The organism is Stenotrophomonas sp. 63632_Sma, from assembly GCF_056482875.1.
This window is the reverse complement of sequence record NZ_CM151220.1, coordinates 1,917,341-1,973,424: the sequence shown is the minus strand read 5'-3', so window position 1 is coordinate 1,973,424 and position 56,084 is coordinate 1,917,341. Positions and strand designations below refer to the sequence as shown.

At 64.9% G+C, this 56,084-nt stretch carries 51 protein-coding genes (2 of these 51 running past the window's edge); 21 read left to right on the top strand and 30 right to left on the bottom strand.

What is annotated here, in order from left to right; translation table 11 throughout:
• Positions 1-631, bottom strand: the 5' portion of a protein-coding gene (locus ACZK45_RS09175) for an APH(3')-II family aminoglycoside O-phosphotransferase (RefSeq protein WP_430542002.1). 143 nt of this gene lie to the left of the window's left edge; 631 of the gene's 774 nt are visible here — the first part of the coding sequence; the start codon lies at positions 629-631; its stop codon lies off the left edge, out of view.
• 71 nt (positions 632-702) lie between these two features.
• Positions 703-1,206, bottom strand: coding sequence for a DUF2938 domain-containing protein (locus tag ACZK45_RS09170; RefSeq protein ID WP_478445732.1), 504 nt, complete (start codon positions 1,204-1,206; stop codon positions 703-705).
• A gap of 55 nt (positions 1,207-1,261) precedes the next feature.
• On the opposite strand from ACZK45_RS09170, the gene ACZK45_RS09165 reads away from it, so the two are divergent.
• Genes ACZK45_RS09165 through ACZK45_RS09155 form a run of 3 tightly spaced genes read left to right on the top strand, consistent with a single transcriptional unit; the run spans position 1,262 to position 3,415 of the window.
• Positions 1,262-1,927, top strand: coding sequence for an ArsR/SmtB family transcription factor (locus ACZK45_RS09165; protein ID WP_032129739.1), 666 nt, complete (start codon positions 1,262-1,264; stop codon positions 1,925-1,927).
• A 14-nt stretch (positions 1,928-1,941) separates the two neighbouring features.
• Positions 1,942-2,670 carry a GNAT family N-acetyltransferase gene (locus ACZK45_RS09160; protein ID WP_180836921.1) on the top strand — a complete coding sequence of 243 codons (729 nt, stop codon included), beginning with the start codon at positions 1,942-1,944 and terminating at the stop codon, positions 2,668-2,670.
• 28 nt (positions 2,671-2,698) lie between these two features.
• On the top strand, positions 2,699-3,415 hold the full coding sequence (locus tag ACZK45_RS09155; protein ID WP_180836919.1) for an SDR family NAD(P)-dependent oxidoreductase: 717 nt from the start codon (positions 2,699-2,701) through the stop codon (positions 3,413-3,415).
• Here the strand turns inward: ACZK45_RS09155 and ACZK45_RS09150 are convergent.
• A complete protein-coding gene (locus ACZK45_RS09150; protein ID WP_180836917.1) occupies positions 3,409-4,920 on the bottom strand; it encodes an MFS transporter in 1,512 nt (503 codons plus the stop codon). The genes ACZK45_RS09155 and ACZK45_RS09150 overlap by 7 nt on opposite strands.
• Positions 4,921-5,016: 96 nt before the next feature.
• Between ACZK45_RS09150 and ACZK45_RS09145 the strand changes: the two genes are divergently transcribed.
• Both ACZK45_RS09145 and ACZK45_RS09140 read left to right on the top strand, forming a co-directional pair.
• On the top strand, positions 5,017-5,943 hold the full coding sequence (locus tag ACZK45_RS09145; RefSeq protein ID WP_478445731.1) for a LysR substrate-binding domain-containing protein: 927 nt from the start codon (positions 5,017-5,019) through the stop codon (positions 5,941-5,943).
• A gap of 63 nt (positions 5,944-6,006) precedes the next feature.
• The gene (locus ACZK45_RS09140) at positions 6,007-7,953 is read left to right on the top strand and encodes an EAL domain-containing protein (protein WP_049398556.1); all 1,947 of its coding nucleotides are present in this window, start codon (positions 6,007-6,009) and stop codon (positions 7,951-7,953) included.
• On the opposite strand, the gene ACZK45_RS09135 is transcribed toward ACZK45_RS09140, so the two are convergent.
• Positions 7,950-8,561, bottom strand: coding sequence for a TetR/AcrR family transcriptional regulator (locus ACZK45_RS09135; RefSeq protein WP_049398557.1), 612 nt, complete (start codon positions 8,559-8,561; stop codon positions 7,950-7,952). The genes ACZK45_RS09140 and ACZK45_RS09135 overlap by 4 nt on opposite strands.
• A 104-nt stretch (positions 8,562-8,665) precedes the next feature.
• Here ACZK45_RS09135 and ACZK45_RS09130 point away from each other — a divergent pair, with 104 nt between their 5' ends.
• A complete protein-coding gene (locus ACZK45_RS09130; protein ID WP_478445730.1) occupies positions 8,666-9,742 on the top strand; it encodes an MBL fold metallo-hydrolase in 1,077 nt (358 codons plus the stop codon).
• 80 nt (positions 9,743-9,822) lie between these two features.
• On the opposite strand, the gene ACZK45_RS09125 is transcribed toward ACZK45_RS09130, so the two are convergent.
• Positions 9,823-10,119 carry a hypothetical protein gene (locus ACZK45_RS09125; RefSeq protein WP_071228931.1) on the bottom strand — a complete coding sequence of 99 codons (297 nt, stop codon included), beginning with the start codon at positions 10,117-10,119 and terminating at the stop codon, positions 9,823-9,825.
• A gap of 198 nt (positions 10,120-10,317) precedes the next feature.
• On the opposite strand from ACZK45_RS09125, the gene ACZK45_RS09120 reads away from it, so the two are divergent.
• Entirely contained in the window at positions 10,318-13,437 is a 3,120-nt protein-coding gene (locus ACZK45_RS09120; RefSeq protein ID WP_478445729.1) for a galactose-binding domain-containing protein, read from the top strand.
• A gap of 290 nt (positions 13,438-13,727) precedes the next feature.
• Here ACZK45_RS09120 and ACZK45_RS09115 read toward each other — a convergent pair whose 3' ends face one another.
• The 8 genes from ACZK45_RS09115 to msuE all read right to left on the bottom strand — a co-directional run bounded on the left by ACZK45_RS09115 (position 13,728) and on the right by msuE (position 21,695).
• On the bottom strand, positions 13,728-14,702 hold the full coding sequence (locus ACZK45_RS09115; RefSeq protein WP_478445728.1) for an ABC transporter substrate-binding protein: 975 nt from the start codon (positions 14,700-14,702) through the stop codon (positions 13,728-13,730).
• A 16-nt stretch (positions 14,703-14,718) separates the two neighbouring features.
• Positions 14,719-16,464 (bottom strand): amino acid ABC transporter permease/ATP-binding protein, encoded by a 1,746-nt coding sequence (locus ACZK45_RS09110; RefSeq protein ID WP_478445727.1) that lies wholly within the window; start codon positions 16,462-16,464, stop codon positions 14,719-14,721.
• Positions 16,461-17,012 carry a GNAT family N-acetyltransferase gene (locus ACZK45_RS09105; protein WP_125892936.1) on the bottom strand — a complete coding sequence of 184 codons (552 nt, stop codon included), beginning with the start codon at positions 17,010-17,012 and terminating at the stop codon, positions 16,461-16,463. Before ACZK45_RS09105 ends, ACZK45_RS09110 begins: the two co-directional genes overlap by 4 nt.
• Entirely contained in the window at positions 17,009-18,229 is a 1,221-nt protein-coding gene (locus ACZK45_RS09100) for a M20 aminoacylase family protein (RefSeq protein ID WP_478445726.1), read from the bottom strand. Before ACZK45_RS09100 ends, ACZK45_RS09105 begins: the two co-directional genes overlap by 4 nt.
• Before the next feature lie 4 nt (positions 18,230-18,233).
• A complete protein-coding gene (locus tag ACZK45_RS09095) occupies positions 18,234-19,577 on the bottom strand; it encodes an LLM class flavin-dependent oxidoreductase (protein WP_006362434.1) in 1,344 nt (447 codons plus the stop codon).
• Between the two features lie 18 nt (positions 19,578-19,595).
• Positions 19,596-20,573, bottom strand: coding sequence for an MsnO8 family LLM class oxidoreductase (locus ACZK45_RS09090; RefSeq protein WP_006362431.1), 978 nt, complete (start codon positions 20,571-20,573; stop codon positions 19,596-19,598).
• A gap of 14 nt (positions 20,574-20,587) precedes the next feature.
• Positions 20,588-20,965 carry a DUF3088 family protein gene (locus ACZK45_RS09085; RefSeq protein ID WP_219628908.1) on the bottom strand — a complete coding sequence of 126 codons (378 nt, stop codon included), beginning with the start codon at positions 20,963-20,965 and terminating at the stop codon, positions 20,588-20,590.
• 142 nt (positions 20,966-21,107) lie between these two features.
• On the bottom strand, positions 21,108-21,695 hold the full coding sequence (gene msuE / locus ACZK45_RS09080) for an FMN reductase (RefSeq protein ID WP_478445725.1): 588 nt from the start codon (positions 21,693-21,695) through the stop codon (positions 21,108-21,110).
• Between the two features lie 442 nt (positions 21,696-22,137).
• On the opposite strand from msuE, the gene ACZK45_RS09075 reads away from it, so the two are divergent.
• Complete coding sequence (locus ACZK45_RS09075) at positions 22,138-22,950, top strand: IS110 family transposase (protein WP_478445310.1); 813 nt, start codon at positions 22,138-22,140, stop codon at positions 22,948-22,950.
• Positions 22,951-22,982: 32 nt separating this feature from the next.
• On the opposite strand, the gene ACZK45_RS09070 is transcribed toward ACZK45_RS09075, so the two are convergent.
• A complete protein-coding gene (locus tag ACZK45_RS09070; protein ID WP_478445724.1) occupies positions 22,983-25,559 on the bottom strand; it encodes a TonB-dependent receptor plug domain-containing protein in 2,577 nt (858 codons plus the stop codon).
• A gap of 312 nt (positions 25,560-25,871) precedes the next feature.
• On the opposite strand from ACZK45_RS09070, the gene ftrA reads away from it, so the two are divergent.
• Both ftrA and ACZK45_RS09060 read left to right on the top strand, forming a co-directional pair.
• Positions 25,872-26,873 (top strand): transcriptional regulator FtrA, encoded by a 1,002-nt coding sequence (gene ftrA, locus ACZK45_RS09065; RefSeq protein ID WP_478445723.1) that lies wholly within the window; start codon positions 25,872-25,874, stop codon positions 26,871-26,873.
• A 96-nt stretch (positions 26,874-26,969) separates the two neighbouring features.
• Positions 26,970-28,241 (top strand): hypothetical protein, encoded by a 1,272-nt coding sequence (locus tag ACZK45_RS09060; protein ID WP_478445722.1) that lies wholly within the window; start codon positions 26,970-26,972, stop codon positions 28,239-28,241.
• Positions 28,242-28,284: 43 nt separating this feature from the next.
• On the opposite strand, the gene ACZK45_RS09055 is transcribed toward ACZK45_RS09060, so the two are convergent.
• Both ACZK45_RS09055 and ACZK45_RS09050 read right to left on the bottom strand, forming a co-directional pair.
• Positions 28,285-30,054, bottom strand: coding sequence for an oleate hydratase (locus ACZK45_RS09055; RefSeq protein ID WP_478445721.1), 1,770 nt, complete (start codon positions 30,052-30,054; stop codon positions 28,285-28,287).
• A gap of 141 nt (positions 30,055-30,195) precedes the next feature.
• Positions 30,196-30,720, bottom strand: coding sequence for an N-acetyltransferase family protein (locus tag ACZK45_RS09050; protein WP_478445720.1), 525 nt, complete (start codon positions 30,718-30,720; stop codon positions 30,196-30,198).
• Between the two features lie 165 nt (positions 30,721-30,885).
• Between ACZK45_RS09050 and ACZK45_RS09045 the strand changes: the two genes are divergently transcribed.
• From ACZK45_RS09045 to ACZK45_RS09035, 3 genes are read left to right on the top strand one after another with little or no spacing between them, the layout of a single operon-like run.
• Positions 30,886-31,341 (top strand): SRPBCC family protein, encoded by a 456-nt coding sequence (locus ACZK45_RS09045; protein ID WP_478445719.1) that lies wholly within the window; start codon positions 30,886-30,888, stop codon positions 31,339-31,341.
• 11 nt (positions 31,342-31,352) lie between these two features.
• Positions 31,353-31,667: an ArsR/SmtB family transcription factor gene (locus ACZK45_RS09040; RefSeq protein WP_478445718.1), complete on the top strand. Its 315-nt coding sequence runs from the start codon at positions 31,353-31,355 to the stop codon at positions 31,665-31,667.
• Between the two features lie 2 nt (positions 31,668-31,669).
• On the top strand, positions 31,670-32,128 hold the full coding sequence (locus ACZK45_RS09035) for an SRPBCC family protein (RefSeq protein WP_478445717.1): 459 nt from the start codon (positions 31,670-31,672) through the stop codon (positions 32,126-32,128).
• Positions 32,129-32,200: 72 nt separating this feature from the next.
• Here the strand turns inward: ACZK45_RS09035 and ACZK45_RS09030 are convergent, their stop codons facing one another.
• On the bottom strand, positions 32,201-32,983 hold the full coding sequence (locus tag ACZK45_RS09030) for a 3-hydroxybutyrate dehydrogenase (RefSeq protein WP_478445876.1): 783 nt from the start codon (positions 32,981-32,983) through the stop codon (positions 32,201-32,203).
• Positions 32,984-33,135: 152 nt separating this feature from the next.
• On the opposite strand from ACZK45_RS09030, the gene ACZK45_RS09025 reads away from it, so the two are divergent.
• Positions 33,136-34,554, top strand: coding sequence for a M1 aminopeptidase family protein (locus ACZK45_RS09025; RefSeq protein WP_478445716.1), 1,419 nt, complete (start codon positions 33,136-33,138; stop codon positions 34,552-34,554).
• A 12-nt stretch (positions 34,555-34,566) separates the two neighbouring features.
• Here ACZK45_RS09025 and ACZK45_RS09020 read toward each other — a convergent pair whose 3' ends face one another.
• The 3 genes from ACZK45_RS09020 to ACZK45_RS09010 form a co-directional block, all read right to left on the bottom strand.
• On the bottom strand, positions 34,567-35,046 hold the full coding sequence (locus ACZK45_RS09020) for a hypothetical protein (protein ID WP_343205442.1): 480 nt from the start codon (positions 35,044-35,046) through the stop codon (positions 34,567-34,569).
• A gap of 78 nt (positions 35,047-35,124) precedes the next feature.
• Positions 35,125-35,856, bottom strand: a complete 732-nt coding sequence (locus ACZK45_RS09015) for a hypothetical protein (protein WP_180836887.1) — start codon at positions 35,854-35,856, stop codon at positions 35,125-35,127.
• A gap of 98 nt (positions 35,857-35,954) precedes the next feature.
• Positions 35,955-36,794, bottom strand: a complete 840-nt coding sequence (locus ACZK45_RS09010; RefSeq protein ID WP_478445715.1) for a type 1 glutamine amidotransferase domain-containing protein — start codon at positions 36,792-36,794, stop codon at positions 35,955-35,957.
• A gap of 96 nt (positions 36,795-36,890) precedes the next feature.
• Here ACZK45_RS09010 and ACZK45_RS09005 point away from each other — a divergent pair, with 96 nt between their 5' ends.
• Both ACZK45_RS09005 and ACZK45_RS09000 read left to right on the top strand, forming a co-directional pair.
• Entirely contained in the window at positions 36,891-37,808 is a 918-nt protein-coding gene (locus tag ACZK45_RS09005; protein WP_478445714.1) for a LysR family transcriptional regulator, read from the top strand.
• Positions 37,809-38,361: 553 nt separating this feature from the next.
• Positions 38,362-38,718: a hypothetical protein gene (locus ACZK45_RS09000; RefSeq protein ID WP_049438700.1), complete on the top strand. Its 357-nt coding sequence runs from the start codon at positions 38,362-38,364 to the stop codon at positions 38,716-38,718.
• A gap of 134 nt (positions 38,719-38,852) precedes the next feature.
• Here ACZK45_RS09000 and ACZK45_RS08995 read toward each other — a convergent pair whose 3' ends face one another.
• The 3 genes from ACZK45_RS08995 to ACZK45_RS08985 form a co-directional block, all read right to left on the bottom strand.
• Entirely contained in the window at positions 38,853-39,371 is a 519-nt protein-coding gene (locus ACZK45_RS08995) for a hypothetical protein (protein ID WP_478445713.1), read from the bottom strand.
• Between the two features lie 70 nt (positions 39,372-39,441).
• Positions 39,442-39,825, bottom strand: a complete 384-nt coding sequence (locus tag ACZK45_RS08990; protein WP_478445712.1) for a hypothetical protein — start codon at positions 39,823-39,825, stop codon at positions 39,442-39,444.
• A 501-nt stretch (positions 39,826-40,326) separates the two neighbouring features.
• A complete protein-coding gene (locus ACZK45_RS08985; protein WP_478445711.1) occupies positions 40,327-41,094 on the bottom strand; it encodes a DUF1883 domain-containing protein in 768 nt (255 codons plus the stop codon).
• A 578-nt stretch (positions 41,095-41,672) separates the two neighbouring features.
• Between ACZK45_RS08985 and ACZK45_RS08980 the strand changes: the two genes are divergently transcribed.
• Entirely contained in the window at positions 41,673-43,811 is a 2,139-nt protein-coding gene (locus ACZK45_RS08980; protein WP_478445710.1) for a KAP family P-loop NTPase fold protein, read from the top strand.
• A 233-nt stretch (positions 43,812-44,044) separates the two neighbouring features.
• Here ACZK45_RS08980 and ACZK45_RS08975 read toward each other — a convergent pair whose 3' ends face one another.
• From ACZK45_RS08975 to moeB, 6 genes are all read right to left on the bottom strand, one after another.
• A complete protein-coding gene (locus ACZK45_RS08975; RefSeq protein WP_478445709.1) occupies positions 44,045-44,686 on the bottom strand; it encodes an AbiU2 domain-containing protein in 642 nt (213 codons plus the stop codon).
• A 198-nt stretch (positions 44,687-44,884) separates the two neighbouring features.
• Positions 44,885-46,450, bottom strand: a complete 1,566-nt coding sequence (gene guaA, locus ACZK45_RS08970) for a glutamine-hydrolyzing GMP synthase (RefSeq protein ID WP_478445708.1) — start codon at positions 46,448-46,450, stop codon at positions 44,885-44,887.
• 104 nt (positions 46,451-46,554) lie between these two features.
• Entirely contained in the window at positions 46,555-48,012 is a 1,458-nt protein-coding gene (gene guaB, locus ACZK45_RS08965; RefSeq protein ID WP_478445707.1) for an IMP dehydrogenase, read from the bottom strand.
• Positions 48,013-48,410: 398 nt separating this feature from the next.
• On the bottom strand, positions 48,411-49,289 hold the full coding sequence (folD, locus tag ACZK45_RS08960) for a bifunctional methylenetetrahydrofolate dehydrogenase/methenyltetrahydrofolate cyclohydrolase FolD (RefSeq protein ID WP_100468257.1): 879 nt from the start codon (positions 49,287-49,289) through the stop codon (positions 48,411-48,413).
• Between the two features lie 270 nt (positions 49,290-49,559).
• Positions 49,560-51,392 (bottom strand): monovalent cation:proton antiporter-2 (CPA2) family protein, encoded by a 1,833-nt coding sequence (locus ACZK45_RS08955; protein ID WP_478445706.1) that lies wholly within the window; start codon positions 51,390-51,392, stop codon positions 49,560-49,562.
• Between the two features lie 218 nt (positions 51,393-51,610).
• On the bottom strand, positions 51,611-52,747 hold the full coding sequence (gene moeB / locus ACZK45_RS08950) for a molybdopterin-synthase adenylyltransferase MoeB (RefSeq protein WP_478445705.1): 1,137 nt from the start codon (positions 52,745-52,747) through the stop codon (positions 51,611-51,613).
• A gap of 89 nt (positions 52,748-52,836) precedes the next feature.
• Here moeB and ACZK45_RS08945 point away from each other — a divergent pair, with 89 nt between their 5' ends.
• From ACZK45_RS08945 to ACZK45_RS08930, 4 genes are all read left to right on the top strand, one after another.
• Complete coding sequence (locus ACZK45_RS08945; RefSeq protein WP_478445704.1) at positions 52,837-53,652, top strand: helix-turn-helix domain-containing protein; 816 nt, start codon at positions 52,837-52,839, stop codon at positions 53,650-53,652.
• Between the two features lie 74 nt (positions 53,653-53,726).
• Positions 53,727-54,356 carry a LysE family translocator gene (locus tag ACZK45_RS08940; RefSeq protein ID WP_121503079.1) on the top strand — a complete coding sequence of 210 codons (630 nt, stop codon included), beginning with the start codon at positions 53,727-53,729 and terminating at the stop codon, positions 54,354-54,356.
• 94 nt (positions 54,357-54,450) lie between these two features.
• Complete coding sequence (locus ACZK45_RS08935) at positions 54,451-54,840, top strand: hypothetical protein (RefSeq protein WP_478445703.1); 390 nt, start codon at positions 54,451-54,453, stop codon at positions 54,838-54,840.
• Positions 54,841-55,233: a hypothetical protein gene (locus ACZK45_RS08930; RefSeq protein ID WP_478445702.1), complete on the top strand. Its 393-nt coding sequence runs from the start codon at positions 54,841-54,843 to the stop codon at positions 55,231-55,233.
• Between the two features lie 137 nt (positions 55,234-55,370).
• On the opposite strand, the gene der is transcribed toward ACZK45_RS08930, so the two are convergent.
• Positions 55,371-56,084: the 3' portion of a ribosome biogenesis GTPase Der gene (gene der / locus ACZK45_RS08925; RefSeq protein WP_049453247.1), read on the bottom strand. Its footprint extends 684 nt past the window's final position; 714 of the gene's 1,398 nt are visible here — the last part of the coding sequence; its start codon lies beyond the right edge, outside the window; it ends in the stop codon at positions 55,371-55,373.

Here is a 56,084-nt window from a genome sequence, read left to right as displayed (position 1 = left end):
AGCGGTCGGCCACACCCAGCCGGCCACAGTCGATGAAACCACTGAAGCGGCCCTCGACCACCATCAGATTCGGCAGGCACGCATCGCCATGGCTGACCACCAGGTCTTCATGGTCGGGCCGGGTGCTGCACAGTTCGGCGAAGACCTGCTGCGGACTCTGGCCCAGGCGTTCGTCATCGAAATCATCGGCATCCACCAGGCCCGCTTCAACGCGGGCCTGCGCAACCTGCACGCGCGACGCCAGTCGCTGGTCGAACGGACAGGCTGCCACCGGCAACGCATGCAGCCCGCGTAGCGCGTCGGCCAGCAGCTCCACCAGCTGCTGCGGCGCGAGCTCCGGCGACGAGGCCAGGTCGCGGCCAGGCAGCGCGCTCATCAGCAACCAGCGCCGGCCCGCCTCTTCGGCAGTGGCAATCACCGTTGGCACCGGTTGTCCCTGTGCCTGCAGCCAACGCAGGCGCGCGATCTCATCGCCCAGCTCACTGAAGGCGTCGATCACTTCCGACTTCAGGAAGGCATCGGCCTGGCCCGGCCGATGCACGCGGGCAACATCCGCACGCGACACACCGATCGATTGCCGCTCGATGCGCGCATCGGCCAACGCCTCCTGCCAAGCCCACGGCAGCGGCATGTCATCACTGATGGATTCGGGTGCTTCCATGCCGAGGTGTTCCTGTTGCCGGTGACCCCACGGATTCTCGCTCATCCTGCATGGACCGCAGCCAACAACAACGCGGAAAGGTACATGCCCAGGCCGAACACACTGTGCGCCACCATGCTGCGCAGGCGCGCCTTGCCCGGCGCCGGGGTCTTTGAAGCGGCGATGCCCGCGCCCATGCCCGGCTGCAGGATGAGGAACGGTGCGGCGACGCTGAGGATGCCGAAGGCCAGCGCCGGCCACAGTGTCGGCGCCTGCACCCAACCGTTCCCCACTACGGCCAGCAGCAACGCGGCGAAGACCACACCGATCACGTAATGCGCGGTCCAACCCAGCGCGCGCTCGCCACTGACCGCTGCCGAGCGGCCGATGCCATCGTGGCGGAAGCGCCCGCGCGGCAGATGCCCCAGCCAGCGGCCCACCATCGCGAAATCCAGCGAGGGAATGCCAAGCAGCCGCCGCTGCACCAGCGCCCACAGGTCCATCACTGCGGTCGCTCCCACGCCGACTACCACCGCATCCATCAAGAATGTCGCCAAGCCAGCCATATCGCGCACCTTCAATTATTTGCTTGAATGATAGAGCGATGCTAGCGTGCGCCGCATGAACGCTGCAACAGAGCCACCGCTCTCACCGCTGGAAGCCTTGGCCGAAATCGCCCGCACGCTCGGCCATGCCCATCGCCTGGCCCTGCTGGAGCACATCGCCCAGGGCGAGCGCGCAGTGGAGCGCCTGGCCGAACTGACCGGGCTGTCGGTGGCCAATACCTCCCAGCATCTGCAGCAGCTGCGCCGTGCCGGCCTGGTTCAGACCCGACGCGATGGCAAGCGCATCCTCTACCGCAGTGGTGAGGGTCCGCTGGGCAACCTGCTGGCCGCGCTGCGCGACTATGCCGACCACCAGCGCAGCGAGATGCACGGCGTGATCCACGACAGCCTGCAGCGCCGCGATGCTCTGGAAGGCCTGACTGTCGAGCAGTTGCTGGAACAACGCAGCAGCGTGGTGCTGCTGGATGTGCGGCCGCGTGAGGAATTCGATCTGGGACACCTGCCCGGCGCGCTGAACATTCCCGTTACGGAACTGCGTGCACGGATGGACGAACTGCCGCGTGCCGTCCACATTGTCGCGTATTGCCGCGGTCCCTACTGCGTGCTGTCCAACGATGCGGTGGCGATGCTGCGCGAGGCCGGACTGACCGCGCAGCGGCTCGCCGCCGGTTACCCCGAATGGAAGGCCGCCGGCCTGCAGGTGGACCTGCCCCGGCACTGAGCGAGACACCGGTCATGGATGATGTGTTTGCCCCGTTGATCGATGCGACCTGGCGCAGCGTGTTCTCCGGGCAGCGCATGCTGCAGGATGATCCACTGCTGCAGTTGGCGTGCAGCGATGATTTCGATGAGGGCGAGGACGGCATGCTGCTGCAGCCGGTCGTGGGCCCCGCGCGCGCACTGCTGCGCCCGGCCCTGGCCGCTCGCCTGCAACTGCACGCGCAGCCGCACTGGACGCTCCCGCAGCTGCAACTGCGCCTGCAGCAGCTCGGCCAGCGCACGCATGGCGCGGATCGCGTCTTCTACTTCCCCGCCGCAGAACTTGCGGCCCTGGCCGAGCGCCCTGCACCGCCACATATCCGCTGTCTTGGCCCGGCCGACGCAGCCGCGTTCGACGGGTTCCAGGCCAGCGCGAGCGAGGAGGATCTGGATGCCGCCTGGGTCGAGCTGGACCACTGGCAGGTGTTCGGCGCCTTCGATGGCGAGCGGCTGGTTGCCGCGGGAAGCATGTACCCGTGGAGCCTGGATCCGGCCCTGGCCGACATGGGCGTGCTGACCCTGCCCGAGGCCCGCGGTCGCGGGCACGCGCGCCAGCTGGTACGCGCCATGGCCGTGTCCGCACAGACGGCCGGGCTGCAACCGCAGTACCGTTGCCAGCTCGACAACACCGCCTCGATCATTACCGCCGAACGCAGCGGCCTGCGTGCGTTCGCCGATTGGGACACCGTTCTGGCGGTCGACTGAGGCCGCCGCAGTACAACAAGGAAGCAACATGAAATTGATGGTCATCGGCGCCAGCAGGGGCCTCGGTCGGGCGTTCGTGGAAGGCCTGTGCAGTGCAGGCGACACCGTCATCGGCGTTTCACGCAACCGACCGCGCGATATTGAATGCCCCGAGGGCGTCACCCTGCAGTGGATCGAAGCCGATCTGTCCCAGCCGACCGTGGCTGCCGACCACATCGCAGCACAGGCACCTGCCGATCTGGATGTGCTGATCCACAACCTGGGCATCTGGGAAGAGACCGCCTTCAGCGACGAGTACGCCTTCCTCGACGAAACCGATGCCGCACTCACCCAACTCGTCGACGTCAACATCACCGCCACCCTGGTGCTGCTGCAGCGCCTGCTGCCGCGGGTGCTGGGCGCACCACGCCCGCAGCTGGTGCTGACCGGCTCGACCTCGGCACTGCCACGCAGCGGCCGCCCGGAAGTGGCGTTCGGCGCATCCAAGTTCGCGCTCAACGGCATCGCCGATGCACTGCGCGAGGGTTTCCGCGATCGCCGCCTGGCGGTGACCAGCCTGCAGCTGGGCTACCTCAACACCGACGATGCACTTTCAGTGCCGGTGGCAGAGGCCGCAGCGCGCGGCGACGGCGAGCTGGTGCCGGTGCACGACGTCGTTGCGATGGTGCGCGCGTTGCTGCGGCTGTCACCGTCCGGCTTCGTGCGCGAACTGGTGCTGCCGGCCATCGCCGACCCGCGCTACTGACCGACTCTGCGCAGGCCAAGCTCGACCTCTTCGCGCAACAGGTACCCGAGCACGATGGCGGTCAGCACGGTCGCCATCGCCAGGACAAACAGCTGGCCACGGACGGACTCCATGTATGCCTGGGCCAGCGCCGTTCTCGAAACGCCTGGCAATGCCTCCACCGCTCCGCCAAGGTCGCCCATGGACAGCCGGTGCACGGCGGCACGGGCCACGACGCTGGCCTCAAGCGCCATACTCCCGCCAATGCGGGATGAGAGCATGATGCCGACAAGCGCGAGGGCAATGGAATCGCCTGCCAGTCGCATCGCATTGAAGATGCCAGCGGCCATGCCGGCCTGCTCCTTGCCGACCACGCTGACCGCCAGGCCATCCATGATGCCCCAGGGAAGGCCGATGCCGATTCCGATGACCAGCATCGGCATCCAGCGCACCGACGGGAACTGGAACACCTGCGCCAGCCATGCCAGCCCAAGCGCACCGATCAGCAGGCCCGCACAGCACAGCGTCCGCGCCGGAATCCAGCGCAGCAGGTAGCCGGCAACCAGGGGAACAACCAGCAAGGGTGCAGACAGCGCTGCCATCGCCAGTCCAGCCTCGGTGGGTCGCAGTCCTTCAACACCGATGAACCCCGCCGGCAGCACCACCAGAAGGACGACGTACGAGAACGCAGGCGCAGCGGCGAGAATCTGCACGCCGACAAAGCGCCGGTTGCGGAACAGCCCGAGATCCAGCAGCGGTGTTCGATGGGAGCGCTCGACGGCAATGAACGCGGCCAGCAACACCATCGAGAGCGCCAGCAGTACCAGCGTCTGCGGATGCAACAGGCCGCGTTCCGGCAGCACGATCATGGCGTAGGTGAGTGACCCCAGCGCCAGCATGAAGGTGACGGCGCCCAGCCAATCCAGGCGTGGCGAACCGGTGCTCTTCGATTCGACGGATGACCGGGCGACCAACGGTACGGTCAGGGCGGCCAGCAACGCAGGCAGGAAGAACACCCATTCCCAGCCCAGCGCATCGATCAACCCGCCTGCCAGCAGCGGACCGCCTGCGGCTCCTGCACCAAAGGTGGTGCCGATCAGGCTGAACACCCTTGCCCGCGCCTCGCCGTCGAACACCTGCGCCAGCGACGCCATCGCACCGGCAAACGCAGCCGACGCCGCCATCCCCTGAAGCAGTCGCAGTGCATTGATCCACGCCACATCGGGCATCAAGGGGATCAGGCCGGTGACCAGCGCAAACGACGCGCCGCCCAGAAGCCAGATCCGGCGCCTGCCATGCAGATCGGCCAGCCCACCGGCCACCAGCGTGGTGCAGCCGTAGGTCAACAGATAAGCGTTGATGATCCAGGACAACGCCGCAGGCGAACCGCCCAGCGCGTCCCGGATGGCGGGAATGCCAACGGCGGGGCTGGCAATGCTCAACGGAATGGTGAGCGCCGTCAGGCAGCCCGCAAGCACCACTCCAAAGCGTGATGATCCGGCCGTCTCAGCAGAGGCAACAGACATGTCGATGAAGCTCCAGCGTGGCCAGGCGCCACCCCATTGATGCTATCGACGACGCTATCGCCTAAGAATCCATCGTTGTGTCCGTGCTTTAATGACATGAACGTCATCAATGGCCATGTCATGGACAGCTTTGCCGGTCTCAGCCTCTTCGTTCTGGTCGCCGAGGCACGCAGCTTCGCGGCCGCAGCACGACAGCGTGGCATCACCCCTTCGGCGGCAAGCAAGACCATCGCCCGGCTGGAAGAGCGCCTGGGCGCCCGCCTGCTGAATCGCAATACCCGCAGCGTCAGCCTGACTGCCGAAGGCGAGCAGTTCCTTGAACGCTGCCGTCGCATCATGACCGAGGTCGCCGCAGCGGAGCGCGAGCTGACCGACGCCCAAGCCGCGCCCAGCGGTCGCCTGAAGGTCAGTCTTCCACTCGCCAGCGGACTGATGCTGCCGGTGCTATCGGCCTTTGCGCACCGCTTTCCCGCCATCGAACTCGACCTGCACTTCAGCGACCGTCTTGTCGATGTCATCGAGGAGGGCTTCGACGCCGTTGTCCGCACGGGCAACCCCGCCGACTCCAGGCTGCACGGCCGCAACCTCGGCAGTGCCCGCCTGCTCTGTGTGGGCGCCCCTGCGTACTTCGCCAAGCGCGGCACGCCACAGCACCCGGATGATCTGAGCGGCCACGCATGCCTCCTCCATCGCTTTCCCGGCACCGGCCTGATCGAACGTTGGCCGCTGCCCACGCATGAGGGAGGCACCGAGCTGCGGCTGACTGCCGCAATGACTGCCAATCATCTTGAGACGATCCTGCACATGGCCATCGATGGCCATGGCATTGCGTGCCTGCCCGACTTCGCCACGCGTGATGCGCTGGACCGCGGTTCGCTCGTCAGCGTTCTGGACCCATGGAGCACTGAGCGAAGCACCTTCTGGGCCCTCTGGCCAAGCCATCGCCATCAGCAGCCGCGTGTACGCGCGTTCGTGGATTTCATGGCCGAACACCTCCTGCCCGAACCCAGCCAGCGCAATTGAACCTGCGCGCTGCTGCGACTACGCTGCTCGTCACTGGCCGTCGGTCACAGGCGGGAACCTGCTATGGATGCGCTTTCACGGGTCTCGGCCCAGGTCCTGGACAGCGCCCTGCCCAGCCTGCCGCTGTACCTGCTGCAGGCCACGGCGGTGATCGGCATGATCGGCGTGCTGCTGATCGCCACCCGCCGCGCCGGGCACGCCATTGAAGGCCGTCGCCTGTATGTCGGCGTGGCGCTGGGCCTGATCTACCTGTTCAATTCCTGGTTCGTGGCCCGTTACACCCAGGGTGTGGTCAAGCTGCACCTCGGCTTCGACATCCTGCTGGTCAGTGGCCTGCTGGGCGGTTGGCGCGGCGGCCTGACCTGCCTGGCCGCCAGCCTGCTGGCGCGCTACCAGTTTGCCGGCACCCAGTATTTCCTGCCAGCCGGCCTCGAGGCCACGCTGCAGATGCTGGCCGGCGTCTGGCTGCGCAGGCGCCTGCACCCGCGCATGCTCAATGAGCTCTCGCTGCGCGTGATCCTGCAGGCCTGGGGCGTGCGTATCGCCGTCACTGCGTTGGGCCTGGCACTGGGCGTCGCAATCATCGGCGCCAATCAGCTGCCCGTGGAGGAGTTGGCAATCCAGCGGCTGCTGGCACTGCCACTATCGCTGCTGATGCTCGGCGCGGTGTTCGCGCTGGTCTACAACGATGCGCAGATCGATGCACAGCGTCAGCGCGAACAGGCCTGGCTGCGCATCGATCCGATCAGTGGCCTGCCCAACATGCGTGCACTTGGCGAACGCCTGCAACATTACTGGCGCGACAACGACGGCATCGGCAAGGCCTGCCTGATCGTGGCCGAGATGGGCAACCTGCGCGATCTGCGCCTGCGCTATGGTCCGCTGCAGGACAACGGCCTGTGGCAGCGCGACAGCACCGACGAGGTGCATCGGCTGCTGCCCTCGCTGCCAGCCGGGCAGCTGGAGATCTACCAGTTCGGCGATGCCGCGCTGGCGATCCTGGTGCGCGACCTGACCTTGTTCGAACTGCGCACGCAGCCGCAGATCACCGAGCTGGCCAGCAACCTGGCCGATCGGGTCGGCCGCGATTGGCCCGGCTTCCGGCCGCTGTTCCGCTGTGCGGTGGTCGAACTGAAGCCCCCCGCCGATGCCGACGAAGGACATCTTCCGTTCCGCGCGATCACCGTGGCGCTGAGTGCGATCGAATCCGGCGTCGTGTTCTTCGACGACCCGATCCAGCGCGACAGCGAGATCGACGCCCTGATCGAAGTCGCCCTCGAACGCTGGCTGCAGCAGGGAGATGCCCCCCTGTGCTACCAGCCCAAGCATCGCCTGCAGGATCGTCAGCTGGTCGGCGCCGAAGCACTGCTGCGCATGCGCGACGGCGAGGGCCGGCTGATCGCGCCGATGCGGGTGATCTCGCTGCTGCGCCGGCAGGGGCGGTTGGCTGAACTGGAATGGGCCACGCTGCAGTCGGCCATCCACTTCCTGCAGCAGTGCCGACGCGATGGCTCGCAGCTGAAGATCGCCGTGAACGTTTCGGCCGAGTCACTGCGCCTGCCCGACTTCGGCCTGCGCCTGCAGGAATTGCTGGCACTGCACGATGTGCCCGGCGTGATGCTGCGCCTGGAGATCGTCGAATGGACCGAGATCGTCGAGCGCGACGTGGTCGATGCCAACATCGCACAGCTGCTGGCGGCGGAGGTCACGCTGTCACTGGATGATTTCGGTGCCGGCTATTCAACCCTGATCCTGCTCTCGCAGCTGGCCATTGCCGAGGTCAAGATCGAGCAGGCGTTGATTGCCACCCTGTCCGACGCCAAGTCGCAGTCGATCGTTCGCTTCATCGTCGAAGTCGCGCATCGCTGCGGTGCGATCGTGGTGGCCGAGGGTACCGAAACCCTCGCGCAGGAACAGCAACTGCGCGCACTGGGTGTGGATGTCGGCCAGGGCTATCTGTACTCGGCGGCGCTGCCGGCCGACGAGTTCCGCCGCTTCGCCGCCAGCTAGACCGCGTAGTAACCCAGGAACATCGCCACCGCCGATTCGGCCACGCGTGCGCGCTCCTGTTCGTTCAACGGCGCCTGCCCCATCGTCACCTGTGGCCAGAATGCAAAGCTCTTCACCAGCCCGTGCAGCTGGTGGCCGGCGAACTCCGGATCGACCTGGCGCAGCCGGCCATCGGCGATTGCCGCGCGGATCCACGCACTCTCACCGCTTTCCTTCTCGCCCATGCGGCAGACGATGGCCTGCGCACGTTCCGGCGAATGGATGATCTCGGCCATCGCCACCCGCGCCAGGTCGATGAAGTTGGCATCACTGAGCAGCTCCAGCTTCTGCCCCAGCAGCTGCATCAGCTGCGCCTGCAGCGGCTGGTCGGCGCGGTACGGCAGTGCGTCGCTGGCCACGCTGCGCTCCCACAGCTCCTCCAGGATCATCGAGAACAACGCTTCCTTGCTCGGGAAGTGGTTGTAGACGGTGCGCTTGGAGACCCCGGCCACCTCGGCGATGCGGTCCATGCTGGTCGCCTCGTAGCCCGATGCACGGAACTCCTCCACCGCCGCACGCACGATGGCTTCGCGTTTGCGGTCGGTCAGGCGTTGCGGGGCACGGGACATGGCAGGAACCAGATAACTGAACGGACGACACCACTTTACACCCGGCAGTGTACTTTTGAAAAACACGAAACTACACTGTGCAGTGTACCCAGCGGACGTCACCCATGAAGCGCCTGCTCCTTGTCCTTTTGCTTGGAATCCTCGCCGTGACCGCCTACACCTTCTGCAAGTCCTGGTCCCTCCCCGACTTCCCCGATTCGCCGCAGTACCGCGACGGCAAGTTCCGCAATGCCCTGCCGCGTCCGGCGATGGGCCTGCGCGATGGCGCGGAGATCTGGTGGACGTTCCTGTTCAACAAGCCCAAGGGCACCGTGCCCGCCCACCCCATTCCGGTGCTGCCGCTGGACCGCGCCACCCTGGACGCCGCGCCTGATCGCAGCCTGTTCCGGCTCGGGCATTCCACGATCCTGCTGAAGTTGCGTGGCCAATACTGGCTGACCGATCCGGTGTTCTCCGAGCGCGCCTCGCCGGTGCAGTGGATGGGCCCGGCCCGCTTCCACGCGCCGCCGATCAGCATCGACGAACTGCCGCCGATCGCCGGCGTGATCCTCTCGCACAACCATTACGACCACCTGGACCATGCCGCAGTGATGCAGCTGGCCGGCAAGACCGCGCGCTTCATCGCACCGCTTGGCGTGGGCGACCAGTTGATTGCGTGGGGCGTGGACGCCAGCAAGGTCGAACAGCTGGACTGGTGGCAATCGACCGAGGCCGGTGGCCTGCGCCTGACCGCCACCCCGGGCCAGCATTTCTCCGGCCGCGGTCTGGGCGACAGCGATCGCAGCCTGTGGGCGTCATGGGTGATCCAGGACGGCGACTTCCGCATCTTCTTCAGCGGCGACACCGGCTACTTCGACGGCTTCAAGGCCATCGGTGAAAAGTACGGCCCGTTCGACCTGACCATGATCGAAACCGGTGCCTACGACCCGCGCTGGGCCTTCGTGCACATGCAGCCCGAGCAGACCCTGCAGGCGCACCTGGACCTGCGCGGCAAGTGGCTGCTGCCGATCCACAACGGCACCTTCGACCTGGCCCTGCATGCATGGCAGCAGCCGTTCGAGCGCATCACCGCATTGGCCGCCGCAAAGAACGTGCCGGTGGCCACGCCGATGATGGGCGAAGCACTGGACATGCACGCGCCGCAGGCGGGTACGCGCTGGTGGGAGACGGTGGAGCTGTAATGGAGGATGCCGCTTGACCTGCCGGAAGCCATGTAGAGCCGAGCCATGCTCGGCTGCTTCTGAGAAGTGCGCCGTGGACGTCAAACAAGCTCAGCTTTGGAGTCACCGCAATTGGAGACGCCGCCAGCATTGCTGACATCGACATGCACGGTTATCAATTCGGCTTCCGGTACCGCATTCTGGACCTGCACGCATGCGGCACGCGCGACATCGTCTGCGGCTGTGCCTTCTCGCTGGAATCGCAACGCCAACACGCCCGGCGAACCACTGCCCAGCAGCGCATCGTCGCACCCCACCTCTGCAAGACCTCGCTCAAATGCACTGAGATCTTTTCCGGTATCAGGCACTCGGTACATCAGCGTGAAACTGAACTCCATCATCAATCCATTTCAGATCGGTGGTCGTTGCCAATCAGCATAGGGGCAAGCCTGCAGCCGTCCAGAGCCACATCCGTCAGCGCTCCCGCGATGGCAGCGCCAGCGCCCGGCGGCGCTGCAGTGCGTCATGTAACCGATTACATCCCTTGCTAGCGTAGCGCTCGCCCGATTCCGGTCGAACCTGCGAGGCTGTCCGTAATGACGTTGCGCGCCGAACGCTCCAAGGTCTCCCGCCCACCTGCCCCATGGCGACCCGCCGCCACTCTGATGCTCGCCGTCCTGGCATCCTCCGCGCAGGCACAGACATTGCCACCACGCAGCCAATGGCAGGCCAGCGCCTCCTCGCAGCAGGTACCGGCGATGGCGATCAGCCACCTGATCGACGGCGACCCCAAGACCGTCACCGGCGGCGCCTTCAGTCCGGGCCACTGGTTCCAGATCGATCTGGGTGCACCGACGATGCTGGCGGGCGCACGGATCACCTGGGATGTCTCCAACCCGGAAGGCTATTCGCTGCAGACCTCGCTGGACGGCACGCAGTGGCAGACCGCCTACACCATGGCCGATTCGCTGGGTGACGTGGAAACGCTGTACTTCGCGCCACGCCAGGCGCGCTACCTGCGGTTGGCCAGCCCGCAGCGCACGTCCGATTGGGGCGTGTCGATCTTCGAGATGGAGCCGCTGGACAGCACGCTCAGCGCACGCATCAGCGGTGTCGATGCAACGCAGGCAGCCGCGCTCTGGCAAGGCGGCGGCACCGTCGCGGTTCCAGCCGGAAAAGGTGGATCCCGTACGCTCGAGATCATGCTGCCTCGCGCCCAGTCCACGGCCGGTCTCGCGGTCGACTGGGCCGATGGCGGGCGCGGCGCCGCCCGCTTGCAGGCGCAGGACGCACAGGGCCGATGGCAGGACCTCGCACACGATGCACAGGCGGCCAGCCATCGGCAGAGTTGGCTGGCTGCTGACACGGCACAACCTCTACGTGCATTCCGCCTGGCCGTGGACGGCGCTGCCCCGCAGATCGCGCGCCTGCGCCTGCTTGGCCCGAAAGCCGTGATGACGCCGATGAAGCGCTACCAGATTGCCGCCAGCGGTGCGCAACGTGCCTTGTTCCCCGCCTCGCTGCAGATGCAGCAGACCTACTGGACCGCCGTGGGTGTGCATGCGGGCCGGCAGAAATCGATCTTCGACGAATACGGCAATCTGGAAGCGTTCAAGGGTGCGCCGCTGGTGCAGCCGCTCTGGCGAAGCGCCGACGGGCGTGCTGCAGGTGCCGCCGGTCAGCCCGTACAGCACGCCCTGCGCGATGGCTGGAAGCCTATGCCTTCGGCCACCTGGTCGCCGCAGCCTGGGCTGGAGCTGCGCAGTGAGGTGTTCGCCATCGAGCGCGATGGCCAGCCGGTGACCTTTCTCCGCCATCGCCTGCGCAACTCCGGCACCACGGCGATCGACGGCACGCTGACCCTGGCGGTACGACCGATGCAGATGAACCCGCCATGGCAGAACGGTGGGCTGTCGCCGATCCGCGAGGTCGCCATCGATGGAAAGGCCCTGCGCATCAATGGCCGCACGCTGCTGCATTCGCTCACGCCAGTGGCTGCGTCCGGCGTGGCGCCGTTCGGGAAGGACGGCGCAACGGAGATCACCGCGGACGTCGCTGCCGGCGAACTGCCTTCCTCGCAGCAGGCACGTGACGAGCAAGGACTGGCCGCAGCCGCATTGAGCTACCGGATCCGCCTCGCGCCCGGTGCCAGCGATGCGGTGGTCGTGGCGTTCCCACTCGGTACCGCCGCTGCCGATGCCAATGGCGTGCTGCCCGAGGCGCCTGCGCTTGACCTGTCCACGCTGCCCCGTGATGCCAATGCGGCGTTCGAGACGCTGGCCACGCAGGCGTCCGCAGATTGGCAGGCGCGGCTGGGCCAGGTCGGCCTGCGCCTGCCCGATCCCTCGCTGGTCGACATGCTGCGCGCGCAGGCTGCCTACATGCTGATCAACCAGACCGGCCCGGCCATGCAGCCCGGCCCGCGCAACTACAACCGCTCCTTCATCCGCGATGGCATGGCCACCTCGGCGGTGCTGCTGCGCATGGGCGAAGCCAAGGTCGCGCGCGACTACCTGGCGTGGTATAGCCAGCACGGCGTGCACGGCAGCGGACTGGTCTCGCCGATCCTCAACGACGATGGCAGCGTCAACACCGGCTTTGGTTCGGACATCGAGTACGACAGCCAGGGCCAGTATGTGGCACTGGTCGCCGATGTCGCCCGCCTCGATGGCGGTGCGGAGTCGGTGCGCGCGTACCTGCCGAAAGTGAAGGCGGCGTTGCGCTTCCTGCAGCAGCTGCGCGAGCGCACGCTGGTAGCGGGTTACATGGCTGACCAGCCAGCGCCGGAGCGCTTCGCGGGCATTCTTGCGCCGTCGATCAGCCATGAGGGCTATCCGTCGCCCACCCACAGCTACTGGGATGACTACTGGGGCCTGAAGGGCTGGCACGACGGCGCGTGGCTGGCAGAGGCACTTGGCGACCATGAAACCGCCCGTTGGGCGCGCGAACAGTACAAGCTGCTGTACGACGCACTGCATGCCTCGATCCGGGCGACGATGGCGTGGAAGGGCATCGACTTCATTCCGTCCTCGGCGGATCTGGGCGATGGTGATCCCACCGGCGTTTCGATTGCATTGGACCCCACCGGTGCGCAGAGCGTGCTGCCGGCAGATGCATTGCGGACCACCTTCACCCGCTATCTGGAGGACGTGCGCAAGCGCAGCCAGCCCGGGGCGCTGTATGCCTACACGCCGTACGAGATCCGCAATGTGCTGAGCTATGTGCATCTTGGCCAGCCAGACGTGGCTGACGAGCTGTTGCAGGGCCTGCTTCACGATCGGCGCCCGCTTGAATGGCAGGTGCTGGCCGAAGTAGTGCATTCACGGCTGCGCTTCCCGCGCTACCTCGGCGACATGCCGCATACCTGGATCGGTGCCGAATACGGCCGCACGCTGTTCGGCATGTTGATGCGCGAGGACGATGACGCGTTGTCATTGCTGCCGGGCACACCGCCTTCGTGGGTGGCGGGCGATGGATTGGCGGTGGAGCGTCTGCCGACCGCGTATGGCACGTTGCAGATGCAGGCGCGGCAGCGCGACGGGCTGCTGACAGTGGTGATTGGCGAGGGGCTGCGCAAGGACACCGCCGTGCGCATGTGGTGGCCGAACCGGACCGCGCCGAAGTCTGTGCGCGTGGATGGACGCAGCGTTTCCGACTTCGATGCCGAGGGCGTGCGCCTGGCGAAACCGTTCCGGACGTTGGAAGCGGTCTGGTAATGCAGCCGAGCATGGCTCGGCTCTACAGAAGTCAGACTCTGCGAGTAGATCCACGCCATGCGTGGATGCTCTTGTAGAGTCGAGCCATGCTCGACGCATCGCACACCACGCGAACTGCAGCCGAGCATGGCTCGGCTCTACAGAAGTCAGACTCTGCGAGTAGATCCACGCCATGCGTGGATGCTCTTGTAGAGTCGAGCCATGCTCGACGCATCGCACACCACGCGAACTGCAGCCGAGCATGGCTCGGCTCTACAAAAGCAGCGGTAGCTGCCGGGCGATGCCCGGCGTCAGAGCGTCGGCAGCCCCGGCGGGTTGGTCTGCGACTGCGGCACGGCCTCCTCGGCCACATTCCATCGCTTCAGCGCCTGCGCATAGGTGCCACTGCCGATCTGGGTGTTCAGCGCCTGCGTCACCGCATCAGCCAGGCCGCTGCCCTTGCGCGTGGTCACCGAGATCGCCGCGGCGTTCGGCCAGCCCCCCGGGAACAGGCCCACACGCCGCACCTTGCCATCGCGCGCCGAATAGGCGCCGGTGGCGTTGGGCTCAAACGAGACATCGGCGCGCCCGGTGATCACTGCCAGCCGCCCAACCACGGCGTCATCGAAGTACTGGTACTCCACCGGCTTCAAGCCAGCGGCGATGTTCTGCTGGTCCCACTGGCGCAGGATCTGGTCCTGGTTGGTGCTGGCACCGACCACCACCTTCAGCCCGGCCACGTCAGCCGGCTTTTCGATCTTCTGGATCGGCCCATCAGTGCGCGTGTAAATTCCCAGCAGATCGTAACGGTAGCTGGAGAAATCGAACTTCTTCTTGCGCTCTTCGGTCACCGTCACGTTCGACAGCACGGCATCGTACTTGCCTGATTCCAACCCCAACGGCCAGTCCGCCCACGCCACCGGCACGATCACCAGCTTCAGGCCCAACCCATCGGCAATCAGCCGCGCGATGTCCGGCTCGATGCCGACCACGTCCTTGCTGTCGGTACCATAGTCGGCCAGCGGCAGCTGCCCCGGATGGGTGGCCACGGTGAACGTACCAGGCGTGACAAAGCGATAGTCGGCCGGAATCAACGCCTGCGCCTTCGGATCGAGCGTGCCCTTCAGGATTGCGGTGTTCGCACCCGCCAGGCTGGCTGCGGCCACGGTGCCGGCATCCGGTGCCTGACGCACGCGCGAATAGACGATGCCGGCGATGCCGATGACCAGCACACCCACGATCAACAGGGTGCTGCGTGAGGGGCGACGCGGTGCTGCAGGGCGCATGGTCTTCCTTCCGGGGTTACAGGGTCTTGGCCAGGAAATCGGCGGTGCGTTGCTGGCGCGGGCGCTCGAACAGCGCCTCGGGCGTGCCCTGCTCGATCACCCGGCCCTGGTCCATCATCACCACGTGGTCAGCCACCCGACGGGCGAAGCTCAGCTCATGGGTGACGATCACCAGCGTGGTGCCGGAACGGGCCAGCTCCTCGATCACGCTGAGCACTTCGGCCACAAGCTCCGGGTCCAGTGCCGAGGTCGGTTCGTCGAACAGCAGCACCTTCGGTTGCAGGGCCAGCGCACGAGCAATCGCGATGCGCTGCTGCTGGCCGCCGGACAGCTGGCGCGGGAAGGCATCGGCCTTGTCGGCCAGGCCGACCCGTTCCAGCAGCGTGCGCGCCTGCTGCTCGGCCTGCGCGCGCGACACGCCACGCACTGCGATCGGTGCCTCGATGATGTTCTCCAGCGCAGTCAGGTGCGGGAACAGGTTGAAGCCCTGGAACACCATGCCCACCTCCGCACGACGGCGGCGGATCTCACGCTCGGGCAGCTCGTACAGGGTGTCACCATCGCGGCGGTAGCCGATCAGCTGGCCGCCGACGGTCACGTAACCGCTGTCGGCACGTTCCAGGTGGTTTATCAGCCGCAGCAACGTGGACTTGCCAGCGCCGGACGGGCCGATCAGCACCGTCACGCTGCCAGCGCGCAGGTCCAGGTTCACGTCTTCCAGCACCGGCTGGTCGCCGAACACTTTGCCCACACCGTGCAGCGATACCGATGCCCCCTCGCCCGCTTCAACCTGCGCGGCGATGCGCGGGCGATTGACCACGCGCGGTGCAGCCTCACCTGTGGCGCGCGTCGGTGACGAGACACGCGATACCGAACGCTCGCGCTGCAGCTGACCGCGTGCGAAGCGCTGCTCCACGCGCCGCTGCAGCAACGACAGCACGGTGAGGATCACCAGGTACCAGACCGTGGCCACCATCAGCAGCGGCACCACTTCCAGGTTGCGGCGGTAGATCACCTGCACCGTGTAGAACAGCTCAGGCAGCGCCAGCACGTAGACCACCGAAGTGCTCTTGGCCAGGCCGATCACATCGTTGAACGCGGCCGGCAGGATCGAGCGCATCGCCTGCGGCAGGATGATGCGGCGCACCTGGCGGCCACGCGGCAGGCCAAGCGCGGCGGCCGCCTCATACTGCCCATGGTCCACAGACAGGATGCCGCCACGGATCACCTCCGCCGAGAACGCCGCCTGGTTCAGGGTCAGGCCCAGCACCGCCGCGGTGAACACACCAATCAGCTGCGTGGTCGGGTACGAGAACAGGCTGATACCGGTGAACGGCACGCCCAGCTCGATGGTGGTGTACAGGTAGCCCAGGTTGTTCAACAGCAACAACAGCACCAGCAGTGGGATCGAACGGAACAACCAGACATAGCCCCACGACACCGCCGACAGCAGCGGTGAACCGGACACCCGGGCCAGCGCAAGCAAGGTGCCCAGCGCGAAGCCTAGACCGGTACCGAGTGCGGTCAACAGCAGCGTACGGCCCAGGCCTTCCAGCACCGGGCGTGCGAAGAACCACTCGGCGAAGGTGCCCCAGCCCCAGCGCGGATTGCCCAGCACTGATTGCAGCCCGATCAGGATCAGCGCCAGTGCCAGCACCGTGCCGAAGACCTGCAGCGGATGCCGGGCCGGCACGATCTTCAGCGCCGGTGCTGGCGCCGGCCGGGTTGCAATGCCATCCAGCGCGGTCGAAGGCGTGCTCACGCGTGGGCTCCTTGCAGCTGGGTCTGCGCAGGCGCAACGACAGGCGTCGCTGCCCGCAGGTGCTTTTCGAACGGCAGATGCGCAACCGTTTCCGGGTCGGCCTCCAGGTCGAACAGCGCGGTGTAGCCATGGCTGAGGTACAGGCCAACAGCCTCAGGCTGGCGGAAGCCGGTCGTCAGGAACACCCGCCGGTACCCTTGCCGCGCTGCCTGGTCTTCCAGCTCCTGCAGCACGCGCCGCGCGATGCCCTGGCGGCGCAGCCCTGGCAATGTCCAGATGCGCTTGAACTCGGCGGTATCCGGATCGCGGTGCGGCATGAAGGCACCGCCGGAGATCGCCACACCATCGCGCAGCAGCAGCACGAACGCGCCAACCGGGGCAGCAAAGGCCTGCGCCGGGTAGCGCTGCAGCTCCTCGCGGGCGCTGCCGCCGATGCGTCGACGCACGTCGGCGTAGCGGCTGTCGTACTCCTGCTCCAGGCCATCGAACAGCGGCCGCGCCAGTGGATCATCCACCGAGGTGTAGAGGAAGCGTTCGTTGCTGCTCATGCCACGTCCTTCACCAGATAGTCTTCAGCCAGCCGCGCCCACAGGCTGGCGGCGGGTGCGATGGCGGCGTCGTTGAACACATAGCGCGGGCTGTGCAGCGGCGCGCTGTCGCCGTTGCCGACGAACACGAAACTGCCCGGCCGCGCCTGCAGCAGGAACGCGAAATCCTCGCTGGCCGTGCGTGGCGCGAACTCCGGTACCACCTGTTCACTGCCGAAGCCCTGCACGGCCACCTCACGGATGTAGGCGGTCTGCTGCGGATGGTTGATCACGCTGGGGAAGCCGCGCGGGAACTCGATCTCCGCGCGCGCGCCGAACGCGGCGGCGGTCTGCTCGGCGACCTCGGTAACACGGCGCCGCAGGGTGTCACGTACCTCGGGCAGGTAGGCGCGCACGGTCAGCTTCAGCTCCACTACGTCCGGGATCACATTGGCGGCCTGCCCGCCGTGGATCGAACCGACGGTGACCACGCCCATCTGCCGTGGATCCACATTGCGCGAGACAACGCTCTGCAGCGCGGTGACGATGTGCGCTGCCACCAGAATCGGATCGACACTGCCCTGCGGCTCGGCGCCGTGACCGCCCTTGCCGATCACCTTCAGCCGCGCCCAGTCCACCGACGCCATTGCCGGGCCATCGACAAAGCCGAAGTGACCCACCGGCACGCCCGGCCAGTTGTGCAGGCCATAGATCGCATCCACCGGAAAACGTTCGAACAGGCCATCGGCGATCATCTTCGAAGCGCCCGAACCGGTTTCCTCGGCCGGCTGGAACACCAGCTGCAGGGTGCCGTCGATACGGCCGTGATGGGCCAGGTAGTGCGCGGCGGACAGCAGGATGGCGGTATGCCCGTCGTGGCCGCAGGCATGCATCAGCCCCTCGTTCTGGCTGGCGTAGGCCAGGCCGGAGTCCTCATGGATCGGCAGTGCATCGATGTCGGCACGCAGCCCAAGGCGACGGCTGCCCTGCCCGCGCTGCAACGTACCGACCACGCCGGTACCGCCGAGGCCGGTGGTGACCTCATAGCCCCACTGCTGCAGCAGATCGGCCACGCGAGCGCTGGTGCGGTGTTCCTCGAAGGCCAGCTCCGGGTGGCGGTGCAGGTCATGGCGAATCGCGATGGCGGCCTCGGCGCGCGCCGCGATCTCCGGCAATACGCCCGTCGTTGGGGAATTCCGCCGGGCATGGCCCGGTGCTGCCGCGCTTTCTCCGCTCATCGCCTTACCCTGCCTTCCGCGCCGGCTCGGCATCGGTCGCATGGCGGCTGGCTTTGTACGGCAGGCCCAGATGCGCGCGCAGGGTCTGCCCTTCCAGCTCGCGCTGGTGGTAGCCGCGCGCCTGCAGGATCGGCAGCACCTGGGTCACGAAATCGTCCAGGCCTTCGCGCTGTGCCGCGAAACCGAGGATGAAGCCGTCGCTGGCACCAGCATCAAACCAACGGATCAGCTCGTCGGCCACATGCTCCGGCGTACCGATGAAATTTGGCCGTGGGCTCACCGCTTCCAGCGCCACCTGGCGCAGGCTCAGGCCCTTCTCACGCGCATCCTGCTTGATGCGGTCGGTGGTGGAACGGAACGAATTGCTGCCGATGTCACCCAGCTCCGGGAACGGCGCGTCCGGATCGTACTGGCTGAAATCGTGATGGTCGAAGAAGCGCCCCAGGTACGCCAGCGCATCCTCCAGCGTGGCCAGTGCGGCGATTGCCTGGTACTTGGCTTCAGCCTCCTCCGCGGTGCGACCGACGATGGGGCCGATGCCCGGGAAGATCTTCACGTCATTGCCGCTGCGGCCGTGGGCGATCGCCGAGTTCTTCACCTTCTGGGTGAACGCGCGGGTCTCCTCCAGCGATGGCGAATGGGTGAACACCGCATCGGCGTACTTGCCGGCCAGCGCGATGCCATCGTCGGACGACCCGGCCTGGAAGATCACCGGCTGCCCCTGTGGCGAACGCTGGATGTTGAGCGGCCCTTCCACCTGGAAAAAGCGGCCCTTGTGGTCGAGGCGGCGGAACTTGTCCGGCGCGAAGAACGTGCCGCTGTCGCGCTCACGCACGAATGCATCGTCGTCCCAGGAATCCCACAGCCCCTGCACCACGTCCAGGTACTCGTCGGCGATCTGGTAGCGCAACGCGTGCTCCGGATGCGGCCGACCGTAGTTGCGGCCCGAGCCTTCCAGTGGCGAGGTCACCACGTTCCAACCGGCACGACCGCCGCTGAGCAGGTCCAGCGAAGCGAACTGCCGGGCCACGGTAAACGGGTCGCTGTAGGAGGTCGACAGCGTGCCCGCCAGGCCGATCTTCTTCGTCGCCGTGGCCAGCGCCGACAGCAGCGAGATCGGCTCGAAGCGATTGAGGAAGTGCGGGATCGACTTCTCGTTGATGTACAGGCCGTCGGCCACGAAGCCGAAGGCGATGCCGTTGTCCTCGGCGGTACGCGCGATGTCGATGTAGAACTGCAGGTTGACGCTGGCATCGGCCGGATTGGACGGATGCTTCCAGGCATGCATGTGGCTGCCAGGGCCCTGCAGCATGATGCCGAACGGAATGTGGCGCGTGGTCGTGCTCATGGGAATCGCTCCTGCAGGTCAGGCCACCGCCGCGCGCGGCGCGGGCGACAGCAGTTCAAGGGATGTAAGACGCGCGTCGAGGTCGGCCACCGGCGCATCGAGAACGAACTCGCCCACGCCGAAGCGCCGGTGCAGCGCATCCAGTTCGTCACGCACGTGCTGCGCATCACCGGACAACACGCTCGGGCGTGTCTCCTCGATGCGGAAGTCAGCCACGCCCACCTGCCGCGCGTACTCGGCAGCCGCCTCGGGACTGGGCAGATTCACCGTCTGGCCGGGGCCGAGGTGCAGCTTGTAGACGCGCAGCGCGCCGATATGACGCGCTGCGGCTTCGGCAGTTGGTGCGGCGAAGGCCACCGTGGCCAGCAGCGGCGGCTGCTTTGAAACGTTGCGGTAGGCATCGAACGCGGCCTCGATATGCTTCGGGTCACCATCGAAGTGCGCGGCGTAGACGAAGCGCCAGCCCAGCTCGGCCGCCTGCTGCGCGCTCTGCGGGCTGGCCCCGAGCAGGAAGCGCTCCGGTGCCTGCTGCGGAACCGGCCGAGCCTGTGCCTCGGTGTCGGCCCCGGACAGATAGCCTTCCAGGTCACGCAGTTGCTGGTCGAAGTCGGCGAACGCCGGACGCCCGGCTGCCAGCGCGGCAGTCGAGGCCGGCAGGCCACCGGGGGCCTTGCCCACGCCCAGATCGACACGCCCCGGCGCCAGCGCCGACAGCAGGTTGAAGTTCTCCGCCACTTTGTAGGGCGCGTAGTGGCGCAGCATCACCCCACCACTGCCGATGCGGATGCGCCGGGTCTGCGCCAGCACCCACGCAGCCAGCACTTCCGGTGCGGGGCTGGCCAGCGTCGGTGCAGCGTGGTGCTCGGCAAACCAGTAGCGGTGGTAGCCCAGCTGTTCGGCGCGCTGCGCCAGCTGCAGGCTGTTGCGCAGCGCCTGCTCCGGCGAGGCACCTTCGGCCACCGGACTCTTGTCCAGCACACTGATCTGATAGCTCATGGTCACGTCCTCGCTCAGGGGTGGGCCACGGGAATGCCGAGCAAGCCGTTCAACGCGGCCAGGATCGGCTCTGCACCGGAGATGTACTGGCGGTCCTGGTGCGCGCCACTGGCCAGTTCGCTGTGCACGCCCTGCGGCAGGACCAGCTTGGGTAGTGACTGGTCCTGCTCACCGATCTCGGCGATCACCTCACGGCGCGGTCGCGCGAAGCCGATGCGGCGCACGTCCAGCTGCGCGTCCAGGCCATCGATGCTCGACAGCGCGCCCTCCAGCAACAGGCTGTGCCGGCAGAAGAAGCGCTGGCCGGGAATCTGGCCGTCCTCGAACTCACGGTCGAGCAGGAACAGGATGGGTTTGCTTGCTGCGTCGAAAGTCACTGGGGTCGTCCTCATCGGGGCCGGCAATGCGATGCCGCTTCGATATCGATGCTAGAGATGCCAGCAGCCGCAGCAGCGACGGCTGGCGACAATCGGCGGTCAGATCCGGCCACGCAGATGCGGCGTAGCCATAAGCAAAGCGCTGCCGGTTATGGCGTCAGGCGATACGTCGCAGCGGCGCCGCTACCGTCAGCGCCTGCGCCTGCGTGGCCAAGTGCCCGGCCGCACGCTCGGTCGCCAGTTCGATGCGCGCCTGCAGGGCCGCGCTGCTGATGTGCTCGCCCTCGAAGTCGGCGGACGTGGCATACACCCCGATCGGCAGCGTGTGCGCCTGCAGGAAACTGAACAACGGCCGCAGCTGGTGATCGATTACCAGCGCGTGGCGCTCGCTGCCGCCGGTCGCTGCCAGCAGCACCGGCACATCCACCAGCGCCTCCAGCCCGATGAAGTCGACCAGGTGCTTGAACAACCCGGGATACGAGCCGCGATAGACCGGCGCTGCCACCACCAGCAGCTCGGCCGCCTCGATGGTCTGCAGTGCCTGTTCCACCGCCGGCTCCGCCTCGCCGCGCGACAGCGACTGACCCAGCGCGCGCGCGATCGGCGCCAGCTCCACCAGGTCCACGCGGGCGTGGACCCGCTGCTGCAGCGACACCAGCAGATGCCGCGCCAGCAACAACGTGCGCGACGTCGCCGAGCTGGTCGGTGACCCCACCAATGCAACCACCCTCAATGCAGAAGACATGAACTGCTCCCGTATGGAGCCGAGCCATGCTCGGCTGCCTTTCGCTTTTGTAGAGTCGAGCCATGCTTGTATGTTCCTCCCGGCTCCTACGCGGTATGTAGGAGCCAGGGTGGAGGGACCGTCAAGCATGCATCTGCGGATACTAGCCGACAGACGAGTCGAGCGATCCCCATCCCGCACACGAACGTCGATAAAGGATCGTACGGCCCCCAAAGGGGATCGTCGATGTAGGCAAGCTAACGTCGGTGCGGTACCACCCCAGCCCCTTAAAGATAGCTGGGAGCCGTACAAATGTCTGATTCTCTCGATATTGGCGTGGACGTGGACTCCAAGGAGTTCGTACCGGCAGTGGCCGACCGCAAGGCTTGCGACAGGATCGCCAACACCCGGGCCTAGCATAGCCCAGTGGCTCAACACCTTGCCCCAGCGATGCCGGATTGGCATGGAGGCGACGGGGCGGTACTACGAGTTGTTGGCTCGGATGGCTGGCCAGGCAGGCCACGTTGTCTATGTGATCAATCCACGTCTGATCAAGTACTACGGCCGGGCGACGGGCTCGCGTGGCAAGACGGACGCCATGGACGCCGAAGCGATCGCCCGGTACGTGAAGAAGGAGAGCGATCGCCTGCGTGAATACGTACCGCGTACCGACGAGCAGCAGCAGATGCACGATTTGCTGCGCAAGCGGCAGACGCTGGTAAAGACACGCGCGCGCCTGGAGCAATCCTTCGGGGTAAGCAAAAGTGCCCCCGGGGAGCTGTCAGATCTGTTCTGCGCTCTGGCTGGGACGCTGTCCGAGCTGGAAAGCGAACTGCAGCGCTTGGGTCGCGATGGAGAGCATGGCGCGCTCTACAAGCGCCTGTTGACCATCCCTGGTATCGGCCCTGCCGTCGCCGCTCACCTGATCTACTACATGACGCGCTGGCCGTTGGCCAACGCCAACGCGTGGATCGCCTGCACCGGCCTGGATCCCCGGCCCAACGAGTCTGGCGGCAGAACGGGACGGCGTCGGCTGTCCAAACAGGGCGCGCCAGTGCTGCGCCAGATGCTCTACATGGCCGCAATGGGGCTCAAGCGGTGTCGCCGGGGGCAACCGCTCTACGACGAGCTGTCAAAACGCGGTCACCCCAGCACCGCCGTCTTCAACATCCTGGCCAGAAAGCTGGCCAGGATCGCCTGGGGTGTCTTCAAAAGCGGCCGGGACTTCGATCCGGCCATGCTGAAGGTGGGTCAAGCCTGCTTCCAGCAGGCTTGACCACGAACATAGGATCTCGACTGCTTCCCACCTCAGAACCGGTAACTGACCCGGCCAAACCAGTACGCACCCACATTGCTCAGCACATCGCCGCTGTCCCAGGTGGTCTCGATGCTGGCCACATCGGTGGCACTGCGCGCGTACTCCGGCACCTTGCGGGTGCGCTTGTCGAACACGTTGTTGATGCCCAGCGCCGCGCTCCAGCCCGCACCCAGCTCCACGCCACCGGACAGGTTGGTCACCAGTACCGGCGGCTGCCTGTACTCCACGCCGTTGTTCAGGCGCTTGATCGGGCCGTAGTAGGTGAAGTCCAGATTCGAGCGCCAGCGCCCGTTCTGCCAGCCCAGTCCCGCCACCTGGGTGTAGCTGGGCGTGCGGAAGCGCAGCGCGTACTCGCTGCTCTTGGTCAGCAGGTTGATGTTCGGCAGGCCCTGCAGTGCCGTCGGAATGTTGCTGACTTTCTGGATGGTGGTACGGCCGACATTGGCCGCGTAGCTCCAGCGCAGCTTGCCCCACGCGGTTTCCTGGTTCGCTTCCAGGGTCAGCTCGACACCGCGTGTCCGGGTATTGCCCACGTTGGTGAAGTAGCTGGCGTAGAACGCATCACCCGGCAGGATGCTGATGCCGGCCGAACCCAGCAGTGCATCGATGGTGTTCTTCTGCGCCGCACTCAGCACCGTGCCGCTGTTGTCGGTGACGCGCGCCGGATCCTGCGCGTTGTAGCCGATCTGGCTGGACTGGCCGAGCTGGCCGCGGATGTCGATCTGATAGGCATCCACCGCCAGATGGAACGCCGGGCTCGGGTCCCAGGTCACGCCCAGGCTGTAGTTGGTGGCCTTTTCCGGCTTCAGCGGTGTGGCACCCAACGCAATCGCCGCGGGCGAAGACACCTGCGCCACCAGCGTGGTGCCGCACGGGCAACTGCCGGTGGCCTGGTAGAACTGCGCACCCAGACTGGGCGCATGGAAACCGTTGCTGACCGTGGCGCGCACACCCAGCGCGTCGGTGAAGTCGAAGCGCGTGGTCAGGCGGCCGGTAGAGACACTGCCGAAATCGGAATGGTCTTCCCAGCGCGCGGCCGCATCCAGGTACCAGCGCGAGGTGATGTTGGTGGCCGCACCCACGTACACCGCCTTGCTGTTACGGGTGGCTTTCACCACGTCGGCGGTGGAATAGCCGACGAAGGCTGCAGCGCCGAAGCCGGTATACGACTCCCACTGCCCTGCTCCACGCTCGTACTGTTCGTGCTGATACTCGGCGCCCGCGCTCACCTCCAGCGGCGAAGCAAACGCCGCCACCTCGAAGCCGCGACGCAGGTCCAGGTTGGCGATGCCTTGCTGGTAATCCAGCTTGCCGTCATAGAAGTCGGTGGGCGAACCGGGATACGGCAGCGAGTAGTTCACCGAGTTGCGCGTATAGGTGCGCACGGTGCTGCGGTTGCCGGTCAGGCTGGCGTCGTAGTCCCAGCCAACGATCTGGCCTTTTACCCCGGCCGTACCGGTGTACTGCTTTTCCTTGGTTTCCAGCACCGGCAGGAAGCCATCCGGAAACACGCTCAGCACGCCGGGAGCCCTGTAAGTGGTGAAGATGGTCGCCGGCAGACGGAAATTCTGGATCGCCTGTGCGGTGCGGTCACTGGCCGTAGCATTGGCATAAAACTGCGCGCTCTCACCCAGGCCATGGCCCACGTTCACCGCGAAGGCCTTCAACGCATACGACGGCGAGCTGAGGATGGTGTTGGCCTCGGCATCGCGGTTGGCCTCGGCCGGGTTCGGCGCAGCACCCGCTGGCAAACGATTGTTCGGCCGCAGCGCCACCAGATTGCCGCTGCCATCCACGGCGGGGTAGCTCAGGTAGCCGTCGATGTAGCGACGGGTACGGATCGCATGATGCTGGCGGGTGGTCTCGCCGGACAGGTTGATGAAGCCATCCTGGCCCCAAGGCAGGCCGACGTTGGCGCGCACGCTGGTTCGCGAACCATCACCATCGGTGCTCTGCCCGCTCTCCACCGACACATCACCACCATGCGCCTGCGACTTCAGGATCACGTTGACCACGCCGGTGATCGCGTCCGAGCCGTAGATGGCGGAGGCACCATCACGCAGCACTTCCACATGGTCGATGGCCGAGACCGGAATCAACGCCAGGTCCGCCCACGCGTGTCCGGGGAAGCCGCCACCATTGGCCCCGCTTACATAGGCGCTGGCATTGCGGCGCTTGCCGTTGACCAGTACCAGCGTGTAGCCCGGCGACAGGTTGCGCAGCTGGTAGCCGCGGATCAGGCTCTCCTGGTCGCTCTGGTAGCCGCCGATCTGGCTCAGTGACGGCAGGCTGCGCTGCAGCGCTTCCAGCAGGTTGCCCTGCCCGGTAGCAGCAAGGTCCTCGGCGGAGATCACGTCGATGGGCGTGGAGCTGTTCTTCACCGTACGCGTGCTGGTGCGTGAACCGGTGACCACCACCGCATCCAGCGTGGAGGCTGCCACGTTGGCAGTGGCTGCAGTGGTGGCAGGGTCCGCATCGGCTTCCGCCGCATGGCTGGGCGAAGCAGCGAGGACGGCGGCGATCAGGACAGCTAGAGTGCTCAGGACTGGGGCGTAGGCGGCAGGCATGGGGGCTCGTGGGGGTGGGCCGGAAACACGCTTCCATTCAAGGGCCTGTTCACCCACCGCGACAGGCGGGATCGCGTCACCCAACCGTCATATCCGGCCATCCACATGACTGCTGGTAATGACGTTAGGCGGCCTGCACCGGCGCACTGCTCTCTGTAGAGCCGAGCCATGCTCGGCTCAATGCCAGACGAAGCCCATTCAATTGAGCCACAAAGAACAGCCGAGCATGGCTCGGCTCTACATGCTCCGCAGGCATCACCTCATGCCCGCGCACCGCTCTGCGCCACGCACCGCCACCCGTAGCATCAAGCCATGCCCAGCCCACCCGCCGATCCCGCCGCCCCGCTCGTCGCCATCGTCGCCTGCCACGGCCAGGGGCTGTTCGAGTTCGGCTGTGCGGTCGGCCTGTTCGCACCGATACGGCCTGAACTGGGCGTGGCCTGGTACCGCACCCAGCTGTGCGCCGGCGAGCCCGGCGCACTGCGCATGCTCGGCAGCACCCAGGTGCAGCTGCCCTACGATCTCAGCAGCGTCGATGACGCCGACATCATCGTCATCCCCGGTTGGCGCGAACCCAGCGAACGTCCGCCGCAGGCCCTGCTCGATGCACTGCGCCGCGCCCATGCACGCGGCGCACGCATCGCGTCGATCTGCTCCGGTGCGTTCGTGCTGGCCTGGGCCGGGCTGCTCGATGGCCGCGAGGCCACCACCCACTGGCGCCTCACCGAAGCGCTCGCGCGCGAGTTCCCACGCATCGACGTACGCGAGGATGTGCTGTACGTGGACACCGGCAGCATCATCACCTCGGCCGGATCGGCCACCGGCATGGACATGATGCTGCACATGGTGCGCAAGGATTACGGCGCGCGCGTGGCTAATCTGGTGGCCGAGCGATTGGTGTTGGCACCTTGGCGTGATGCCGGGCGCAGCCAGCGCGTCAGCCGGGCCATCCCCAACGGCGAGCCCACGCGGTTGGCGAAGCTGATGGAGTGGATGCGCCGTAACCTGCGCGAGCCACATTCGCTAGGCAGCCTCGCCGAGCAGGCTGCGCTCAGCCAACGCACCCTGCAGCGGCAGTTCCTGGAAGCCACCGGTCTGTCGCCCATCGATTGGCTGATCCGCGAGCGCGTAGCCCTCGCCCGTGAGCTGCTGGAAACCACCGACCGGCCACTGCAGTGGATTGCCGAGCAGGCCGGCTTTGGTTCGCAGGAGTCGTTCCGTCGGCACTTCCGTGGTCAGGTCGATGCCAGCCCCACCGAGTACCGCAGCCAGCATCGCAACGGCATCAGTGCGGACCGTCTGGTCGGCTGCTGAACCCCGGGTAATGCCGGCCTCTGGCCGGCAGGCAAGGCCCCCCGCCCTCTTCTTCGACGACTTTCCACGCCATCACCACCACTGCACTATAGGGGCATGTCCCGCAGTGCCGACGGAACGGTGATGACCGACAGCCCCTACAGGACCTATCGCTTTGGAATCGGCGTATCGCTGGTGTTGGCGGCGCTGATCGCCACGCTCTCGTTGGTTGCCGTGGCTACCCCCAACCTGGGTTGGGGCGTCGTGGCGCTGGCCACCATCGTGATCTGGGTCGGCGTCCCGCTGCTGCTGGTGCTCCTGCTGGCTTGGCTGCGCTACATGGTGCGCCAGCGCGGGCAGGTGCCGGGCCGCATACACGTGCTGATGTTCGTGCCGACCGCCGCCTCCATGCTCATCATCCCACTGTGGCACGCCCTGCAAGGCAGTGTGGACAGCCTGGCCGGCGGCTCACGCGCGTCCATCGCCGAGCTGCACGTCAACCTCAGCGGGCAACGCCTTTGGCTGGACACCTCGCCGTATGCATCCACCGGTTCTGGCGCTGGCCCGGACCTGCCCATGCAGGACGACCTGCCCGAGCGGTTCATGGCCTTCCACCGCTACCCCAACCCGCAGTCCGATGCAGACAGGGGGTTCCCATATGAAGATGCGCGCCTGAAGCCCTCCGTCGACCACTACCGCTACGCCACACCGTCTGGAGATCGCGCCGTCACCGATGTGCCGCTGGTCCGTCGGCCGTACCCCGACCTTGCGTCATTCAATGCGGCCTGGCGACGTGCGGGTACACCCGAGCTCGTGCATATCTACTATCACTACAGCGATCACGTAGAGGTCGCGCCCGCGCTCGCACGCTTCAGTGGCTTCACCACCGATGATCTGGAGCGCAGCCGCTTCGAAGGCCTGACGCTGTTCAAGATCCACAACTACGGCAGTGCGCCCATCCTGCGGATGGAAATCAATGGCCTCACACTGGACATCGGCGACGGGGCCATCGCGAACATCCCGGAAGCGCCCCGGGATTGCACAGCCTACGGCTACCCGGTCAGCCCCGCGCTGTTGTCGCTCAACCTGCCCCTGCAGGTGCGCTGGCAGACTGCAGACGCGCCGACGCGGTGGCACAGCGCGCGCGTGCAGGTGCCCGCGTTCCGGCAGCCGCAGCCACTGCAGGGGCAATCCACATTGCAGCGCGTCCTGCTGTACATGCTGCCCGATGACGCGCTGGCCGCCGAACGCTACGCCGAGGTCTTTGACGGCGATTCGCGGCGCGGCATCAAGGCCACTGGCCTGCCAGCCAGCGCTGCCACCTACGCGGTGTGTGGCAGCGCCAGGGCGACCTATGGCGAAGGAGCGGGAACCGTGCTGGCCGACTGATCCGCGGCCTTGCCGGCGCGCTCCCCTCCACACTGACGCGCGCTCAGTCCTCCTGCACCAGCTTGAACTCGCGCAGCAGACCACCGATCTGGGTCTTGTCCAGCTTGTTCATCAGCAGGTTGCGCAGGAACGCAGGCCCGGGAATATCCAGTTCCCTGCCATCGCGCAGGCGACCGGTCGCCGCCAGCAACGAGCGCACGTCATAGGTGGAATTGAACACCTCGGGCACACCGCGTTCGATACCTAACAGCGTGTACACCGCTTCCATCGGTGTGCGCACCGAATACTCGGTGGTGAAGATGCAGTCGCGCTGCTTCGATTCGGCGAACTGGCCGATGAAGGCGAAGTTCACCGCGCCCTCCGGCACCACGTCCGGGCGATCACCGGCCTGGCGTGGCATGAAGAACGCCGTGATGTACGGCATCATCACCGGCACCGTCTTCGCGCCCGTGGCAGCCAGTTCGTCGATCTCCTCCACCGGCACGCCCAGGTGATACAGCCACTCGCGGGTGATCTCTTCGCCGGTGCAGTCCTGCATCGGCTTCTTCACGTAGTCTCCAGGCGTATCCACGAACAGCGAATACACCCAGACCACGATCTGATCCTTGGGCTGGTTCTTGAAATGCGGCTGGCGGTTCACCGTCCAGCTCATCAACCAGCGCGAGTCACGCACACTGACGATGCCGCCGGTCACCACCTTGCCACTGAACGGGTCGCGCTTGGCGATCTTCTGGATGTAGGCCGGAATGCGTGCGTCCAGCGTCGTCACTGTCGCCGATTCCCACTTGGTCTGCGGGATGTGCGCGCCGAACACGTCCGGACGCCCGAACGCAGGATCCCTGGCGGCAATGCGTCGCCACAGGTCCCAGGCAGGCGCCGGCCCCTCATTCAATCGCGCAGCCGTGCGGTGGTCGCCGTTGTCCGAATTCTCGGTCAACGAACCGATTGTCATGAACACAAGGTCATCCGCGCTCAGATCCACGCCACCGGCTACACCGTCACGCGTCCAGTGGATGCGCGTGGCCTGCTTGCGGCCGGCCGCCAGATCGAAGTCGACGTCGGTCACCTCGGTCCCGTACTGGAACACCACGCCGTGGTCCTGCAGCCACTTCACCAGCGGCAGCACCAGCGATTCGTACTGGTTGTACTTGGTGAACTTCAGCGCCGAGAAATCCGGCAGGCCGCCGATATGGTGGATGAAGCGATGCAGGTACAGCTTCATCTCCAGCGCCGAATGCCATTCCTCGAAGGCGAACATGGTGCGCCAGTACAGCCAGAAGTTGCTGTCCAGGAAATCGCGGCCCAGCACCTCGTCGATGCGCTTGTTCTCCATCTCCTGCCGGGTGGCCAGGAACAGCGCGATGATGTCCTTCTGCGCCTGCTCGGTCAGGGTGAACAGGCCGTCGGTGTGCGCATCCTCGCCGCGATTGATCGTGGCGCGCTGCAGCGAATAGTTCGGGTCGTCCTTGTTCAGCCAGTAGAACTCGTCCAGCACGCTGGCATCTTCAATCTCCAGCGACGGAATCGAGCGGAACAGATCCCACAGGCACTCGAAATGGTCTTCCATCTCACGGCCGCCGCGGATCACGAAGCCCTTTTCAGGCACCTTCAGGCCATCCAGCGCGCCGCCGGGAATCTGCTGCTGCTCGAGAATGGTGATGCGCTCACCGGCCATGCGGCCGTCGCGCACCAGGAACGCGGCGCCAGCCAGCGAGGCCAGGCCCGAACCGACGAACCATGCGCGCTTGCCGTCGACACCGGCGGGCTTGCGCGGGCGCGCGAAGGCTTCGTAATTGCCACTGCTGTAGTACATGCGTTGCTCCTTCCTGGAGGGGGTCATCAGGAACCCGCAGTGGAATGACACAGCCATTCCATGCAGGTCATGCCCCTACTCTAGCGCCGAACCGATGTACCGTTTCCTGCACGCACGCTGCGACCGAATGACGCAGCCACGTCAGAGCTGTCGCCCCAGCAACATCCCCGGCCAGCCATCCACATTGAACGACGCGATGCGCGTGTAGCCGCAGGTCTCATAGAAGCGCACCAGATCACCGTTGCCACCGCCGTAGCAGTCCACGCGCAGATGGTCGAGCCCGGCAGCGCGCGCCTGCTCATCGGCAAAGGCCATCAGGCGCCGGCCGATGCCACGCACGCGCGCATCACGCGATGCCACCAGTACCCGCACATGCAGTTCCGGTCCGGTGGGCGCAGGCACATAGGGCATCGACTCGCCCAGCGCCAGGAACGCCCGCACGTCACCCTGCTCGTTCTGCGCCACCCATGCACCCGGCAGCGCGCAGGCATCGGTCACCTGGGTGATCCGGCGCTGCATCGTCGACCACGGCTCGCTGCCCCACTGCTGCAGGTTGCCGATCGACACGAACCATTCGATGACTTCATCGAAGAGCGTCAGCACCGCAGGGGCATCGTCTACGTTGGCGCGGCGGATGTTCAAGATTTCCTTTCCAGCTTCAGTCATGCCTGCACTCCTTGACGTCCCGTAGATCCAGTAGTGCCAGGCCATGCCTGGCAGGTGCCCAGTGTATTGATCCAGCCCCCCGTCCACCGGATTTGACATGCAGGCATTTACCTGCCTATAGTCCACCCAAGGACGGCGCCTGTCCGCCCAAGCGAGGAACCTGCAATGGTCGATATCGCACACAGGGTCGGCATCAAGGCCCCTGCAAGCCAGGTGTACCAGGCTCTGGCCACCCCCGAAGGCGTCGCCGCCTGGTGGGCTGAAGACACCCATGGTGACCGCGTGACCGGCGGCTCGGTCAAGGTGCGCTTCACGAACAACAGCCAGGAAATCGGCGCCATGGAAATGAAACTTGAGCAGCTTGTTCCAGGCGAGCTCGTGCTCTGGCAGTTCCTCGCCGGCCCCGCCGAATGGATCGGCACCCACGCACGCTTCCTGCTGAAACAGGAAGGTGACTACTGCATCGTGCTGTTCACCCATGAAGGCTGGAAAGAGCGCGTCGAGTTCACCTCCCACTGCAGTACCAAGTGGGCGGTTTTCCTGCTCAGCCTCAAAGCGCTGGTGGAATCCGGCAAGGGCCAGCCCAACCCACACGACGTCAGGATAGACAACTGGAACTGAAGACGCCCCGCATGAATGCAGACAAGGTGTTCAAGGCACTGGCCGACCCCACGCGCAGGACGCTGCTGGACCTGCTCTGCAAAGACAACGGGCAGACGCTCGGCCAGCTGTGCGAGCACCTGGACATGGCCCGGCAATCGGTCACCCAGCACCTGGGCCTGCTGGAAGACGCCAACCTGATCAGCACCGTGCGCCGCGGCCGCGAGAAGCTGCACTTCATCAACCCGGTGCCACTGCACGAAGTCTACGAGCGCTGGGTACGCAAGTTCGAGCAGCAGCGCCTGGGCCTGCTGCATGACCTGAAACGAGAACTGGAAGGAGAATGACGATGTCCGCAGAGTCCACCCGCTTCATCCACGTGATCTACATCGCCTCCACGCCGCAGAAGGTGTTCGAGGCCATCACCCGCCCCGAGATCGCCAGCCGCTACTGGGGCCACGAAAACGTCTCGGACTGGAAACCCGGCTCGCGCTGGCAGCATGTGCGTGCCAACGAAATGCGCTCGGTCGAACTGGTGGGCGAAGTGGTGGAAAGCACCCCACCCTCGCGACTGGTCATCACCTGGGCCGCCGCCTCGCAGGCGGAGAACCCAGACGCCTACAGCCGCGTCACCTTCGACATCGTGCCCTACCAGGACATGGTGCGGCTGACCGTCACCCACGACGAACTGGAACCCGGCAGCGGCATGGATACCGGCATCCGCCAGGGCTGGCCGATCGTGCTGTCGAGCCTGAAGTCGTTGTTGGAGACCGGCAAGGGATTGGATGTGTTTGCCAAGCCGCAGTAAACGGCTGCGCCGGGACGACGCCGCAGGCGCCTTGGCTGCTGCGGCGTCGGCAACGCGGCCGATGCCGGTCCGCTAGCGGGCGGTCCAGGCACCATCGACCGGCAACGCCGTGCCGGTGATCTGCGCCGCCGCGTCCGAAGCCAGGAACACCACCACCTCGCCCAGCTGCTCGGGCGTCACGAACTGCAACGAAGGCTGCTTCTCGGCCAACAGCGCGCGCGCGGCGGACTCTTGATCCGTGCCTTCGCGCTCCGCCAACGCAGTGATCTGTTGCTCAACCAGTGCGGTTCGCACCCAACCTGGGCAGATCGCGTTGGCGGTAATGCCAGTGCCCGCATTCTCCAGCGCGGTCACCTTGGTGAATCCCACCACGCCGTGCTTGGCCGCCACGTAGGCCGACTTGTTCACCGAGCCCACCAACCCGTGCACGGATGCGATGTTGATGATGCGGCCGGCGCCCTGCTGCTTCATGTGGGGCAAGGCCGCCGCCGTGGAATGAAACACCGCCGAGAGATTCAGCGCCAGGATCGCATCCCACTTCTCGACCGGAAACTCCTCGATCGACGCGGTGTGCTGGATGCCGGCATTGTTCACCAGGATGTCGATGCGGCCCATCGTCGCGACGGCGCGATCGATCAGTCCGCGCACCGCCTCGCCACGGGACAGGTCGGCACCGTCATGCGCCACGCGAACACCGAACTCGGTTTCCAGGTTGGTACGGATGCGTTCAATCTCCGCTGCATCGCCGAAGCCATTCAGCACGATGTCCGCGCCTTGTCGCGCCAGCGCCGTGGCAATGCCAAGACCAATACCGCTGGTGGAGCCGGTAACCACCGCAACCTTTCCAGAGAACATGGGTGAGCTTCCAAGGGGCGTAGGTAGGCAGTGTAGCCCTCTGGATCCACCGCACGCTTGGATCAGTAGATCCAAGCCATGTGTGGATGCTTCCCCTCGGCAAAAATCCACATTCCCCCTATATTCACCCCAATCCACCCAAGGATGGCTCGATGAACCCGTGCAAGGCCCTGCTGCCCGCCGTTGTTGCCGCCCTGCTCGCCCCTACCATCAGCCAGGCCGCGCCGCCTGCTCAGGATGCTGCGCCACTCACCACCGGCAGCGTGCGCCTGGACATTGCCAGTGGCCGTGTCGAAGGCGATGTCTGCGTATCCAACCGCCGGGCCGAATCGATGGGCACCTTCGTGCTCAACGCCGGCCTGAATGTCGCGCGGGTGACCGATGGCGATGGCGCGCCGATGGACTTCGAAGGCTGGTATGCCCCCGGCGTGGATGGCGAAGCACGCGTGTACACCGTGGCCAAGCCACCCACCACGCTCTGCGTGCAGTATGTGGGCACCTTCCCGGTCTACGCCCGGCACGATGCCCCGACCGACTTCAAGGGCCTGATGGCCTTCAACGGCGACAGCGCCCGTTTCACCGAACAGTCCGCATGGCTGCCGCAGGCGTTCGATCCCAGGGCCCGCGTGCGCAGCAGCGAAAGCCGCTACGACCTGCAGGTGGACTGCCGTGGCTGCCGCTTCCTGTATCTCAACGGCAGCCCGGCCATCGAAGGCGCGCAGGGACGATTCCGCAGCGACAAGGCGCGGCCGATCCTGCTGTTCGGCGGCAGCGGTCCGATCACCCGCACTGCGCAGGTCACGATCCTCAATGAGACCCTGCCCGCGGCCAAGGTCGAGGCACTGTCCAGCACGGTGCAGAAGATAGCCGACGTGCACAGCCGCTACATGGGCGTGCCGCTGGCCGACCGCCCCACCTTCCTGCGCATGGTCACGCTCAACCAGATCGAGCGTGACCGCGAGGGCAGCGAATGGGGCTTTGCCACCTGGCCGACCATCGCCATGAGCGGCAGCATCGGCAACGTGGCCGATTCATTGCTGGCCGGTGGCGAGAACGCCGAGCGGCGTGTGCAGTACATCGCACACGAAATGGGCCACTACTACTTCGGCACGCTGAACCGTCCGCAGGGCCCCTACTTCTGGGTGCTGCTGGAATCCAGCGCGGAATTCCTGTCGATCAAGGCGCTGCGCGAGATCAGTGGCGATGCCGCGGCTGATCGCTACATTGCGCGACTGCAATCGGCCATCGAAATGCAGGAGAAGCCGCTGCCGGCGTTCGATGCCATCGACGGCAACTCGGATCTGGGCGAGATGTATCGCTACGTCTATGCGCCCTTGCTGCTGCTCTCGTTGGAGAAGCAAGTGGGCGAAGCGAAGATGCAGGCCTTCATGCGCGGGCTGCTGGCCTCGCCTTCGCCGAAGAATTGGGCGGAGCTGCAGGGCATCGCGATGAAGGCTGGCATTGATGCCAAAGCCTGGGAGCATTGGCGGGCAAGCTGTGTGGCTGGCGGCAGGCCAAGCTGTAGATCCACGCCACGCGTGGATTCACTCCCTCAACGCCCGCACATCTGAATCATCCAGCACTCAGAAGAACAGACTCGCTCGCTCAACGGTCGCGAGCGGATTAGCCTTCCGCACCGCCTCCAGAAAGAGCAGAAAGTCGCGGTTGAACAGCGTCAGGTTGTTGGTAAACGTCACGCACTTTCTGCCCGATGCCTTGCTGAAGCACACCTGCCAGACATAGCGCCCGTAGATCTTGTCGGACGTTCGTGTGACTGAGGTGATCTGCGAAAGCGGAACCGCCGTAGGCACCGGCCCACGTCGCAGGTAAAAGGACTCCGCATCAAAGAAGTAGTGCTCGCGATCCTCTTTGCCATCCACCATCACCAAGGTCATGGACGTCCCGGAAATCCGGCGCGGGGGATCCAAACGCAGCCCCGTTTTTACGGAAGAGCGGGCAGTCGCTGACATTCGCCGAAGGGTGAACCAGAGGATCACCAACGGAAGCGCCGCAAGGACTATGAAGCCTACGGTCTTCAAAACAGTTTCCAGCGTGCTGGGCACACAGATCTCCAGGATGAATTTTCAGGCGATACCCAAGTAGATCCACGCCACGCGTGGATGCTCTCCCTCAACGCCCCATCACTTCCAATGATCCGGCCCCAAAAACGGCAGGCTCAACACAAACACCGGCACCGCCACAGGGATCAACGCCGCGCCGAGCACCTTGCCAGCCGCCGAACCCACACCCGGCTTGTCCTCCCGCTCCGGCAGGATCCGCTGCGCCCGCGCACTGATCGGCTGCGCCAGCTTCCCCTTCTCCACCAGCGCAGCGGCATCCGGCAACTTCACCCGCTCGCCATCGCCCTCGAACAGCGCGCTGTAATAGCTGCCGCCCTTCTTTGAAAGATTGCAGGCCCGATCAAACGCCAGCGCATAACGGCTCCGGTCCTGCGGCAGGTAGTAGCGCGCCCGCTCATCCACATACTTCGCCTCGCGCGGGAGCACCTCAATCCGCTCCAGCTTGAACTGCGCGGCCTGTTCCGGCGTCACCTGCTCCGGCCGTAGCAGCAGCGCATAGCTGCCGTGCACCTTGGCCTTGTTGGCCGGGTCGCGCCAGTCCTCATGGAAGTACATCTGCGCGCAGGCCACCGCCTCGCGCAGCGGGCTGTCCATCAGCGCGCGGTACTCGCGGAACGGCTCGGCATTGAAACGCATCGGCTCTTCAAAGCGCGGCAGCAGATACAACTGGCCGTCGTCGGCCACGAACGCACCGGTGATCTCGCGGCTTGAGGCGTGCTCCTCCGGGCCACTGGCACAGCCAGACAGCAGGCCAAGGCACAGGGCGGAGAGAATGAAGAAGGACGTTCGCATGTCGTGTTCGAGGGCTTCCCTGGGAAAACGGCCCCGCCCGGAAGGACGAGGCCAGTCCGCCATGGTGCCACGGCACCGCATGCGATGCAGAACCCACCTTACTTCAACCGCTCCACCAACCGCTGCCCCACTTCCAGCGCCGAAGCCGGGTTCTGCCCGGTAATCAGCTCGCGATCCACCACCACATGCCCCGTCCACGGCGTGGCGCTGCTGCTGAACGTCGCACCCGCCCGCTGCAACGCGGTCTGCGGGTAGAACTTCATCTCACCGCCGCCCAGCAGCGGCTTGGCCTGCTCTTCTTCCTGGTTGCTGATCACCGTCATCTGGTAACCGCTGTAGATCCACTTCGGCGTAGCCGGCATCGCACCGGCTTCCAGCTTCGCCACGAAACCATCGGCATCCGGCAGCGTGGACAGCAGCGCGATCGGCCCGTGGCAGACCAGCGCGGTGGTCTTGTTGCGCTGGTGGAAGTCGGCCAGCAGCCGGCCCAGCGCCGGGCTCTTCAGCAGGTCCTGCATCGGCGCGTGGCCCCCGGGAATGTAGACCGCATCGAAACGCGCGTAACCCTGCTGCTCGATGCGCGCCAGGCTGACCACCGGCGACGCCGTCGGCGAGGTCAGCGCCAGTTTCTCCAGCAGCTCCTTTTGCAGCGTCAACTGCGCGGCATCGTTGCCGAAGTACGCCGGCGTCACCGAGGACGCATCCACCGTCGGTGCCCGCCCCTGCGGCGTGGCGAAGGTCACTTCGTGGCCCGCGTCCAGCAGCAGCTTGACCGGCTGCATCAGCTCGTTGAGATAGAAGCCGGTGGACAGCACCTTGCCGTCCTTCAGGTCCAGGTGGTTTTCGTCGGACAGCACCACCAGCACGTTGGCGGCATGCGCGCCGCTGGCGGCCAGGGTCAGGGCCAGCGCTGCGGCCAGCCGGGTCATCAGGTTCATGGGGAGCTCCTATCGGGGAATGGCCGCCACTTTATTCATCGCCCCAGCGGCGATAAATTGGCCCCATCGCAAAACATCTGTTCCCCGGAGAGCTAAATGAGCCGCAAGTTCGACTACCTGGGCGACGTGGAGGTGTTCCTGGCGGTGGTCGAGCACGGCTCGTTCACGGCCGGCGCGGTGGCGCTGTCCACCACGCCCTCGGTGCTGAGCCGCGCGGTTACCCGCCTGGAAGCGCGGCTGGGCCGGCAGCTGCTGCAGCGGACCACCCGCCGCGTGGGCCTGACCGACGCCGGGCGGCTCTATCTGGAACAGGTGCGCACCGCCTTCGGCCTGCTGGACGACGCCGAGCGCGACGTACTGGCCCAGGACGGTGCGCTGGCCGGCCGCGTGCGCCTGAGCGTGCCCACCACCTATGGCCACTACCGGCTGCCGCCCGTGCTGGCGCGCTTCGCGCAGCAGTACCCGCAGGTGCAGGTGGAACTGAACATCACCAACCGCAACGTCGACCTGGTGGCCGAAGGCTTCGACCTGGCCATTCGCCTGGGCCAGCTGCCGGACAGCGGGCTGGTGGGGCGAAAGCTGGAAGACGCGCCGCTGTTGCTGGTGGCCGCACCGGACTACCTGCAGCGCCGCGGCACGCCACAGACGCTGGACGACCTGCAGCAGCACCTGTGCCTGCCGTTCGTGATGCCGCGCACCGGGCGGCTGGCACAGTGGATCTTCCGCGACGGCGGGCGCGACGTGGACTGGCTGCCGCGGTCGTCCATCGAGACTTCCGACGATGTGCTGGGCGTGGTGTCGCTGGCCGAACAGGGCATCGGCATCTGCCAGAGCTATGAGTTCATCGTGCGGGAGCGGTTGCAGCGTGGGGAACTGGTGGAAGTGCTGCCGCAGCTGAGGGGGAGATCGCGCCCGTTCTCGGTGATATATGCGCCGCATCGGCGGCAGTCGGCGGCGGCGCGGGCGATGATTGAGTTGCTGGTGGGGAATGCCGCTGAGGCTGGCGTTGTCTGAAGCTGCGAGCTTGTTAACAGTGTCGGGTTTGAACCGATTTTCGGGGTGTGCGGCTGATCCGGCGCCGCTGCCCAGCGAGGCGGACTAAGAACTGTTGCAAAGAAGGCTGTCGCGCTATTCGCTTGTGGCATGGGCAATTGCGCCACTTTGATTCGCCATCAGCAAAGCAGCTGCGCGAATGCGTCTGTTGGCGTCGCCTGCTGCACGAATGGTGCGTGCAACAATAGTTCTTCGCTCTCGGATTCCGCGATTCCTTCGCGAATTTCTATTGGCATTCGAAGTGGCGGCGTAAACACCATGACGTGCCACCGACAACGGGTGGCTCCGGGTCTGCAAACCCGCGACGATTTTTGTGCCTGTTGTTTACGCTTGCCCGTCGGCACCGTCCTTAACCGGTGCCGGCGGGTAATCCGTCGGCCTGTATGGCGGGCGGTGCGTGGGGGTCTTCGGACCCACCGGTCATGGCACTACTTCGTCCCGGTTTGCAGCCACGCATCGTCCGCCACCCCGCTACGCGGTGGCGCTGTTAAGCACTGCCACGGAAGCCGACGCCATGAACGAATCCGACACCTTCTCCTCGTATACCGTAGTTGAGCCCATCAACGACGACACTCCCCTGCCCGACCTGAACTCCCTGCTCGGCATCCTCAAGCGCATGCGCGGCTGCGAGGGGGCGGATGGGCACCTTTGGCCAGAAACCGATGTATCACCCGGCCGCCGCGTGAGCCTGGCCAGGAGCGAGCGCGCGATGGTGGGGGCACTCACCGTGCTGGAACTGCTGCATGCGGCAGACCGCTGCCGGGTGGCGGCGGACCCGGAGCGGCATTTGGATGAAGGGGTGGTGGATGGGTTGTTTCTGGCTTGCAGGGGGCTGGTTGAGTGGGCTTGTCGGGAAGTAAGGCCCGAGTGACTGAGCTCAAGTGAGCACACGAGCAGCAGATTTGATGGAGCGATCTATCAGCCAACGTCCGCTTCCGGCCAAAAGCCGACGTTCAAATCTGAAATTAATACGACTAGCGACGCGGGTTCCGCTTGAATCAGTTGTTAGGCCACGTCATCGGGCACCCAATTTTCAACCAACACGAGAACATCATGGCCTAGTGTCAGCAACTTGTCCCGGAACGTGCGCACGTGAGACGCGCCGCACACGAAGACAACCGGGAAAAGATCCGAAGCCGTCAATCGTGAAACCCAGAAATTCTCGCGAATGTCATACGAACGGCGCACTTTAGCCTCGATCTCATCACGATCTAAACCTGCGAAGAATCCGGCAAACTCAATTTCATTGCGCTGTTGAATGCCTAGCCGCTCCCTCTCCTCAGGCGATGGGTCAGCCAAGTCATGAGTGATGCCGAGGTCATGAGCAATGCCTTGAGCTACGGATAGCGCAATGCCATCCTCAGCAAGAGCCGCACTACTCATCTCTTCAGAAATTGCAACTACATTATTTTTGACAACCACCTGCCTCAGATAGTCTCGAAATGCGTCGATGGCATCAGGGGACACACTTTGGATGCCACGCTGAAATTCATGGCTTGTACCGACGATCAGCACAGCAGACATGGGCGCTTAGCACCTTAGTTAAGCCAAGCCGCGAAGCGGCTCCGACTTGAATGAACTGTTCGAAGTGGCCTTAGTAGCCCAAGGCATCACGCACTCTTGCTTGACCCGCAGCAATCTCTCCGGACAGCTTTGTATGTGACGGTTCATCAAGTGGTAGCGCAAGGGGAACCTTGAAGGTGAGGCGATTGGTGGCAGCACTGGAGTTAGCGGACTGACCTCCAGCTCCAAGCGAAAGGATAGTGGCAACATTGAGCTTGGCTTGAGCGTTTGTGCCCGTGTTCTCCGCGACAGTAACCGCAACATCAAAGTCGACCAGGAAAACGTGGTGTAGATCGTCGATCGAGGCGAAATAGGAGTTTCCGCTCTTCGAAGGATTCTGAGTTGCTGGATTGACAATGCCACCCAAGGCGCGCACGTCACTCTGTGCATTCTTGACGCCAGTGGCAATCTGCACAAGGGTTTCCTTCACAAATTCCTTTAGATCCATAAAGCCCTCTGACCACCCCATAGACGGACCCATGGGTCCGGTTGTACGACTTGCCCACAAAGTACCCGATGTCGTGCTCTTCCCTTGAATCATCTCGATCTTAGGGCGGCCAGGTCCCGGTAACAAGCCGGCGTACGACCGGACCCAGCGAGATGTGGCCCTGCGATTACCTAGCTCAAGCTGGTGTGTCTGCATATATCCGCTTTGGGTCGAAAGCGGCGCTGAGAGGATCAAGCGAGAGCGATCTGGAAGGGCACGCTTATGGCATGAGCTCTTGATGATCGGTTCCCATGCTAACCCACCTCCATCGCTCATGAAATATGTCCCTGCATCGGCGAGCGGCTCGCAACTTCCCAACCTAGCGCACTGCTCACGGAAACTTAGGAAGCTGTGATGCATGCTTCGATGGTTGACGTTTGAACCTAGGCGCGCCGCGAAGCGGAGTCGGCGTTAACGAAATTACATTCCTCAATTGACCTTGCTCGCCAAGAGTTCGGCGATCTCACTGGCGATTTCATCCACGGTATGCGTGGCCGTGCTTCGAGCAACTTTGTCGGCCAATGACGGACTGTAGTCAATAACTTGTTGTTTGGTTATGTCATGCCAGATAGGGAGCAATATCTGTTCACCTGATATGGTGCGAGTGACAATTCCGTCCAACTCGTAATTGGTCCAGCCTTTAGCAATGAAAGATTGCGAAAGAACTACGAGGCCAACCCTACTATTGGCCAACCCCTTGTCAATCTTTTGCCTAAGGCTGTCGCCGATCCGAAGGGTGAACTCATCGTACCAGACATTCAATCCACTCCCAATTAGGGCATTGGCTAGCGGCCGGACAATCGAGTCCTTGTCCTCTGACGCATGGGAGATGAAAACATCATAAGTCTCTGCACCAATTGCAATCTGCGGCGGAAAGTCTCTGACAAGGCTCGGTGCGGATGTGAGTGGCGCCTCTCGGGCTTCCGTCAATGGACCCGGAAGAGCCCGAACTGAGGCACTAGTGCTACCCCGAAGGCCTTGCATGTCAACCGCAACATACCAATGGCCGGACGTCGGAATCTGGAGCCTGAGCGGTGAGCGTTTCGCCAAACCACCCACATAGCGATGTGCTCGACCGCTCTTGTAGCTGGAAAAGTCCGAGCTACTCATCAGCCGAACGTTAGCGCCGTTTGTAAGCGTAACTTCAACAATGTCTCCGCGCTTTCGAATACCGAGATCAAATTGCAAGAACTTCAATGGCTACGCTCCTCTTCGCCAGAACGCCAAAAATAGGCCGACCCACGAAGCTGGCTCGGCTGAATTAACTACTGGGCCTTACCGTGGAAACTCCATGACTACGAAAGTACCCGCTCCAATCTCAAAGCGCCGGCTGTTGAGAACCCCCTCCTTTGTCCAGCTCGATCATAGGGCAGCGGGGTCCAACTAACAACTAGACGCATGTCCGGACCATCCAGTTGCTCTTGGAGCGTCGCAACCGCAAGACCACAATTATCTACAGCCATCTGGAACGGGACACCAGTATGCCCCCCCACTGAACCGGCGGCACTTGCGACGAGAGCAGGGAGCGGTCATCTATCCGTTGTCCGCCTTGCGTCCCACAACGCCCTCGGACTAGAAGTGGACAGTCGCCCAACTCCGATAAACATCTCCGATGCCAACATCGGATGGCAGCTCCCGCGATCTCCCTGTTGGACCAAGGTCCGCTTTCGGCCAAAAGCAGATGTCGGTGGGGAGTGGATGGTCGGGCCGATTATCACGCGGGGAAACATCCCAATGTAAAATACCCGGCCAGCCCAAGGCCCGCGGAGAAAAGGATGCCCCAGTACTTCAATGACAGTCCCATTGAACGCCGGGAGGACGATCGCTACGGTGTCCACGCATTCGCCGATGCTCTGGCGACGAGCCTGCTCAGTATTGCCAAGCCCGTCGGAACCACCATTGCAGTCACCGGCCCATGGGGGTCGGGCAAAAGCAGTGCCGTCAATCTGATTCGTGCGGAACTGCTCGGCCGAAAAGACGACACCCTGTCAGTCTTTGACTTCAAATGCTGGTGGTATCGCGGCGAAGAAGCGATCGCCCTGGCATTTCTGCAAGAGCTCAACTCGGCACTGAAAAGCTCCTTTGGCGACAAGGTCAAAGGCCTCGTTCCGGAAATGGGCCGCCACGTGCTCCAGGCCGGGCCGGTCCTTGGCAGCGCGGTTGCCTTGGCCACTACCGGTGGTTGGGGTGCATTGGTGACGGGTTCTGCAGCATTCGCCAAGCGTTTTTTCCCGGAAAAACCGTCCTTGGAAAGAACCTTTCGCAAGCTTTCCAAGACGCTTTCGGCGCACAACAAGCGCGTATTGATCATCATCGATGACATTGACCGGTTGGCACCGGACGAAGCGTTGGGGGTGTTTCGACTGGTCAAGTCCATCGGCCGGTTACCCAACGTGATGTACCTGCTGGTGTTCGATCGAGCTCTGGCCGAGGCTGCGGTCGCGGAACGGTTTCCTTCTGAAGGCCCGCACTTCCTTGAGAAGATCATCCAGGCCAGCTTCGAACTTCCGTCGCCCACGCCCAGCGACCTGCACAACGCACTGCTGGCAGCCTTCCAGGAACTATGCGGCACGCCCGAGGAAGAACATCAGGTTCGTTTCATGAATTTGTTCTACGACGTGGTGGTGCCCTATCTCACTACGCCAAGGCATGTCACCCGCTTGATCAACGCGATCACTGTGACCTGGCCGCCGGTCGCCAATAACATCAGCCACGCCGATTACATCGCCTTGGAGACCTTGCGCTTATACGAACCTTCACTCTACACGGCGCTTCGGCAGCACCGGGATATTGTGACCAGCCCGAGTCGGGGCGGGTCGCGGGACAAGACGCGCTTCGACCCGTTCTTGGCAGGCGTTCCGGAAGGGCGGCATGAAAGATTGCAAATCGCCCTACAACGTCTGTTTCCGGCGCTCGAGGAGGTTACCTACTCGGGGTTCCGCGAGATTTGGGAAACGGAGCGCCGCGTGTGTCTGTCCAAGCATTTCGATACATATTTCAAGATGTCCTTGAGCGACGACACGTTATCCGGTAGAGAGATAAGGGAGCTGCTGGAGCGAGCGGGCGACAAAAAGTTCATTCAAGAGAGATTGTTGCGGGCCTCTACGCAGATTCGCCGCGATGGCAAATCGATGGTCCCAGTGGTGCTGGACGAAATGACCAGTCAAGGGCGCCAAGTCGCCAAGGAAAAGGTGTCCGCATTCTTCTCGGCTGTCTTCGAGATCTTCGACGAGATTGATCGCAAGGAAGATGAAGAACGCGGTTTCGCGGTCGCTACGACCTCACTGCGGATTCACTGGCTCATCCGCCGGGTGACCGAGGATCGTTTTACGCTTGAGGAAAAATCCGCGATCTACGTGGTTGCCACCGAACATGCCTCATTGGGCTGGTTAGTCGATTTTGTCTCTTCGGCCTACGACGACCACTATCCCCGGGAGGGACGGGAAGTAGATTTGTCGACGGCACTAACGACGAGGGAGGACTTGCCGATCTTGGTCGATCGCGCGCTAGAAACTCTGCGCCAAGCAGCCCAGGACGACTCGTTGCTGTACCGGCGAGACGTCATGTATTGCTTGTATCGGTGGAAGGAATTTGCCGGCGATGGCGGCGCAGAAATGAAGACATGGCTTGCCGACCGAATGCAGCGCGACGACGTCCTGATACTGTTGGCGCGCGGGTTGACTAGCGATTCTTGGACGACGGCGCTAGGCGGGTTTGGCGGCCTCGGTGATCGCGTTTCCCGCCGAAATGTACGCGCCAGCATTCGCAGCGACTTCGATCTGTTTGACCCGGATCAGTTTCGAACTGGGCTGGAGCGCATCGCCCGCGAGCAGCGGCAGCCTGCGGAAGACCTTAAAGCCGTGAAGGTGTTTCTTGATGCGTGGGCGAAGAACGGGTCTGGAGATCTTGATTGACTGCGGCAGGGCAAGCCACACTTGGCTTCCAGAGATGATTCAGGGCACACCTTGGAAATCGCAGATTACGCTTAAGGTCCCGACGGATGTAACGTCCGCTTCGGGTCGAGAGCGGACACCGTCATTTTTGATCGCCCCTTCTAACGCCGGCGCCCCCGCTTTCGCCCAGAAGCAGACCTCGATCAACGCCTAAGTGAGCCTCGCTGTGAAGCGGCGACGGCCTAAATAAGTTGTTAGAGTGCACTTGTGGCCGCAGCTTGGAGTCGCTCCATCTTTCTCAATTTATGGACCAAGAGCCTTGCTCCACTGTCGTCCACGAAATCCTCATAAATGACAGTGCTGTCTCGAAAATGCAATTCCAAGCGATTCAGGACGGCCCTTAGTGCAGCAAGCATCTCCTCTATCAATTTCCTACTAACTCCGCTCAGCGGATCGGAGCTTCGATTTCTGAGATAATCGTGATCCTGATGAGCGATGCGTTTGTTGCGATGCTCGCGAGCGAACTCCGCTGCAACGAGAGCTTTGCCACAGAGATTCTGCACCTCGCCCAGCAGCCTTATATCGGAGATTAGCGAAGGCAGAGAGTGGATCGTAAGATTCTTCTTCTTGCCCGTGGTCGGCGGGTCCGTCATCCGGGACACACCCAGTAGAACACTGTCCCAAAGCTCATCTTGAACGATTTTGAAGAACAGGCCAGAGGTCCGGTTAAGCAGGTGGACCGTGCCAGGGTCATCGCCGAAAAGCTGGCGGTACTGTTGCCAAAGAACATGAAGTTCCACGAGTTTTCGGTGCAGCTCATAGAAGCTCGCCCCAAGCTCTTGTCCCATCAAGGAGATGTACTCACTACGGACTTCATCCATGGACCGAGTAACCATTGTTGTGCGCCCCAATAACCTAGTAGTCCGGCCCGCGGATCCGGCCATACAACGTATCCACAAAGCACAGCATGGCCCCTGATACAGCTCGATACTAGGGCGACCGGGTGCGGCTAACAAGCCAGTGCAGAACCGGGCCAAACGCTAGTGGACACCACAAACAACAAGGGCGCCTCTCGGCACCCTCGCTCTTTCAACTCATTCCCACTCAATAGTCGCCGGCGGCTTCCCCGAGATGTCGTAAACAACCCGCGACACCCCCCGCAACTCATTGATGATCCGGTTGCTCACCGTACCCAGGAACTCATAGGGCAGATGCGCCCAATGCGCGGTCATGAAGTCAATCGTCTCCACAGCCCTTAGCGCAATCACCCACTCATAAGCACGCGCATCGCCCACCACGCCCACCGACTTCACCGGCAGGAACACGGCAAACGCTTGGCTTGTCTTGTCGTACAGATCTGCCTTACGCAGCTCATCAATGAAGATGGCATCGGCCTTGGCCAGCAGCTCGGCGTATTCGCGCTTCACTTCTCCCAGGATACGCACGCCCAGGCCCGGGCCCGGGAACGGATGGCGGTAGACCATGGTGCGCGGCAGGCCGAGTTCGACGCCCAGGCGGCGCACTTCGTCCTTGAACAGCTCGCGCAGCGGCTCCACCAGGCCCAGCTTCATGTGCTCCGGCAGACCGCCCACGTTGTGGTGGCTCTTGATCACATGCGCCTTGCCGGTCTTGCTGCCGGCCGACTCGATCACGTCCGGGTAGATGGTGCCCTGCGCCAGCCACTTGGCGTTCTTCAGCTTGTTCGACTCTTCGTCGAAGATCTCAACGAACAGGTTGCCGATGATCTTGCGCTTGGCTTCCGGGTCGCTCACGCCTTCCAGCGCAGCGAAGTAACGGTCGGCGGCATTCACGCGCACCACCTTCACGCCCATGTGCTCGGCGAACATCGCCATCACCTGGTCGCCTTCCTGCCAGCGCAGCAGGCCGGTATCCACGAACACGCAGGTCAGCTTCTCGCCGATGGCCTTGTGCAGCAGCGCGGCCACCACGGATGAGTCGACGCCGCCGGACAGGCCCAGGATCACTTCGTCATCGCCCACCTGTTCGCGCACGCGGGCGATCTGGTCGTCGATGATGTTGGCAGCGGTCCACAGGGTCTGGCAGCCGCACACGTCCGCCACGAAGCGGCGCAGCAGCGCCTGGCCCTGCAGGGTGTGGGTCACTTCCGGGTGGAACTGCACGCCGTACCAGCGCTTCTCTTCGTTGGCCATGGCGGCCACCGGAATGCGGTCGGTGGTGGCGGTGATGGTGAAGCCCGGCGGTGCAACGGAGACGTGGTCGCCGTGGCTCATCCAGACATTCAGCTTCGGCTCGCCGCCGTGGTCGCTCAGGCCCTTGAACAATGCATCCGGATTGATCACGCTCACTTCGGCGTGGCCGAATTCGCGCTGATCAGCCGCTTCGGTGGCACCGCCCAGCTGCGCGGCCAGGGTCTGCATGCCGTAGCAGATGCCGAAGATCGGCAGGCCGCTGTCGAACACCTCCTGCGGCGCGGCCGGGGCACCCGGCAGCGTGGTCGATTCCGGGCCACCGGACAGGATGATGCCCTTGGCGCCGAACGCGGCGATCTCGGCCGGGTTGTGGTCCCACGCCCAGATTTCGCAGTAGACGCCCAGCTCGCGGATGCGGCGGGCGATCAGCTGCGTGTACTGCGCGCCGAAATCGAGGATCAGGATCTTGTCGTTATGGATGTTGGTCATGGCGCCCTGGCAATGCAGTAGGGAAAACGAAATCAGATTTGCAGCAGCAGATGGAAAAAGAGGAACGGGAATCAGCTTCCTCGTTCCTCTTTGCCCGGCCCGCGTCAGGCGCGGTAGTTCGGCGGCTCTTTGGTGATCGTCACGTCGTGGACGTGGCTCTCACGCTGGCCGGCGCCGCTGATCTTCACGAACTTGGGCTTGCTGCGCATGTCTTCGATGGTGGCGCAGCCCACGTAGCCCATGGTGGCGCGCAGGCCGCCCATCAGCTGGTGGATGATACCGCCCACCGGGCCGCGGTACGGCACGCGGCCTTCGATGCCTTCCGGCACCAGCTTGTCGGCGGTGGCGGCGTCCTGGAAGTAGCGGTCCTTCGACCCCTTCTCCATGGCAGCCAGCGAACCCATGCCGCGGTAGCTCTTGTACGAACGGCCCTGGTACAGCTCGGTCTCGCCCGGCGATTCCTCGGTACCGGCCAGCAGGCCGCCGACCATGATGGTCGAGGCACCGGCGGCCAGCGCCTTGCCGATGTCGCCCGAGTAGCGGATGCCACCGTCGGCGATCAGCGGGATACGGTCCTGCAGGGCTTCGGCCACCAGGTCAATGGCGGTGACCTGCGGCACGCCGACGCCGGCGACCACGCGGGTGGTGCAGATCGAGCCCGGGCCGATGCCGACCTTCACGGCGTCCGCGCCGCTGTCCAGCAGCGCCAGTGCGGCTTCGCCGGTGCAGATGTTGCCACCGATGACCTGCACGCCCGGGAAGTTCTTCTTGACCCAGCTGACGCGGTCCAGCACGCCCTGCGAATGGCCGTGCGCGGTATCGACCACGATCACGTCCACACCGGCGGCGACCAGCGCTTCCACGCGGCGATCGGTATCGCCACCCACGCCGACGGCCGCGCCGACCAGTAGGCGGGTCGACAGATCCTTGGCAGCGTTCGGGAAGTCGGTGTTCTTCTGGATGTCCTTGACGGTGATCAGGCCACGCAGTTCGAACGAATCATTGACCACCAGCACCTTCTCGATGCGGTTGCGGTGCAGCAGCTGCAGCACTTCGTCAGACGCGGCGCCTTCCTTGACCGTGATCAGGCGATCCTTCTTGGTCATGATGTGGCGGACCGGATCATCCAGCTCGGTCTCGAAGCGCATGTCGCGGTGGGTCACGATGCCGGCCAGCTGGCCGTCGCTGCCCACCACCGGCACGCCGGAGATGTTGTGCGCCTGGGTCAGGGCCAGCACGTCGCGGATGGTGGTTTCCGGGCCAACGGTGATCGGGTCGCGGATGACGCCTGCCTCGAACTTCTTGACCTTGGCCACTTCCGCGGCCTGCTGTTCCAGGCTGAGATTCTTGTGGATGATGCCCATGCCGCCGAGCTGTGCCATGGCGATGGCCAGGCGGGCTTCGGTGACGGTATCCATGGCGGCGGACAGGATCGGAAGCTTCAGCTTCAGGTCGCGAGTCAACCGCGTTTCGAGGTTGACGTCCTTGGGCAGGATGGTCGAGTGGGCGGGGACGAGCGAGACGTCGTCGTAAGTGAGTGCTTCAGCCTGGATGCGCAGCATCGGCATACCCGAGATGTGGGGAAGCGCGACATTTTACCCTGTTTCTGGAGCCAAGAACAGCATTTTTTGGTAGCCAGAATTGGATTTCTGCGCGACACAGTGTCGCGCCAGCGGTGATCCGTTCAGGGCACCCAAACGCACCGCCTTTGGTAGGTGCCAACCTTGGTTGGCACAAACAGGGAGGGGCCTTCACCCCATCTGGGGTCCAGCGGCGGACGGATCGTGCCAACCAAGGTTGGCACCTACCAACAGCCGGTCGTCGGCCTGCCTGTGGTGGGTGCGGACCGTTGGTCCGCACTCTCTCTCAGACACCAGTGCCCCAGCAGGAGCCCCACCCCTCTGGCATTGTGCCGACCAACGGTCGGTACCCACCAACAGCAGATCTCCCCAATCGCAGGTCAGCTCAGCGCTTCCGCGGCTTCCAGCGTGTTCTGCATCAACGTGGCCACGGTCATCGGGCCCACGCCACCCGGCACCGGGGTGATCCAGCTCGCCCGCTGGGCGGCCGCTTCAAACCCGACATCACCCACCAGGCGGCCGTCATCCAACCGGTTGATGCCCACATCAATCACCACCGCGCCCGGCTTCACCCACTCGCCCGGCACGATGCCCGGGCGGCCCACCGCCACCACCAGGATGTCGGCATTGCGCACGGCCTGTTCCAGCACGTCCTTGGGGGTGAACTTGTGGCAGCTGGTGACGGTGCAGCCGGCAATCAGCAGTTCCAGGCCCATCGGGCGGCCGACGTGGTTGCTCACGCCCACGATGGTGGCGTTGCGGCCGCGCACCGGCTGGTCGGTGTGGCCCAGCAGCGTGGTGATGCCGCGCGGGGTGCAAGGGCGCAGGCCGAACTCGCGCAGGGCCAGGTGGCCGACGTTTTCCGGATGGAAGCCGTCCACGTCCTTGCGCGGGTCGATGCGCTGGATCAGCCGGCGCGCGTCGGGGATGCCCGGCAGCGGCAGCTGGATCAGGATGCCGTTGATCTTCGGGTCGGCGTTGAGCTGGTCGATCAGGTCGAGCAGCTCGGCTTCGGTGGTACCGGCCGGCAGGTCATAGTCATGTGCTTCGATGCCGACCTTCTCGGCGGCACGGCGCTTGTTGCGCACGTACACGGTCGAGGCCGGGTCGCCACCGACCAGCACCACGGCCAGGCCCGGGCGGCTGCCGCCGGCGGCCACGCGGGCGTCGACGCGCACCTTCAGGCTGTCGAGCAGGTCCTCGGCGATGCGGCGGCCATCAAGGATGCGGGCAGGAAGCTGGGAGGTGGAATCGGTCATCGGGAGCAGGCGTGGGGCGGCGGGGACGCTATTGTCCCCGATTCAGGCCCCCTCGCCCACCGCGGAATGGGTCCTGATGGGGTCGGATGCCTTTGCCGCAGGCAAAGGGCTCTGACCCCGGGGTTACGCAAATTGCAAACCTCCGGTAGTGCCGGCCGCTGGCCGGCAACCTCATGACGTCGGAACGTTTCCGTATTTGCCGGCCAGCGGCCGGCACTACCGACGGGTGGTGCGCTGAGGTTGCCGGCCAGCGGCCGGCACCACCGGGCTTTACTCTTCCTCTTCCGGCACATCCTGCGGGTTCAGCGTCTTGCTCTCACGCTTCGGCGCAGTGAACGGCGTCGGCGTGGGTACGCCCTGCGGGCTGTTGCCGTAGATCATCCGTGCGCCGGCATTCAAACCACCACCGGCAATTTCCAGCTCAAAGCGCTCGGCATCGCGGCGGCGGATCTGCTCGGCGATCTCGATCGCGTCGTCCTCATCCGCACCCAGCTCCACCAGCGCGGCCTGGCCAAACAGCACCGCCGATTCAAAGGTCTCGCGGATCTGGAAATCGACACCGGCATGGATCAGCCGCAGCGAATGCTCGCGGTCGAACGAACGCACCATCAGCTTGGCCTGCGGGAACTCATGCGCCACCAGTTCAACGATGCGATCAGCCGCTTCGGCCTTGTCCACGCACACCGCAATCGCACGTGCGTTGGCCGCGCCGGAGGCATGCAGCACGTCCAGTCGCGTGCCGTCGCCGTAGTAGATCTTGAAACCGAAACGCGCGGCGCTCTGGATCATCTCCACATCGTTGTCGATGATGGTCACGTCCACGTCGCGCGCCAGCAGCGACTGGCTGGCAACCTGGCCGAAGCGGCCGAAGCCGATCAGCAGCACGCTGCCGGACAGGCCATCGGCCTCGTCCACGCCGTCCATGTTCACCGTCGGCTTCGGTGCGATGCGCTTGTAGACCAGCACCACCAGCGGGGTCAGCGCCATCGACAGCACCACCACGGCGGTGAAGTTGGCATTGATCTCCAGGTCGATCACGCCGGCCGATGCGGCGGCGGAGAACAGCACGAAGGCGAACTCGCCGCCCTGCGCCATCAGCACGCCACGGTCGAGCGCCTGCGCGTGGTCGCTGCCCATGATGCGCGCGACCACGTAGATGCACAGCGCCTTGGCCGCCATCAACGCCAGCACCAGGCCGAGGATCAGCTGCCAGTGCGCGGCCACCACACTCAGGTCCAGCGCCATGCCCACGCTGAGGAAGAACAGGCCGAGCAGGATGCCGCGGAACGGTTCGATGTCCGCCTCGATCTGGTGACGGAAGGTCGACTCGCTCAACAGCACGCCGGCCAGGAACGCGCCCATCGCCATCGACAGGCCGGACAGCTGCATCAGCAGCGCCGCACCCAGCACCACCAGCAGCGCAGCGGCGGTCATCACCTCGCGCGCCTTCGATTCGGCCAGCACGCGGAACAGCGGGTTGAGCAGGAAGCGGCCGACCAGCACCAGGCCGACGATGGCACCGACGCCGATCGCCACCGACAGCCAGCGCGAGCCTTCGCCGTCGGCACTGCCTGCGCTCGGGCCCATCCAGGCCACCAGCGCCAGCAACGGCACGATCAGCAGGTCTTCGAACAGCAGGATGGAGACGATCTTCTGCCCCGACGGCAGCGCGATGTCGCCACGCTCGGCCAGCAGCTGCATGACCACCGCAGTGGAGGTCAGCACGAAACCGGTGGCGCCGATGAAGGCCACCTGCCACGGCAGGCCGAACAGCTTGGCGATGCTGGTCAGCACCACCGCACAGGTGACGATCTGCAGCGTGCCCAGCCCGAAGATTTCCTTGCGCAGGCTCCACAGGTGCGAGGGCCGCATCTCCAGGCCGATCACGAACAGGAACATCACCACGCCGAGCTCGGCGGTATGCAGGATGGCCTGCGGGTCGGAGAACCAGCCCAGCCCGAACGGTCCGATCGCCAGGCCAGCGGCGAAGTAGCCCAGCACCGAGCCCAGGCCGGCCCGGCGGAACAAAGGCACCATCACCACCGCCGCGCCCAACAGGGCCACGACCTTGACCAGCTCGCTGGTCGCTGCTTCTACCGCCATGCGGTGTTTTCCCCAAGATCCAGAATCGGGTTCAACAATAGAGCAATGCCGATGACGGCAATAGCACGCATGTTGCGCCGGATTGTCTTGGAGATGGAACGATGTGAGGAGCGACCCCCAGCATCATCCCGAAACCCGATACATCCATCCACGCATGGCGTGGATCTACCGAAGCATTAGTAGATCCACGCCATGCGTGGATGAATCCCCGGCCGGGTTCACCCGCCCCGGCAAAACGCGGCGTAATCGATATACCCCGGGAACGGCACGCCCGGCGCGCACACCGGGCAATGCGGGTCCGGCCGGATGCCGGTCTCGCGGAAGCGCATGCCCAGCGCATCAAAGCGCAGCAGGCGGCCGACCAGCGGCTCACCGATGCCCAGCAGCAGCTTCAGCACCTCGGTGGCCTGCAGCACGCCGGCCAATCCCGGCAGCACACCCAGCACGCCGGCCTCGGAACAGTTCGGCGCGAACTCCGGCGGCGGCGGCTCGGGGAACAAACAGCGGTAGCACGGCGCCACGCCGCGCTGGCGGCCGGCATCGAACACGCTTACCTGGCCGTCAAAGCGCTCGATGGCGGCATACACCAGCGGCGCGGCGTGCTTGATGCAGGCGTCGTTGAGCAGGTAGCGCAGCGGGAAGTTGTCCGAACCATCCAGCACCACGTCCACGCCCTCCAGCAGCGCATCCACATTCTCGGATGTGACCCGCTCCGGCACCGCCTCGACCTCGATCGACGGGTTCAGCGCCAGCAGCCGCTCGCGCGCCGAATCGACCTTGAGCTGGCCGACGCTGGCTTCGGTATGCACGATCTGCCGGTGCAGGTTGCTGCGCTCCACGCGGTCATGGTCGGCGAAGCGCAGGTGCCCTACCCCGGCCGCAGCCAGATAGAAGCCGGCCGGGGCGCCCAGCCCACCCGCGCCCAGCACCAGCACGCGCGACTGCTGCAGCGTGCGCTGGCCGGCCTCACCCACCTGGGGCAGCAGCAGGTGGCGCGAATAGCGGTCATAGAAGTCGCGGTCGGCAGCACTGGCCAGCGGCTGCACCAGCGGCAGCGACTGCTCGCGCCAAGCCACGGTACCGCCGCTCACGGAAGCCACATTGGTGTATCCAGCCTCCAGCAGGAACTGCGCGGCATCGGCCGAGCGCTTGCCGCTCTGGCAGATCAACAGGATTTCCTGGTCGTGCCGCGGCAGATGCGCGGCCGGGTCGGCCTGCAGCTCGCCCTTGGCCACGCCACGCGCGCCCTCGGCCATGCCCCCGGCCCGTTCGTGCGCCTCGCGTACATCGATCAGCACCGCGCCATGGGCCAGGCGCTCGCGTGCCTGCGCGGGGGAAAGCTCTTGGATGCTCATGGCCGCATTATCGCGCAGACACCCTCGACGCGCCTTGCCCCGAACATGGCACCATGCGGGCGTTGCTCCCTGCATCCCGGAACCGCTGCATGCGCTCTGCCACCGAATTCTGGCGTGACCCGCGCATGCCCTTCGTCGAAAGCCGACGGGCGTGCGACAGCCGCGCCTGCCATCGCCCGCACAGCCATGACACTTTCTCGATCGGCGCCGTGGACGCTGGCAGCAGTGTGTTCACCGGCGCGGCGGAAGGACCGCGCCTGCTGCAACCCGGCAATCTGGTCGGCGTACCCGCAGGCCGCGTGCATGCCTGCAACCCCCTGCCCGGCCAGGTCTGGAGCTACCAGATGCTGCACCTGGATGCGCGCTGGATGGCCGAAGTCCGCGCCGAGTATGACGGCCTGCCCGGACCCGACTGGCAGCAGGAACCCATCCGGATTTCCAGCCATCGCCTGCGCTACCAGCAGTACTGCCAGCTCAACGAGACGCTGTTCTCCGACGATCCGGTCAGCGTCAAGGAAGCGGCGCTGATCGCGTTCGTCGGCGATCTGGATGAACACGATGGTGTAGCCGTCGCTGGCCCGCCTGAAGATGCCGCATTGCAGCAGCGAGTGCAGCCGGTGATGGACGTTCTACGCCAGCGGCTCGAACACACCCCGGCCCTGCAGGAACTGGCATCGCTGGCAGGCATGAGCCGCTACCAGCTTATCCGCGCCTTCCGACGTGCCACGGGCCTGACCCCACACGCCTGGCAGATCGACCAGCGCATCCAGGAGGCTCGCCGACGGTTGTGCGAAGGCCAGGCACTGGCCGTGGTCGCGCATGCACTGGGCTTTGCCGACCAGAGTCATTTCCAGCGGGTCTTCAAGGCCCACGCCGGTGCGACCCCGGGCCAGTACCGGCGCTGAGCCTGCAATAACGTTCAATACCACCGCACGGCACATCCCCAGACTGGCGCCCCAGCCAGCCGCCGCCGGACCCGATGGAACAGTTCCTGATCATCGCCACCGTTCATTTTCTCGCCCTGCTATCACCCGGTCCCGATTTCTTCCTCGTTGCACGCACCGCGATCACCTCTGGCTGGCGCACCGCCAGTGGCGCCTGCGCAGGCATCGCCGTTGGCAACGGCGTCTTCATCGTGGCGGCTTTCACTGGAATGGCCATGCTGCGCGCGGGCAGCGCAGGGTTCATTGCGGTGCAGTTGGCGGGCTGCGGATTCCTGCTGTACCTCGGCACGCTGTTCCTGCGCCATGCGGGCTCGACGACGCTGCAGGCACCTGCCGCGGAATCGCGCGCAGGCGATACGCACGGGTGGTGGAAGGCGGCAGGGCTGGGCGCCCTGTCTGCGCTGCTGAACCCGAAGAATGCGCTGTTCTATGCAACGTTGGCGGCAATGCTCAACGGCCCGCAGGCCAACGCCGCAACGAAATTCTTCTATGGCGCGTGGATGTTCGGCATCGTCCTGCTTTGGGATCTGCTGGTCGCCGCGCTGGTCGGCCACCCGTGGGTGCTGGGCCGATTCGCACGCGCCCTGCCCTGGCTGGAGCGCGCCGCAGGGCTCCTGATGATTGCGCTGGCGCTATGGATCGTCGTGTCGCTGTGGGTGGGCTGATGCCGGCGATTCGCGCCTGTCGCAATAGCGTTCAATACGGCGCGTCCGCACCAACCCACACTCGGCACTTTCTGTAGGTCGGTGGCAGGTTTACGTGCAGCAGTTCTTCATCGTCGCGGTGCTGTACGGCTTCGCCATGCTCCTGCCTGCTTCCAATCACGCGAAGATCCTGCGCACCGCAATGGGCGCGGGCGGGCGCGCCGCCATGGCCGCGTCGTTCGGTATCGCCATCGGTACGGGCGTCATCTGTGCGACGGCTTTCGTTGCAGCGGGCATGCTGGGAAACCGCGGCCTGTGGACGCTGGCGATGCAGTGCGCGGGCTGCCTCCTGCTGCTGCGCCTGGCGGGCATGTGCCTGCGCGACGCCGGCTTGACCCCGTTCTCTCCGCTTTCCCTGCAGATGCCCTCGGGCCTGCGCGCCCGCTCCCGTTGGCCGCACGCCGAAGCAGGATGCCTGCTGGCGCTCGCCAGCAGCAGCAACTGAATGCTGCAGTTCGCGATTGCAGCCCTGGTTACCGGCCTCGTTGCCGACACGGGCACCCAGGCCGCTTACGTGGCCTGCCTGAGTGGCGTCGCGCTGTCGCTCGGCCTGCTGATGGCGTGGCTCGGCAGCCACCCGCGCAGGGCACAGGGGTGTTGCCGATTGCTTCCATGGCTGGAGCATGCCGCGGGCCTGCTGATCGGGGCGGTGTCGGTGGCGTACCTGGCAGGTGCACTGGGTACGACCCTGGTCTGGGCAAGCATCACGGGGCAGGTGCAGCTGCCGGAATCGATCCCCGCCACAAGCCAGGTGCAACCGGCTTCAACATCGCGGCGCGGCCGAGGCATGCCATGCGCGTTGCCTCATTGCCGCGCTCGTCGCAGCAGTCCGCCCTGATCGAGATCTGTAGAGACACGGTAGTGCCGGCCGCTGGCCGGCAACCTCGTGAACACGCCAGGCATCATCGGATTGCCGGCCAGCGGCCGGCACTACCACAAACAAGAAAGGCGGCCCTGCGGCCGCCTTTCTCTGAATCACTTGCCCTTGACGTGCTTCATCAAGCGCCGCTTGGCCTTGACCTGCCGCTCGGTGAGGACGTTCTTCTTGCCCTCGTACGGGTTGGTACCCTCGCGGAAGATGAAGCTCACCGGCGTGCCGATCAGCTTGAAGCGCTTGCGGAAGAAGTTCTCCAGGTAGCGCTTGTACGATTCCTGCAGCTCCTTCAGGCGCGTGCCGTGCACGATGAAGGTCGGCGGGTTGGCGCCGGCCGGGTGCACGTAACGCAGCTTGGAGACATGGCCGCGGATGGTCGGCGGCGGATTGGTCTCGTACGCCACTTCCAGCGCCTTGTTCACTTCGCTGGTGGTGAAGGTCTTGTTCGCCGATTCGTGCGCGCGGTGCACCGCACGGAACAGCTCACGCAGGCCCGAGCCATGCTTGGCCGAGATGCGCACCGACTCGGCCCACGGCACAAAGCCCAGCTTCAGCGACAGCATGGTTTCGGCCTGCTCGCGCTGGTACTCGGTCAGGCCATCCCACTTGTTGATGGCGATCACCAGCGCGCGGCCGGCGTCGAGCACGGCACCGAGCACGGTGGCGTCCTGGTCGGTCACGCCTTCGGTGGCGTCGAGCATCAGCACGGCCACCTGGCACTGCTCGATCGACTGCATGGTCTTGACCACCGAGAACTTCTCGACGACCTCGTCCACGCGCGAACGACGGCGCAGGCCGGCGGTGTCGATCAGGCG

Excerpts from the sequence above, each read along its gene's own strand:
- ACZK45_RS09000 (WP_049438700.1), top strand. The coding sequence starts at position 38,362 with ATGAACGAATCCGACACCTTCTCCTCGTATACCGTAGTTGAGCCCATC.
- ftrA (WP_478445723.1), top strand. The coding sequence starts at position 25,872 with ATGCCCAGCCCACCCGCCGATCCCGCCGCCCCGCTCGTCGCCATCGTC.
- ACZK45_RS09005 (WP_478445714.1), top strand. The coding sequence starts at position 36,891 with ATGAGCCGCAAGTTCGACTACCTGGGCGACGTGGAGGTGTTCCTGGCG.
- ACZK45_RS09135 (WP_049398557.1), bottom strand. The coding sequence starts at position 8,561 with ATGTCCCGTGCCCCGCAACGCCTGACCGACCGCAAACGCGAAGCCATC.
- ACZK45_RS09140 (WP_049398556.1), top strand. The coding sequence starts at position 6,007 with ATGGATGCGCTTTCACGGGTCTCGGCCCAGGTCCTGGACAGCGCCCTG.
- ACZK45_RS09030 (WP_478445876.1), bottom strand. The coding sequence starts at position 32,983 with ATGTTCTCTGGAAAGGTTGCGGTGGTTACCGGCTCCACCAGCGGTATT.
- ACZK45_RS09120 (WP_478445729.1), top strand. The coding sequence starts at position 10,318 with ATGACGTTGCGCGCCGAACGCTCCAAGGTCTCCCGCCCACCTGCCCCA.
- ACZK45_RS08945 (WP_478445704.1), top strand. The coding sequence starts at position 52,837 with ATGCGCTCTGCCACCGAATTCTGGCGTGACCCGCGCATGCCCTTCGTC.
- ACZK45_RS09100 (WP_478445726.1), bottom strand. The coding sequence starts at position 18,229 with ATGAGCGGAGAAAGCGCGGCAGCACCGGGCCATGCCCGGCGGAATTCC.
- moeB (WP_478445705.1), bottom strand. The coding sequence starts at position 52,747 with ATGAGCATCCAAGAGCTTTCCCCCGCGCAGGCACGCGAGCGCCTGGCC.
- ACZK45_RS09075 (WP_478445310.1), top strand. The coding sequence starts at position 22,138 with ATGGAGGCGACGGGGCGGTACTACGAGTTGTTGGCTCGGATGGCTGGC.
- guaA (WP_478445708.1), bottom strand. The coding sequence starts at position 46,450 with ATGACCAACATCCATAACGACAAGATCCTGATCCTCGATTTCGGCGCG.
- ACZK45_RS09170 (WP_478445732.1), bottom strand. The coding sequence starts at position 1,206 with ATGGCTGGCTTGGCGACATTCTTGATGGATGCGGTGGTAGTCGGCGTG.
- ACZK45_RS09085 (WP_219628908.1), bottom strand. The coding sequence starts at position 20,965 with ATGAGGACGACCCCAGTGACTTTCGACGCAGCAAGCAAACCCATCCTG.
- ACZK45_RS08940 (WP_121503079.1), top strand. The coding sequence starts at position 53,727 with ATGGAACAGTTCCTGATCATCGCCACCGTTCATTTTCTCGCCCTGCTA.
- ACZK45_RS09015 (WP_180836887.1), bottom strand. The coding sequence starts at position 35,856 with ATGCGAACGTCCTTCTTCATTCTCTCCGCCCTGTGCCTTGGCCTGCTG.
- ACZK45_RS09095 (WP_006362434.1), bottom strand. The coding sequence starts at position 19,577 with ATGAGCACGACCACGCGCCACATTCCGTTCGGCATCATGCTGCAGGGC.
- guaB (WP_478445707.1), bottom strand. The coding sequence starts at position 48,012 with ATGCTGCGCATCCAGGCTGAAGCACTCACTTACGACGACGTCTCGCTC.
- ACZK45_RS09090 (WP_006362431.1), bottom strand. The coding sequence starts at position 20,573 with ATGAGCTATCAGATCAGTGTGCTGGACAAGAGTCCGGTGGCCGAAGGT.
- ACZK45_RS09070 (WP_478445724.1), bottom strand. The coding sequence starts at position 25,559 with ATGCCTGCCGCCTACGCCCCAGTCCTGAGCACTCTAGCTGTCCTGATC.
- ACZK45_RS08975 (WP_478445709.1), bottom strand. The coding sequence starts at position 44,686 with ATGGTTACTCGGTCCATGGATGAAGTCCGTAGTGAGTACATCTCCTTG.
- msuE (WP_478445725.1), bottom strand. The coding sequence starts at position 21,695 with ATGTCTTCTGCATTGAGGGTGGTTGCATTGGTGGGGTCACCGACCAGC.
- ACZK45_RS09055 (WP_478445721.1), bottom strand. The coding sequence starts at position 30,054 with ATGTACTACAGCAGTGGCAATTACGAAGCCTTCGCGCGCCCGCGCAAG.
- ACZK45_RS09025 (WP_478445716.1), top strand. The coding sequence starts at position 33,136 with ATGAACCCGTGCAAGGCCCTGCTGCCCGCCGTTGTTGCCGCCCTGCTC.
- ACZK45_RS08995 (WP_478445713.1), bottom strand. The coding sequence starts at position 39,371 with ATGTCTGCTGTGCTGATCGTCGGTACAAGCCATGAATTTCAGCGTGGC.
- ACZK45_RS09145 (WP_478445731.1), top strand. The coding sequence starts at position 5,017 with ATGAACGTCATCAATGGCCATGTCATGGACAGCTTTGCCGGTCTCAGC.
- ACZK45_RS09130 (WP_478445730.1), top strand. The coding sequence starts at position 8,666 with ATGAAGCGCCTGCTCCTTGTCCTTTTGCTTGGAATCCTCGCCGTGACC.
- ACZK45_RS09010 (WP_478445715.1), bottom strand. The coding sequence starts at position 36,794 with ATGAACCTGATGACCCGGCTGGCCGCAGCGCTGGCCCTGACCCTGGCC.
- ACZK45_RS09125 (WP_071228931.1), bottom strand. The coding sequence starts at position 10,119 with ATGGAGTTCAGTTTCACGCTGATGTACCGAGTGCCTGATACCGGAAAA.
- ACZK45_RS09165 (WP_032129739.1), top strand. The coding sequence starts at position 1,262 with ATGAACGCTGCAACAGAGCCACCGCTCTCACCGCTGGAAGCCTTGGCC.
- ACZK45_RS09150 (WP_180836917.1), bottom strand. The coding sequence starts at position 4,920 with ATGTCTGTTGCCTCTGCTGAGACGGCCGGATCATCACGCTTTGGAGTG.
- ACZK45_RS09105 (WP_125892936.1), bottom strand. The coding sequence starts at position 17,012 with ATGAGCAGCAACGAACGCTTCCTCTACACCTCGGTGGATGATCCACTG.
- ACZK45_RS09050 (WP_478445720.1), bottom strand. The coding sequence starts at position 30,720 with ATGACTGAAGCTGGAAAGGAAATCTTGAACATCCGCCGCGCCAACGTA.
- folD (WP_100468257.1), bottom strand. The coding sequence starts at position 49,289 with ATGACCGATTCCACCTCCCAGCTTCCTGCCCGCATCCTTGATGGCCGC.
- ACZK45_RS09160 (WP_180836921.1), top strand. The coding sequence starts at position 1,942 with ATGGATGATGTGTTTGCCCCGTTGATCGATGCGACCTGGCGCAGCGTG.
- ACZK45_RS08955 (WP_478445706.1), bottom strand. The coding sequence starts at position 51,392 with ATGGCGGTAGAAGCAGCGACCAGCGAGCTGGTCAAGGTCGTGGCCCTG.
- ACZK45_RS09035 (WP_478445717.1), top strand. The coding sequence starts at position 31,670 with ATGTCCGCAGAGTCCACCCGCTTCATCCACGTGATCTACATCGCCTCC.
- ACZK45_RS09045 (WP_478445719.1), top strand. The coding sequence starts at position 30,886 with ATGGTCGATATCGCACACAGGGTCGGCATCAAGGCCCCTGCAAGCCAG.
- ACZK45_RS09155 (WP_180836919.1), top strand. The coding sequence starts at position 2,699 with ATGAAATTGATGGTCATCGGCGCCAGCAGGGGCCTCGGTCGGGCGTTC.
- ACZK45_RS08980 (WP_478445710.1), top strand. The coding sequence starts at position 41,673 with ATGCCCCAGTACTTCAATGACAGTCCCATTGAACGCCGGGAGGACGAT.
- ACZK45_RS08930 (WP_478445702.1), top strand. The coding sequence starts at position 54,841 with ATGCTGCAGTTCGCGATTGCAGCCCTGGTTACCGGCCTCGTTGCCGAC.
- ACZK45_RS09060 (WP_478445722.1), top strand. The coding sequence starts at position 26,970 with ATGTCCCGCAGTGCCGACGGAACGGTGATGACCGACAGCCCCTACAGG.
- ACZK45_RS09115 (WP_478445728.1), bottom strand. The coding sequence starts at position 14,702 with ATGCGCCCTGCAGCACCGCGTCGCCCCTCACGCAGCACCCTGTTGATC.
- ACZK45_RS09040 (WP_478445718.1), top strand. The coding sequence starts at position 31,353 with ATGAATGCAGACAAGGTGTTCAAGGCACTGGCCGACCCCACGCGCAGG.